Consider the following 57,671-nt stretch of genomic DNA (forward strand, 5'->3'; position numbering starts at 1 on the left):
TGGGGCGAGGGCGCGGGGATGCTCCTGGTCGAGCGGCTCTCCGACGCCGAGCCCCCGGGCGGTCACGACCGCCCGGGGCACCGCGCCGTTCGACGGGGCGTCAGCCCTCGCTGCCCGCCGGGGGGAGCTGGGACTGGATCAGGCTCATCACCGAGCTGTCGGCCAGCGTGGTGGTGTCGCCGACCTCGCGGCCCTCGGCGATGTCACGCAGCAGTCGGCGCATGATCTTGCCGGAGCGGGTCTTCGGCAGCTCGCCGACGACCTTGATCTGCTTCGGCTTGGCGATCGGGCCGAGCGTCCGGCCGACGTGCGCGCGCAGCTCCTCGACCAGCTCGGGGCTGTCGGTGGCGCTGCCGCGCAGGATGACGAAGGCGACGATCGCCTGGCCGGTGGTGGCGTCGGTGGCGCCGACCACGGCGGACTCGGCGACGGACGGGTGGCCGACCAGGGCCGACTCGACCTCGGTGGTCGAGATGTTGTGGCCGGAGACCAGCATGACGTCGTCGACCCGGCCGAGCAGCCAGATGTCGCCGTCCTCGTCCTTCTTGGCACCGTCACCGGCGAAGTAGCGGCCCTGGAAGCGCGACCAGTAGGTGTCGATGTAGCGCTGGTCGTCGCCCCAGATGGTGCGCAGCATGGACGGCCACGGCTCGGTGAGCACCAGGTAGCCGCCGGATCCGTTCGGGACCTCGTTGGCCTCGTCGTCGACGACGGTGGCGGAGATGCCCGGCAGGGCGCGCTGGGCGGAGCCCGGCTTGGTCTCGGTGACGCCCGGCAGCGGGCTGATCATCATCGCGCCGGTCTCGGTCTGCCACCAGGTGTCCACGATCGGGGCCTTGCCGGCGCCGATGTGCTCGCGGTACCAGATCCACGCCTCGGGGTTGATCGGCTCGCCGACGCTGCCCAGCACCCGCAGCGAGGAGAGGTCGAACTTCGCGGGGATGTCGTCGCCCCACTTCATGAAGGTGCGGATCGCGGTGGGCGCCGTGTAGAGGATCGTCACGCCGTACTTCTGGACGATCTCCCAGAACCGGCCCTGGTGCGGGGTGTCCGGGGTGCCCTCGTAGATGACCTGGGTGGCGCCGTTGGCGAGCGGACCGTAGACGATGTACGAGTGGCCGGTGACCCAGCCGATGTCGGCGGTGCACCAGTAGACGTCGGACTCCGGCTTGAGGTCGAAGACGGCGTGGTGGGTGTAGCTGGCCTGGGTGAGGTAGCCGCCCGAGGTGTGCAGGATCCCCTTGGGCTTCCCGGTGGTGCCCGAGGTGTACAGGATGAAGAGCGGGTGCTCGGCGTCGTGCGCCTCAGGGGTGTGCGCGGTGGACTGGCGCGCGGTGATCTCGTGCCACCAGACGTCGCGGCCCTCGGTCCAGGAGACCTCCTGGCCGGTGCGGCGGATCACCAGGACGTGCTCGACCCCGGCGGCCTTGGTCAGCGCCTCGTCGATGGCGGGCTTGAGCGCGGACGGCTTGCCGCGGCGGTAGCCGCCGTCGGCGGTGATGACCAGCTTGGCCTGGGCGTCCGTGATTCGGGAGGCGACGGCGTCGGCCGAGAAGCCGCCGAAGACCACGGAGTGGGTGGCGCCGATCCGGGCGCAGGCGAGGATCGCGACGACCGCCTCGGCGATCATCGGCAGGTAGATCGCCACCCGGTCGCCCTTGGCGACGCCGAGCTCCAGCAGGGCGTTGGCGGCCTGCGAGACCTCGTCCTTGAGCTGGGCGTAGGTGATCGAGCGGCTGTCACCGGGCTCGCCCTCGAAGTGGATGGCGACCCGGTCGCCGTTGCCCGCCTCGACGTGGCGGTCGACGCAGTTGTACGCGACGTTGAGCTTGCCGTCGGCGAACCACTTGGCGAACGGCGGGTTGGACCAGTCGAGCGTCTCGGTGGGCTCGACCGCCCAGGTGAGGCGGCGGGCCTGCTCGGCCCAGAAGCCCAGGCGGTCCTCGGAGGCCTGCGCGTACGCGGCCGCGGTGACGTTGGCGGCGGCGGCGAGCTCTGCCGGCGGGGCGAAGCGCCGCTCCTCCTTGAGCAGGTTGGCCAGGCTCTCGTTGCTCAACGCGCACTCCTCATCGAGTCATGATCGGGGTCAATCCCGTGCGTGGGGATTGTCCCGTGTGTCCCAGCGCACAGCTCACCAGGCGAAGTGGTCGGTTGACAAGAGGCACTGGGGAATTGGTGTAGACCTTTGACCGAGAGTCGAACGGTATGCCGAGGGTGGAGGGGTTCGGCGGCGAGGTGGTGAGGTGGGCCCGTGCCCCGGCCCGCCCGGCAGGGCACGGGCCCGGCTCTCAGGCGGCCAGCCGGGGGTCGCCCCCGGTGACGGCGGCCGCGGTGAGGTCCGCGCCGGCGGCAGGGACCCTTTCGAATTCACTCCTTTGCCCGGGCGTGTCGCAGGGTGCCGGACCGGCCGTGCCGCCCAGGGCCTCGACCGGACTGAACCGACCGCTCTCCCGATCGAGCACGTAGGCCTGGGCGGTGGCGAAGTCGAAGTACATCCCCACCAGCCGCAAGGTGCCCTCGGCGACCCGGCGCTCCACGGCGGGGTTCGCCACGAGCTGGTCCAACTGCTGGACCACATTGGTGATGCAGAGCTGCTCCACCAGGTCGGCCACCGGGCGGGCGGTGAACTCGGCGGGGGCGCGGCGCAGCCGGTCGAGCGAGCCGCGGCCGTTGCGCAGCCAGCGGGTGAGCGGAGTCGGCGGCCCCGGTTGCTCGTGCACGCCGTCCAGCAGGGCCTTCATGGCGCCGCAGCCGGAGTGTCCGCAGATCGTGATCGAGCGCACCTCCAGCACCTCGACGGCGTACTGCACCGCGGCGGCCACCGAGTCGTCGGCCGCGCCCGGCTCGAACGGCGCCGGTACGAGGTTGCCCACGTTGCGGACGGTGAACAGGTCGCCCGGGCCGCTGTTGGTGATCATGCTGGTGACCATGCGCGAGTCGGCACAGGTCAGGAAGAGCTGGGAGGGCGTCTGTCCCTCCCGGGCGAGCCGGGCGAGCTCGGGGCGGACCAGCGGGGCGGTGTGCAGCTGGAACACCCGGACGCCGTCCAGCAGCCGGCCGTGCGGATCCTCCTGCTGATCGATGCAGTGGTGGCCGACCCAGGGAGTCCAGGCCCGGCAGCGGTGCGGGCCGGAGGAGCTGCCAGCCCGGACGGTGCCGTCGGGATCGAGGACCTCGTCGTCCTGACGTCGCGTCACCATCGAGACCTGGCCACCGGCCGCCTGCCGGCCGGTTCGCCAGCTGTGCAGCGTTTCGTACGCGGCGTGGTCCAGGAAGGAGCCGTCGTGGACGACCGCCACATCGGCGGCGGCGGGGATGCCCCCCAGCGCACGGCTCAGCCGGGGCACCGCGGCGAAGGTGAGCGGCCCGTGCGTCTGTACCGTGAACGAGCCGTCGGGGCCGGCCAGGACGTCCACATGGGCGCGGGTCAGGCGGTAGAGGGCGAGCAGGGCGGCCGTCGCGGCGCCCAGGCCCACGCCCGGCAGGACGCCGAGCAGCACCACGCCGAGCACGGTGGCGAGGTAGACCGGGAACTCGCGGTGTCGATGCACCTTGCGGATGTGCGCGAAGCTGACCATCTGCAGGCCGACGACCAGGACGAGTGCGGCCAGGGCGGCGAGCGGGATCCGGCGGAGCCCGCCGGTGAGCGCCAGTGCGGCCACGAGCACCCAGACGCCGTGCAGGATCGAGGACCACCTGCTCTGTGCGCCGGCCCGGACGTTGGCCGTGCTGCGCACCGCCCCGCCGGCGATCGGCAGCCCGCCGAGCAGGCCGCTGATCATGTTGGCGAGGCCCTGGCCCCGCAGCTCGCGGTCGAGGTCCCCCGTGCGGTGCGACATCCGGTCGATCGCGACGGCGGACAGCAGTGACTCGACGCTCGCCACGGCGGTGACGGTCAGCACGGCGGCCAGGACCGCGGCGAGCGGCCCGTGCGGCAGGTCGGGGACGAGGTCGTGCGGCTGCCACGTGGGCAGGTCGACCCGGGTGAGCTGCAGGCCGAGGGTCATGGCGAGGGCCGTGGCGGCGCCTACGGCGGCCAGCGGGCCCGGCACCTTGGTCAGCCGGGCGCCGAACGCCCCGGCCCGGCCGGGGAGCCGGGAGAGCCTGGGCCAGGCGAGCAGGACGGCGGCGGTGACGGCCCCGACGACCAGTGCGGCCGGGTGCGGGCCAGCCAGCTGGTCCGGCAGTGCGAGGAGATTGGCCAGCGCCGAACTCTGCGGGGAGCCGCCGAGGACGACGTGCAACTGCGCGATGGCGATGGTGAGGCCGACGCCGGCCAGCATGCCGTGCACGATGGCCGGCGAGACGGCGAGCGCGGTGCGGGCCACCCGCCGAATGCCGAGGAGGAGCTGGAGCAGTCCAGCGGTGAGTGTGATGGCGCAGGTGGCCTGCCAGCCGTACTGGGTGATCAGGCCGGCGGTGATCACGGTCAGCGCGGCGGAGGGGCCGCTGACCTGGAGGGGAGTGCCGCCGAAGAGTCCGACGACGATGCCGCCGACGGCCGCCGCGGCGAGGCCGGCGGTCAGTGGGGCGCCGGTGGCCAGGGCGATGCCGAGGGAGAACGGCACCGCGATCAGGAAGACCACCAGGGAGGCGGAGCAGTCCTGCACCCACCGGCTGCGGGAGGGCGGGCCGGGCGGGGCGTGGTCGTTGGTGTCGGAGGCGATGGGTGCGCTGGAGATGTCGAGGGTCATTGTCTTCCCGTCTTTCCGGGGAACGAACGCAGTCAGGTCCGGTGGTGAGTCCGACTGGGGGGGCTCGGGGCTCGGATCGGCTGTCGTGGGTTGCGACGGTGTGGCGGGATGGCGTTGGGCGCGGCGGGGATTGCGGGTGTCACCGGCCGGGCCGTGGACCATCAAGGGGTCCCGAAGAAGCCGTGGAGGACCAGGCCGCAGAGAGGACCATCAAGACTCGGTAAACCGAGGGTAATGAAAGCTTTGCACAGCGTCATCCCGGACGGTAGGACCAGCGCCCTGGATTCACCCCATTGGGTGGTGTTCGAACCGATGGAAATCTGCTGGCGGCGTCCGGGGTGACGCCGGACGCGCGAGAACGGGCCGCGGCCTCCCCGGGCTGGGGAGGTCGCGGCCCGTCGGCAGTGTGGAGGCAGTGGCGGTCCGGATGCGGCGAGTCGAGGTGGCCGAGCCGGTCGTCAGGCGTGGGCCCCGGCCGGGGCGTGCTGCTCGCCACCAAGCACGAAGTCGCGGTCCACCTGGGTGGCGAGGTCGATGCCGACCTTGGCGTTGGCCCAGCTCTCCGCGTTGCGGAGGTGGAAGAGGACGGCCTGCTCGGTGTAGCGCAAGGCGTCCCGACGGCCGTGGGCGGCGTCCGCCTCGGCGCGCAGCTGCTCCAGGACGGCGCGGTTGCCCGGCTCCAGGCTCCGCAGGGGTGGCTCGGCGCCCCGCTCCAGCCGGCGCACCCACTCGGACTGCCCGAAGGTGGTCAGCAGGTCGTCCCCGACCTCGGCGCGGAGGAACTCCAGATCGTCGGAGCTCTGCACCTTGTTGCCGACCACGCGAAGCCGGACGCCGAAATCCCGGGCGTAGTCCTTGTACTGGCGGTACACCGAGACCCCCTTGCGGGTCGGCTCGGCCACCAGGAACGTGAGGTCGAAGCGGGTGAACAGCCCGGACGCGAAGGAGTCGGAGCCCGCGGTCATGTCGGTGACGACGTACTCGTCCCGGTCGTCGACCAGGTGGTTGAGCAGCAGCTCGACCGCGCCGACCTTGGAGTGGTAGCAGGCCACCCCCAGGTCCTCCTCGGTGAAGGCGCCGGTCACCAGCAGCCGCACCGACCCTTCGTCGAGCGCGATCGGGCGGGCGCATGCCGCGTACACCGGGTTCTCCTCGACGATCCGCAGCAGGCGTGAACCCCGGCCGGGCGGCGTGGTCTTGATCATTTCCTCGGCGGACCGGATCAGCGGGTTGTCGCCACGCAGGTACTCCTTGATCTCGGGCAGGTGGGCGCCGAGGGACGGCAGCTCCGCGGCCTGAGAGTCGGTCAGGCCCAGGGCGGGGCCGAGGTGCTGGTTGATGTCGGCATCGACGGCGATGACCGGTCGGCCGGCAGCGGCCAGGTGGCGGATGAACAGTGAGGACAGCGTGGTCTTGCCGCTGCCGCCCTTGCCGACGAAGGCGATCTTCATCTGGGACTCCCGCTCTCGCTCTGGGGCCCGACCTCGGGGCCGCCTTCTCGGGGCCTCTTCCGGGCCGCTCTCGCGCCGCCCTTCAGGGTCGCTTCCGCGCCGCGCCGAGGCCGACGATCTCCAGAGTTGGAAATCGTTATCGTCTCCGATAGTGGCCATGCTATCCGCGGTTTCGGCTTCACCGGGGAAGGGAAGTGAGGATTGCCTCTAACGGGTGATGCGGGGTTGCTGTTCCGGGAGGGGCGCCTCGTTCATTACTCTCGGGTAGGTGAGCACTGGAACAGATCCCCTCGCCCCGCTGGCCCAGCTCCCCGGGGTGCCCGACGCGGTGGCCGAGGTGCGCAAGGCCGTCGACCGGCTCTACGGCCACCGGGTGATGCGCCGCCGTGCGGACGAGGTCACGTCCGAGTCCGCACTGCGCGGTGCCCGCGCCTCGGCGGCACTGGCCGGGGCGGACTGGCCGCTGGAGGAGGTCCGGCGCCGTACGGACTTCAGCGCCGACCCGGAGTCCCGTACGGTCGGCGCCGCGCTGCGGATCGCAGCCGAAGCCGGCCAGCTGTTGAGCATCTGGCGGCACTCCCCGCTCCAGGTGCTGGCCCGGCTGCATCTGCTGGCGGTCGGTGACGCCGATCCGGCGGCGGGGCGGCCGCGGCAGGCCGGAGAGGGCGTGGAGGCCCTGTTCCCGCTGGAGCTCAAGCCGGTGGAGAGCGTCGAGGTGGAAGCCGGTCCGGCCGGACCGGCGATCGGACTGCCGCCGGCCCCCGGGGCCGAGGAGGTCGCCGCCCGGCTCGACCAGCTCTCCCGGCTGCTGATCGCCCGGGCGGAGGGGCAGGGTGTCGGCACGCCGGCCCTGGTGGTGGCCTCGGTGGTGCACGGGGAGCTGTTGGCGCTGCGTCCGTTCGGCTCGCACAACGGCGTGATCGCGCGCGCCGCGCAACGGGTCGTGCTGATCGCCGAGGGGCTGGACCCGAAGTCGATCTGCCCGGCCGAGGTCGGCTTCGCGGAGCTCGGTACGGATGCCTACCGGCGTGCGCTGGCCGGGTACCTGGCCGGCACGCCGGAGGGCCTGGCGGCCTGGATCGGCCACTGCGGCCGGGCGTTGCGGCTCGGTGTGCGGGAGAGCACGGCGGTCTGCGAGGCGATGCAGCGCGGCATGGTCTGACCGGCCCGCCCCGCGCCGGGCAGAGAGATGCGGCGGCATCCGATCCTGCCGGATGCCGCCGCTGGTACAGGTGCCGGGTGACCATGCATGCACCGGAAGTGCCCATCAGACGGGGATCCTGCCCGTTCGTCTGGTGCGGCGGCCCGACAGCGGGTCGGCTGCATGTGGGTGCTCGACTATCTGTACGTGCGGTCCGTGGGCCTGAACTGCGTTGTCGGTTTGACCTCTTCGGTCCTGACCGGGTCTCGCGGGCCGTGCTTCATTTGTATCGCGTTTCGGGGGAAAGGGGAACCCGAAACGAGAACTCTTCGGCTTTTGCCCGTTTTGTCCCAAACGGGCAGGCAAGTCACCTTTGAAACGGGGCGCACGCGATGGCCGCCGGGCGCACGGGTGAGGCGCCGGGCCTGCCCGTGCACCTGCCGCCGACCGCGCGCCCTCAGGCCGCCGGTCGGCGCCGCCGCGCCGCGTACCAGATCACGCCGGCGGTCAGCACCGCCGCGCCGACGGCCACGGCCGTCAGTACCGAACCGCTCGGCGCGGAGAATTCCGGGAGTCGTCGCCGCAGTTCCACCGGGCGGTCGAAGACCAGCACCGGCCACTCGCGGGCCACCGCCTCCTTGCGCAGCGCACGGTCCGGATTGACGGCGGAGGGGTGGCCCACCGCCTCCAGCAGCGGAAGGTCCGTCGAGGAGTCGCTGTAGGCGTAGCACTGGCCGAGGTCGTACCCCTCGACCTCGGCCAACTCCCGGATGGCGGCTGCCTTGTTCTCGGCGTAGGCGTAGTACTCGATCTCGCCGGTGTAGCGGCCGTCCTCGATCTTCAGCCGGGTGGCGATCACGTGGTCCGCGCCGAGCAGGGCGCCGATCGGCTCGACCACCTCGGAGCCGGAGCTGCTGACGATGACCACGTCGCGGCCGGCGGCATGGTGCTGCTCGATCAGCGAGGCGGCCTCGTCGTAGATGATCGGGTCGATCAGGTTGTGCAGGGTCTCGGCGACGATCTCGCGGACCTGCTGGACGTTCCACCCCCGGGTGAGCGCGGAGAGGTACTCGCGCATCTTCTCCATCTGGTCGTGGTCCGCGCCGCCGACGAGGAAGACGAACTGGGCGTACGCACTGCGCAGGACGGCCCGACGGTTGATCAGGCCGCCCTGGTAGAAGGGCCGGCTGAAGGCGAGGGCGCTCGACTTGGCGATGATGGTCTTGTCGAGGTCGAAGAAGGCGGCCGTCCTGGGGCCGGCCGGGCGCGGGCCGGCAGCCGCGCGGCCGGCTGGGGCGGGCCCGCCGGGCTCCTCGGTCGCGGCCTGCGCGCTCTGCCCGGTGGCCGCGGTGCCCGGGGCCGCCCCGGAACTCCCGGAGTTCTCGGTGGTCGCCGGGTTCTCGCTGTTCCCGGCAGCCCCGGCCGGCTCCACGATCTCGGCGATCTCGGCGGTCTCAGTGGTCTCGGCGGTGGAGTCCGGGGACTCGTCGGCGTACTCGTCGGCGTTCTCGGTGGTGTCCACGGGAACCGAGGATAGAGGGCGCCGCAAAACGGCCCGCCATTCGGTGTACTCATGGGCGTGCGGGTTTGTGTTTCTGGCCGCTCGGGTACACCATGGAAGTCACGGATCGTTCGCGACCGTGCTAACCCGGTCCGGCTCCTCCCCCCCCGAGTCGGGCTGTGGATAGACGACCCCCGCTCTCCCCCCCGGCGGGGGTCGTCGCACGTCCGGGGCCATTTTCAGGGCTTGAACGGCTCTGGCGGAGGACTCCGCGGGCCCTCGGGTGGCGATCTCCAGGGGGTGTTGGGTCGTGGGTGCGCCGATCCGCTTTCGTCACTCTCCGTCGCCGGTTGCTCAGCGTGGTCGATGGCTGGTCGGCGCTCCGAAGATGCCCGCGAGGCGCTTCGAAGAGGGGGCGAAGAAGCCCCGGAGCGTGTTCGGGAGGTCCCTGTGGATGCCGCCCGTTCCGGCTCTCCGTGATGTGCCGGTTCTTCTCGGTGAGGCCGTTTCGTCAATTCTTTACTCAATAGCCCCCCGTCCGAGTGAACGTACTTATCCACAGCCCCGAGTTATCCACAGGGAATCGGAACGGGGCTGACGGAATCCGGATCACCCCCCACCGTGATGGACGGCAGCGGTTGCCAGGCGGACCCTACGGGGTCGGCCGGGCGTCGCCCGCCGCGTCCATCCGGATGTGCGCCCGTACCGCTCAGCGCGGCCGGGCGCCGCACAGGGGAGACCGTCATGTCGACACCACTCACCGACCACGCCGCCGCGCACGGGCCGGAGGCCGCCGGCCCGCTCGTCGTCACCGAGGACGAAGGCCTGGCCGAGCACATGCTGCGGCTCTGCGCGGCCGCCGGTACCGAACCACAGCTGATCCGGGGAGCCCCGCCGACGCGCGGGCTCTGGGAGAGCGCCCCGCTCGTGCTGGTCGGGGACGACCAGGTCGAGCGATGCGCCGGGCTTCCTCGCCGGTCCGGGGTGCTGTTGCTCGGGCTGGACCTGGACGACCCCGGGGTCTGGGTCAGAGCCGTCCAGCTCGGGGCCGAGCACGTGCTGTTCCTGCCGGACGCCGAAGCCTGGCTGCTCGATCGGATCGCCGACGCCACCGAGGGCATCGGCACGCCGGCGCTCACCGTCGCGGTGCTCGGCGGCCGGGGCGGCGCCGGCGCGTCCACCCTGGCCTGTGCGCTCGCGGTCACGGCCGCGCGCACGGGCAGGCGGACCATACTCGTCGACGGCGATCCGCTCGGGGGCGGGCTCGACATCCTGCTCGGCGGTGAGACGGCCGGCGGTCTTCGCTGGCCCGATCTGGCCGGCTCTCGGGGCCGGGTCAGCGGCGCCGAGCTGGCCAAGGCACTGCCGGTGCTCAAACGGCTGACCTCGCTCTCCTGCCTGTCCTGGGACCGCGGCGACACGCTCGCCGTGCCGCCCGACGCCATGCGCAGCGTGCTGGCCGCCGCCCGGCGCCGGGGCGGGCTGGTCGTGGTCGACGTGCCGCGCCGGCTCGACCCGGCCGCCGGGCAGGCACTTGAACAGTCCGACACGGCGCTCCTGGTGGTGCCGGCCGAACTGCGCGCGGTCGCGGCCGCCGACCGGGTCGCGGCCTCCGTCCGGATGCGACTCGACGACGTACGGGCCGTGGTGCGCCCGCTGCGGCCCTTCGGACTTCCGGCCCACCGGATCGCGCGGGGGCTGCGGCTCCAACTCGCGGGGGAGCTGGAGCCGGAGCCCGGTTTGGCCGCCGACGTCGAGCAGGGCGTGCCGCCCGGGATCCGAACGGACGGCCCGCTGGCGCGCTTCTGCGAGACGTTCCTTGACGAGGTGCTGCCGCCGGTGCCGGCGGTGGGCGGAGGCGTGTACTGATGGTTCGTCTTCGAGGCACAGGAAGGGCGATTGCCGCCGGGCGGAGCCTCGGTGCGCGGGAGCGTCGGCCGCTCCGCAGCGTTGCGACGGCCGCCGGTCCGCCGGAGCAGCACCCGCGGCCCGAGCCGCCCCCCTACGGGCGAACGGCCCGGGAGGAGCGGACGGCAGCGCTGGTCGACGCCGTGCGGCTCAGACTGGCCGAGTCGGGCGCGGCGCCGACGGCCGGGTCTGTCGCAGCGGTGCTGCGGGCCACCCGCCCGCCGCTCGGCGGCGACGAAGTCCTCGACACCGTGCGCTCGCTGCGCGCCGAACTGGTGGGTGCGGGCCCGCTGGACCGGCTGCTGTCGGCGCCCGATGTCACGGACGTGCTCGTCAACGGGCCGGACGAGGTGTGGGTCGACCGGGGCGGCGGTCTGCGCAGGGTCACCGGTGTCCGCTTCGCCGACGCCGAGGCGGTCCGGCGACTGGCGCACCGGCTCGCCACGGCGGCCGGGCGCAGACTCGACGACGCGCGACCCTGGGTGGACGCGCGGCTGCCGGACGGCACTCGGCTGCACGCGGTGCTACCGCCGATCGCGTCCGGGTGCACCCACATCTCACTGCGGGTCTGCCGACCCCGCCCCTTCACGCTCCACGAGTTGGTGGTCGGCGGGGCGCTGCCCGCAGTCGGCGCCGAGCTGCTGACCGGCATCCTGCGGGCCCGACTCTCACTGCTGATCAGCGGTGGCACCGGGACGGGCAAGACCACTCTGCTGGCGGCCCTGCTCGGGCTGGCCGGGGCGGGCGAGCGCATCGTCGTGGTGGAGGACTCCGCCGAGCTGCGGCCCGCCCATCCGCACGTGGTCCGGTTGCAGAGTCGGCCGCCCAACCAGGAGGGGCTCGGCGAGTTGACCCTCCGGGACCTCGTCCGCCAGGCGCTGCGGATGCGACCCGACCGCTTGGTCGTGGGAGAAGTCCGCGGAGCCGAGGTGTCGGACTTGCTGGCCGCGTTGAACACCGGCCACGAGGGCGGCTGCGGCACCGTGCACGCGAACGCGGCGGCGGATGTGCCGGTCAGGTTGGAGGCGCTCGGATCGCTCGCCGGGCTGGACCGGGCGGCGCTGCACAGCCAACTCCGTGCCGCCCTGAACGTGGTGGTGCACCTGGTGCGGGAGCCGGCATCCGGGCGGCGCCGGGTCGCCGAGATCCACACGCTGTCCGGAGATCGCGCCGGGCTGGCCGTCACCACCCCGGCGGTGGCATTCACGGCGGACGGAGCCACCGTGCCCGGGGTCGGCTGGGAGCGCCTGCTCCGGCTGCTCACGACCCGCGGGGTGGCCGTGGGGGCTGCGCTCCCGCAAGGGCCGCCGTGATCACGGACGCGGCCGAGCTGGCGTTCGGCTTGCTGATCTGCGGGTGTGTGACGGGAGCTGTGGCGCTGCTGGGGTTGTGGCGCGGCAAGGGCAGGCGATGAGAGGGGTGAATGACATGACGAGAAGTCAGTTCGAGCTGTGCTGGGTGGCGGTGCTCTGCGTGGCGGCATCGGCGGGCTGGTGCGCTCTGCAGCGCCGGGTGACGGGCGCGAGGCGCTCCGGACTCCTGTTCGCCGGGGGCAGCGGCGGAGGAGGGGGCGGGAGTGGCGGTGCGGTGATGCCCCCGTGGCCGAGGCCGGTGGCAGCCGGAGGCGGCCCGGCCGGGCGGTTCCGTCGGCCGGGGTGGTTGACGCCTGAACTGTTGCTCCTGCCGGGCGGGTTGGGGGTCGCGCAGGCGACGGCCTCGCCCGTCCCGGTGCTGGCCGCCGTGTTGGCCTTCGTTCCGTTGCGGCGCTGGCGGCTGCGTCGCGCGGTGGAGGCGGAGGCCCGGCAGCGGGCCTCCGCGGTGGTGGACCTCTGTGCTGCCCTGTCCGGGGAGTTGCGCGGTGGAGCCACGCCCGAGCAGGCACTGCACGTGGTCACCACGCGTCTCGCCGAAGACGGCGAGGCCCTGCGCCGGGTCGGCTTGGAGCCGGTGGCCCGGCTCGCGGCCGGCCGGTACGGCGGGGACGTACCCGGGGCCTTCCAACTGCTCGCGGAGTTGCCGGGCGGGCGCGGGGCGACTGCGATCGCCGCCTGCTGGCGGGTCACGTCCGATGGTGGCGGCGGGCTGGCCGCCGGGCTGGACGGAGTCGCCGAGGCGCTGCGCGCCGAGCGTGCGCTGGCGGAGGAGATCGATGCCGAGTTGGCCGGGCCGCGAACGACGGTCGCCGTGCTGGCGGCGCTGCCCGTCGCCGGGCTGCTGCTCGGCGCGTCGCTCGGCGCCCGGCCGGTGACCGTCCTGCTGCACACCCCGGCCGGCCTTGCCTGCCTGGTGGGCGGAGCGGTCCTGGAGGGGCTCGGTGTGGCGTGGACGGCCCGGATCGTCCGGGCGGCCGCACAGGGCGCCCTGGAGGATCCTCTGGGCGGCGGACGGGCGGCCGCCGGGGCTGCGGCCGGGGGCCGAGGTATGAGCGGGGCCGGGCTCGGGGCTGGGGTCGGGGCCAAGCCCGGACCCGGAGTCGGTGGCCGATTCGACAGTGGCGGGTGGCGGTGTGGCATCTCCCGCACGCGGGCCCGGCCCGGTCGGCTCAGCGGTTCGTTTCGGGCCGAGACGGCATCGGCGTGACGGCCGGTGTCGAGCTGGTCGCCCTCGTATCGGGGCTGGGGGCATGGGCGCTGTTTCCGCACCGGTGGGCGAACGAGTGGGCCGGGCGCCGCAGAGCGGTCGCCCTGCTGGGCTCCGGTACCGGGCCCGGGGAGCGCCGCCGGGCCCCCTGTCGGACCGGACCGTTCGCTTCGGTCCGATGGCAGGCCCGGGCCGGGCAGGGTGAGTCGTCGGGCGAGGTGCGGGCCGAGGCGCGGGTCGGAGGGCTCGTCGGCCGGCGGCGGTGGGCCCTGCCGAGTGTCGGCTCCACCGCACCGGGCGCGGCCGGGGCAGGGCAGGTGCGGCGGGCGGTCGTGGCGGCCTGTGCCGGGGCGGGTGCGGCCGTCCTGCTCGGCGGCGGAACGGGCGTGGTGGCGGGTGCCTTGCTGGCGGTGGGTCTGTACCGGCGGCTGTCGAGGGCGCAGTCCCCGGTGGCACGGCGGCTCGCGTTGGAGGAGGAGCAGCTCGCCCGGCAGCTCCCGTTCACAGCGGAGCTGCTCGCGGCCTGCCTCGGGTCGGCGGCCTCTCCTGCCGCAGCGGTGGTGGCGGTCGGCCGGAGCGTCGGTGCCCCGATGGGGCCCCGACTGGTCACGATCGCGGCCGAACTGGACCTGGGGGCACCGCCGGAGGTCTGCTGGAGTCGGCTGGGTGAGGAGCACCGGGCCCTGGCGCCACTGGCACGCTGCCTGGTTCGGACGAGCCTGAGCGGGGCCCCGGCGGCCGGACCGCTGACCGGGTTGGCCCAGGCCTGTCGGAGCGCGACCGCCCGCGCGGCGCACGCCCGCGTCCGCCGTGCCGGTGTGCTCGCCACGGCACCGCTCGGGCTCTGCTTCCTCCCCGCGTTCGTGCTGATCAGTGTGGTTCCGGTGGTCATGGGGCTCACGGCCGGCTTTGCCCGTTCTATCTGACGTAGCGTCAAAACATTTCTATGTACGAGAGCTTGCAGGGGGTCGCCCCGGCCCTTATGCGACGGGAAACCCAAGGAGAGAGACATGACTGCAGTGATCGCGCTCAGGTCCGTCGGCACCGCGCGTCCGTGCCGGAGCCTGGTCGGGGTGTGTCGCCGCCGGAGCCGCTGGGCGGCCGTCCGGATCCGTCGGGCAGCCCGTGCCAGGGACAGGTCGGATGCGGGAATGACCACCGCCGAGTACGCGGTGGGCACGCTCGTTATCTTGGGTACTTCTAAGTCTTAAGGCACGTGAGGCAAGTATGCTGAATCCTACATGCCTCACTAGTATCCAAGGGATGTAAGGCACGTTGGTCACCTCCACTGCACTGCGTCGTCACTACCGGGCCGAGCGGGCCATCTCCGCCGACGAGACCGCCTACTGGGTTGTCGTCAATGAGTCGTTCGAGCTGCATACCGAGGCGTGCGCGTACTTGGCGGGCCTACGGGGTGCGGGCCGGGCCTACAACACCGAGCGCACCTACTCCGGCCGGATCGCCCTGTACCTGTCGTACTGCACCGATAACGGCATCGACTGGGCGGCGCCGGCTCTTCCTCAACTTCTGAGCTTTCAGAGGTGGTTGATCGAGGAACCCTTGCCAGGTAGAGGGAAGCGGCCGCCGGTCGAACTGCGGTTCCGGAGCAAGGGGACCGCGAACGCGATCACCGGCACCATGGGCGACTTCCTGAGCTGGTGTGCCCTGCAGGGGTGGGTTCCAGCAAGTGTGGCCAGCATGCTCGTGCAGCCGAAGTACCTGCGCTACACCCCGCCGGGCTTCGACCCCGGGGAGGACGGGCAGAACCGGGTCATCCAGAGCCGCCGGATCAAGTATCGCGTGGCGGTGCCCGGTTACGAGTGGCTGACGGACGAGGAGATCCGGCACCTACTCAACTGCACCACCCGCGCCCGGGACCGATTCCTGATCGGACTGCTCGCCACGACCGGGATGCGGATCGGCGAGGCGCTCGGACTGCGTCGCGAGGACATGCACTTCCTTCCGGACTCCTCGCTGCTGGGCTGCCGGGTGGAGGGCCCGCACGTGCACGTGCGGCGCCGGGTGAACAGCAACGGCGCCTACGCCAAGTCCGTTGAGCCGCGCTGGATCACGGTCCAGTCGGACATCGTGCAGCTGTACAACGCCTACCAGTACGAACGCGACGAGGTGCCGCAGGCGGCCGACTGCGACATGGTGTTCGTCAACCTGTTCCACGCCCCGCTGGGCGAGCCGATGAAGTACCCCTCGACCTACGACCTGTTCGTCCGGCTGGCGAACAAGGCCGGGTTCCGGGCCCGCCCGCACATGCTGCGGCACTCCGCGATCACCCGCTGGGCCCGCAACGACATGCCCCGGGACATGCGCCAGAAGCTGGCCGGGCACGCCTCGCCGTCCTCGCAGGACCGCTACACCCACACCACCGACCAGGAGAAGCGCGAGGCCGTCGAGATGGTGGCGGAGCGGACGAAGGAGATGTGGGCATGACCGCCGGAGGGAACGTCATCCCGCTGCACCAGGTGAGGCTGGTGCCCGACGACGAGGCGGCCGAGCGGCTGTCCGCGCAGGTGCGGGAGGAGTGGATGGCGTGGCTGGCCGAGAACACCGGGCCCGCCTGGCGCCCCGGTGAATGGGACGGCTCCACCCTGCTCTTCACGGGCGACCCCACGAACCCTTCGACGGCCGTGTTCCACTGCGGAGTTGACGCCTGCAACAACCTGATCAAGGCGAGGGGTCTGTGCGACACCTGCGCCAGGGCTCGCCGGGCGACCGGGCTGCCGATCAAGGAGTTCATGGCCGTCCACGTGCCCGAACGCAATCGGTCGATCGGCGGCGAGCGGGTCACGTGCCTGGTCCTCGGGTGCCCCCGGGACTCTCTCCTGTGGGGCCTGTGCAACGCGCACGGGTCCAAGCGGCACAAGGAACTGCTGCGCGACCCGGAGTCCGACCTCCGGGAGTGGATCACCCGCCAGCAGCCCTACGAGGCGGTCGCGCCGTGTGTGGTGGCCGGCTGCCGGTACGACTCGCGGGCCACGTTCGGCCTGTGCGACAACCACGCGGACGCCTGGCGCAACCACCTCGGCGCCATCGGCCGCAGCTCACAGGGCAGCACCGTGGACAGGCAGTGGCTGGAGCGCCAAGCGCCCTATCTGAGCGTCCACCAGTTCTCGCTGGCACCGCTGGCGCCGCTGGTGCGGGCGGAGATGCTGTACGCCCTGTCGCAGCGCGAGGTGAACAGGCAGAAGATCGACCCGACGGCGGTGAGGCAGGCCGTCTCGCGCCTGGTCGGCGCGGTGGAGTGCATCGCGGTTGGTGACCCTGCCTGGCTCCCGGAGCGGATGCAGGCCAACGTCAGCTCCCTGGTGCGCGAGACGTTCCGGGTCGTCGCGGCGGCTTTCGATCGCTTCCGGGGGCTGGACCCGGCTGCCAAGCCGGTACTGGACCTGTCCGAGCTCGGGGTGAAGGGAATCCGCGGCGGGCTCAAAACCACCCGGCCCGGCAGTCTGGACGTGTCGCAGATCCGCCAGTCGTGGCTGCGGCAGATGCTGGTCAGCTGGATCACCGATGTACAGCCCACCACCTCCGACGTGCGCCGGGGGCACCGGGCTTGCACGGCCGCCTCGCGGGCCCTGGAGATGCGCCCGGGCGGTGGCGAGGACCCGGCCATGCTTAGCTTCGCGGACATGAACGCGGTGGTGGACACCTTCCGCCACCTGCTCAAGGTCGACGGCAGCGGCCCGATGGGCTCCAAGCAGCGGGGCACCCTGCTGTCGACCTTCTTCAAGATCCTCGACCACAACCGGGCCGCCGGGCACCTGGACGGCATGTCGGCCCGCTTCGCGCGGCACTCCAGCCACGTGATCAAGAACGAGGACGTCAACGAGGACGAGCCCGGAAGTGCCCTGCCGGAGTCGGTGATCGCCCAGCTCAACCGGAACACCGACCTCCTCGGACTGGGCGTTTCCCACGGCCGGATGGAGCCGCACGAGGTCCAGGCGATGGCCCGCGCAGTCTACGAACTGCTGCGGGACACCGGCCGGCGCCCTTACGAGATCGCTGAACTGCGGGTTGACTGCCTCACCTACGTCAGCGGGACGGATGCCAAGGGCGAGAAGCTCGGTGGGTGGGAGCTGATCTGGGACAACCGGAAGGCTGGCCGCAACGGCCGCCATCTGCCGATCTACCCGGAGACCGCGAACACGATCAAGACCTGGAAGCAGATACGCGCGGGGCTGGACCTGCCGCTCGGCGCCGACGACTACCTCTTCCCGCCGGCCGGGGACAACGGCATCTTGCGGCACCTGAACTCCGACCACGTGTCCAACTTGATCCGCACCTGGGCCGACAGCATCCCGGAACTGCTGTCGGAGGAACTGGACCAAGAGGGGAACCAACTGCCGTTCGACCGCAGCCTGATCTTCCCCTATGCCTTCCGGCACTCCTACTGCCAGCGGCACGCGGATGCCGGTGTGCGGATCGAGGTCCTGTGCGAGCTGATGGACCACAAGTCCACGGTCACCACCCAGGGCTACTACCGGGTGACCCAGAAGCGGATGCGTGAGGCGATCAACGTCCTGCGCAAGCTTACCGTCGACCGGAACGGCAACGAGGCACCGTTCGCCTCCACCACCGCCTACGAGCTGGGCACGGTGCCGGTGCCGTTCGGCAACTGCAGTGACCCCCGCAACGTCAAGGCGGGCGGGAAGGGCTGCCCGATCCGCTTCCAGTGCGCCGCCTGCCCCGCCTACCGGCCCGACCCGTCCTACCTGCCTGTGATCGCGGACCACATCCGGTCGTTGAAGGAGAACCGGGAGATCGCTGTCAGCATGGAGGTCGCCGAGTTCGTGATCGTCAACATGAACCAGGAGATCGAGGCGTTCAAGGGAGTGTTGAAGACGATGAAGCACCTGATGGAGTCGATGGGCACCGAGGAGCGGGCCGAGGTGGAGGAGGCTGCCGCAGTCCTGCGCAAGGTGCGGGCCGGCCGGCCGTCCACGTGGCTGCCCGACCCCGTCTTCCCCGGCGAGCGCGATGAGCGAAGCGCGTGAGCGAGGCTAAGCGGACCCCCGGCGACGTGCTGCGGGAGTCCCGGGCCCGCGACAGCCGAACCAAGCGGGCCAAGGTGCTGACCGCCGTCGACCAGATGCGCGAGCGCGGCGACACGATCACCTTCGCCTCGGTCGCCCGCACGGCCGGGGTCTCCAGCTGGCTGGTCTATGCCGAAGGGGTACGCGAGCACGTCGAGGCGGCCATGAAGGGCCAAGCCAAGGGCGCCCGGCGGACCCGCCAGGCTGGCGCCGGCGCGTCTGCGGCGAGCCTGGCCACCGATCTCGCGCTGGCCCGCGAGGAGAACAAGGTCCTGCGGGAGGAGAACCAGAGGCTCACTGGGGCCGTCCGCCGGGGCCTCGGCGCCCAACTGGATCAGTCCGGCACCAAGGAACTGTCGGAGCGCATCGAGGAGCTGCTGCAGGCCGTGGAGCGGATCAGCGGTGAACGGGACCGGGCCTTGACCGAGCGGGACGAGCTGCAGGACAAGCTCACTGAGACTGAGGAGAACCTGGACGCTGCCCGGGGAGCCATCAAGCGGTTGATGCGGAAGGTCAACACCACCTGACCTGCCGGTGTCCGATGTCACGTTGTGCCGCCGGACACCGGCAGCCCGGTTTCAACCCGCCGCCTGCAGACCGTCCTCGGACGTGCCGACGTGCTCCAGCCGGGCCTCCAACTGGGCGACGCGCTCGGAGAGTGCCAGGTTCTCCAACTTGATCTGGCGGAACGACACGTTCAGGCCGGTGACCCCGCTGACCGTCTGGATGCACCCCTCCACGGCGTCCGCCATCTGGGCGTGCATCTCGGGGCTGCCGTTGCTGAAGAGGTTTGCGGCCTCGTAGCGGGCCGAGCGTCGCAGGTCCTCCATCGCGGTGACGGCCAGCCGTGAGGCGAGCACCACGTCATCGGAGCTGTATTCGTCGCCCTTGCCGGACAGGTTGAACCGCGTCACGCTCGCCCGCTTGAGCCTGGGATCGCGCGAGGGGCGGAAGCGTTCCAGCCGGTGGCCGCCCAGGTGCTCGGCCGCCGCCCGAAGCTGCCGCACCGCCCGCTGCAGCCGCCCGCCCACCGGAATGCCGGTGCCCTTGGCGATCTCCTTGTAGGTCACCTCCCGGCCGGCGTTGGCCCGCAGCCAGACGTACACGGCCGCGGTGTCGTTCTCCAGCCGGGTGAAGGGCTTCGCGGCGGTGATCACCCCAGCTTCTCGCTCTCGTCCAGAAAGGCCCGCAGCGCGGCGTCGTTCAGCGCCGTGGAGCTGCTGGTGGCCATGTCGCGGATGAAGGACAGGGCGGCGGCTGCCTGGTCACACAGCTCGGCGATCGCCGCGCTGCGGTCCTCGCTGAAGGAGATCGGGTGCTGCTGCAGGAGGGACAGGGCCCGCAGCGTGGCCAGGCGGACCGTCGTCATCTCCTTGAACACCTGCAAGGCCCGGTCCGGCTCCGAGGCGTTCTTGGTCGCCTCCCGTACCTGCTGGGCGGCCTGGTCGATCTCGGCCTGCCGCTGCTGGTCGAAGTCCTGCTGGTGTTCGCGGGTGGTCAGCGCGGCGGCGTCGCGGTCCAGCTGTTCGCGTTCGACCTCCCGGCGTTCGTACTCCGCGATGCCCTCCATCGCGGCGGTGCGGGCGGTCGCGTCCGCCACCACGGCGGTCCGAAGGGCGGCGGGCTGGGTGGCCATCAGGACCGGCGTGGTGGGCTTGATGCCCGCCCGCTCGGCCTCCTCCTCGATCGCCCGGACACGCGCACCGGCGACCTCTCGGGCCTCGTAGCTGCGGTAGTAGCCCTTCTCCCCGAAGAACGGTGTGGCCCCCAGGTCCTCCGGAAGGTCGACGTACTCGTCCGGGGCCAGGTCCTCCGCCGGGGGGACCAGGCCGTCGGCGGCGGCCCGGTTCCAGGCGTCGTAGAACGCCATGACCCGCTTGTGGGTGGTGTGGGCCTGGCGGGCGAACTCCCGCGCGCTGATCCGGCGGAAAGTGGTTCGACCGAACCACTTCGTGGACTCTTGTTCGATACCGACGCCGCTGCCCTCGCCCGGCTCGATGCGCCGGGCCACCAGGTGGGCCCTGGCCCAGCCGCCCTTGCGGTCGTGGGTGGAGAACTCCGCCACGTCCGCTTCCAGGCTCTCCTGGCTGTCATGGATGCCCTCGGCCGCCATCACACGCCCACCGTCTCGCGCTGGACTGTGCGCGGGCGCCTGACGGCCCGCGCCTTGACGCCGGCCTTGTCCTTCGCCCAGACCACCAGCACCTCCAGGGTGCCGATCGCCTCCTCGCAGGCCGCGCGCTGGGCCTGGTCGAGGTCGACGGCCCTCGGGTAGCGGTTCATGAGGGCCACCGACTGGTCGCGCAGGCGGATCAGGTCCGACGACAGGGCGTACCCCTTGTCGCGCCTGGGGCTGTCGCCTCCGGGACCGAGCCCGGCGTCGCGCTCGCGGTCACGGCGGCGCTTGTCCTCCCAGGCCCGCTTGAGACCGTTGCCGATCTGGGCCTCGTCCTCCACCATCGCCCGCAGGATCTGGTCCTTCTGCGGGCTCTGCTGCAGGGCCCGCAGGATCTCGGCGGACTTGTCGTCGCCGCCGGTCGCACCCTCCAGCAGGTCCCGCAGCGCGGGCCCGACGCCAAGGACCTGCTGGTAGCGAATCACGCTGATCCGGTCCCAGCCGTCCCGCTCGGCCTCCTTCAGCAGGGTGCGGAGCTTGTTCCAGCCCTCGTCCGCCGCGACGCCGCCGGCTCCGAGCCTGGCGCCTTCGCGCAGGGCGCTGTAGCTGACGTGCACGGTGCTCTCGGCGACCAGTTGCCGGATCGCCGGGGTGGCTATCCGGGCGGTGTGGCGGTAGTCGCGCCCGGTGCGCGGGGCGAGGCTGATGCAGCTGCAGTACTCCTCGAAGAGGCGGCCGTCATCCAGGCCGGTGACGGCCACTAACTGGTCGCCGACTGCCAGCCGGTTGGTGCGGCCCTCGTTCATGAGGCGGCGGCCCTCGCGGACGTCCTCATCGGTGTAGCTCATACGTCGTTCCCATCAGAGATCAACTCGGACGGGCACGCATCGTAATCACATGAAACACATAGTGCGGATTCGGCCAACCCCCCGACAGGCCCGTTCGCTGACGTACCGTCAGGTCAGATCGGCTGCGGCGCATCCGGGTTCCCCCACAGGTTCACCCTTTCGGGTGAACCTGTGGGGGTGGTGCTCGGCCGGGCCCGAGGCGGTCGGCTCACGCCGGGTCGGCGAGCGCGGCACGCAACAAGCGGGCCAGGGTGTCGGCGCTCGGCCGCTGCCGGGGGTCGTGGGCGAGGGCGGTGCGAATGGCCTGCTCGAAGGCGGGGAAGGGCCAGGGGCGGGCGGCGGCGAGGTCGCGGTGGCGGCCAGCGGCGGTGTCGGCGAGGAGTTCGGGGCGGCGGGCCTGGGGGTCGCGGTAGTCGGTGGGTGGCAGCCGGGTCCAGGACCAGAACAGGGAGGCGGCCAGCGACCATACGTCGGCCTCGGGCGTGGTGGTGATGTGGTCGGTGCTGTCGAGGATCAGGGCGGCGGTCTCGGGGGCGGTGGTGTGGGCCAGGCCGCCGCGGTGGACGTAGAACGGCACCGCCACCGGCCCCTGGGCACAGGCCAGGTCGATGATCCGCACCGCCTGGTCCTCGAAGACGACGTGGTCGGGCTGGAGGTCACCGTGGGTCCACCCGGCGGCGTGCAGCTCTGCGAGTGCTTCTGCTGCCTCAGCGGCGGCCGTGAGGATCGCCCGGCGCCCGGCGGGGGTGTCGTGGCCGCGGTGGGCAGGCTCCAGAGCGTCCCAGAGGCTGGTGCCGTCGATCCAGCGCATGGCGAGCCAGGAGCCGCCGCCGTGCTGGCCGTGGGCCCGGTAGTGGTCGGCGCCGAGGGCGGCCAGGACTTCGCCCTCGCGGCCGCCCATCAGGCCGTCGGTGATCTTCAAGGCGGTGTCGCCGATCTTGAAGAAGGTGGTGCCGCGTCGCTCGTGGAGAAGCTTCGGGTCGCCGTCCAGGCCGAGCTCGGTGATCAGGGGGTGCACGGAAGTCCTTCCGGGTGGGCCCCGTCCTGGGGGCCAGTGCCCAGCCTGCCGGAGTTCGGCGCCGGGCGCGAGTGAGGGGTGCGGTGCTCAGCGGCGGGATGCCGCGTGCGGGGCGCCTGCGTCGGGCGATCTTCAAGTTGCCCTAGGGTGTGGGGAGTTCCCGGTGGCGTCACGCTGCCGGGACTTCGTGCTTCCCGGGCGGAGTTGGATCATGCGATACGTGCGGCTGCTACAGCGTGGGCCGGTGCTCTTGCTGTGGGGAGCGCAGACGACGTCGGTGTTCGGTGACCGCCTGTACGCCATGGCCGTGATGTGGATGGCCTGGGAGCACGCGGGCGCCGGGGCGATGGGCCTGGTGGCCATCGCGGAGTCGCTGCCGTACATCGTGCTCGGCACCGTCGGGCGCCGGGTCATGGACCGGTTCGCCTCGCTCGGGGCGCTGGCCGCCGTGGACGCGGTGCGACTGGTCCTGGTTGCGGGGCTGCCGTGGGCGTGGTCGCAGTTCGGCACCGCTGGGCTGGTCGTCTCGGCGGCCCTGCTGGGCGTCGGCGGTGCCCTGTTCGACCCGAACCTCGGCACGATGGTGCCGGACCTGGTCGAGCGGGAGGAGGTCCAGGCCGTCAGCGGCCTGATGGACCTGACCGGCCGGATCGCCCGTGTCGCCGGTCCCGGGGCCGCCGGGCTGCTGCTGGCGGTGATGCCGCTGGCCGGGCTGTTCTGGACGGACGCGGCGACGTTCGCCGTCTCGGCGCTGGCTCTGGTGCTGCTGGCGGGCCGCCGTCGGCAGGTTCCCACCCGGGCGGAGTCGGGGCCGCAGGCGGCGGGGGTGCGGCCGAGCGCCTGGTCGCTGGTGCGGACCCACCCGGACACCGCTCTGGTGCTGGCTGTCCACGGGCTGGGGATCTTCGCCGGCGCGGTGTCGCTGGCCATGCCCGCGCTGCTGACCGCCCGCCTGGGAGCCGGGGCCGCCGCCTACGCGGCGGTGCTGGCCTGCACCGGCCTGGGGGCCCTGGCGGGCAACCTGGTGGCCGGGAACGTCCGGCTGCCCGGTCCGCTGCCCGCGCTCTACTGCGGGGCGTGGGCGGTGTCCGGGCTGGTCCTGGCGGCCACCGGCCTGGCGGGGTCGCTGCCGGTGCTGCTGGTGCTGTCGGTGCTGTCCGGCGCGGTGGCGCCGTTCCTGCAGATCGCGCTGTCCACGCACTTCGCGCTGTTCCCTCCGGCCGCCCGAAGGCGGCTGCTGACGGTGGACCTGACCGTCATCCGCACCTGCGGGACGGTCTCGATGCTGTTCGTTCCGGCACTGGCGGCCGCCGCCCCGAGGGCCGGGTTCCTGAGTGCCGGTCTGACGGTCGCGGTGCTGGCCGGTGGCGGCGGGGTCCTGGTGCTGGGGTGGTCGCGCACCCGCCGGCCGCTGCCGGTGGCCGAGCAGGTGCCGGAGCTGGCGGCGCGGGACTGACCCCGTCAGCGGGCCGGGCCCCGCGCTGCGGGGCCCGGCCGGTGTGCTGGTGGTGCTCAGGTCAGCTGGCGATCAGCTGCCAGTGGGTGACGGTGATGTCCTCCAGCGGGATGCCGAGGTCCTTGTAGATCCGCTGGTGCATGGCGCCGAACCAGGCGTCGCGCCGGTCGTCGAAGAACTCCCGGTCGTACCAGGCGACGCCGAGCAGGACGGTGCCGCCGCCGTTCGGGTTGCCGGGCTCGGCCTCCCAGTAGGTGCACTGCCAGTCCCAGAGCATGAGCTCCTCGGGGCGGTTGCGCAGGCGCTCGTCGGACTCGCGCAGGGACTGGATGCACCGCTCGGCGGTGGCCGCGTCGGGGCAGTAGTAGGTGCAGTCGGACTTGGCGATCGGGGTCTTGTCGGCGCGGCGGGCCGCGTCGGCGTCCTCCCCGACCAGGACGCGCACCCGGGTCACCAACTTGTCGCTGGTGCCGAGGTCTTCGAGGATGCTCACCGTTGTGCTCCTCTCGATGGGGCTGGGTTTCCTTGGGTGGTGCTACCAGCCGGTCCCGGCAACCGGGTCCGGGCTGGGGCTCTGGGGGTCGCGCCGGCGGATTCCGCCGGGGGCGACGTAGCGGATGTTCAGACCGACGCGGGCGCCGGTGGCCGTGTTCGTGCCGGAGCGGTGCAGCAGTTGGCTGTCCATCAGCAGGGCTGATCCTGCGGGCAGCGGCAGGGCGGTGGCGGTGGCAGCGGTGAAGCCGGTGGCCTCGTCCGCCCGGCCGCGCTCGGCGCCGGTCTCGGCTTCGGAGGAGAACGGCAGGTAGCCGAAGCGCTGGGAGCCGGGCACGGCGTGCAGGCACCCGTTGTCGAGGGTGGCGTCGCTGATCGCCAGCCAGGCGGAGACCGAGCGGTCGGGGTCGAGTTCCACGCGGGCGTCGATGCCGTCCTGGTGCCAGGGGACCTCGAAGGTGTGGTCGGGCCACTTCACGACCAGGAAGGTGTTCTCCACCGCGACGTCGGGGCCGATCAGGGCCTGGACGGCGGTCAGCAGCAGGGGTGCGCGAACGGCCGCCTTCGCCCAGTCGGTGTCCAGGTGGGGGTTGCGGACGATCTCCCGCCGGTCGGCGCGGTGGAGCGCGACCAGTTCGGCGGCTCGGGCCTTGGCGGCGGCGGGGGTGGTCCATCCGATGCCGGAGCGCAATCCCCGGGCGCCGAGCAAGCCGTCAGCGGTGGTGGTGGGCACGGAGGTCTCCCGTCAGGCGGTTGTCAGGAGGGCCGCCATCGGCTGCCGTCGAGAGCCGGAAAGGCGGCGCGCGAGGGCGCGAGCAGCCCGCCGGGGGTGGGTGAGGAGCTGGCGGCGGGTCAGGGGCTGGTCGGGGAGCGCGACCTCCGCCCAGACCTTCTTGCCCCTGGTGGTCTGGTTAGCGCCGTGGGCGAGGGCCAGGCGCTCGACCAGGAACATGCCCCGGCCGGTCTCCGCTTCCGGACCGGGAACCTGGTGGTGGGGCAGGGCCTGCGAGCCGTCGTAGACCTCGATGATCAGGCGTCGCAGGTCGAGGTTGGCGTGCACGCCGACGGTGAGCATCGCTCCGGTGGTGTGCCGCACCGCGTTGGTGACGAGTTCCGAGATCACGGTCTCCAGGGCCATGCGGCTGTCGGCGTCCGTGCGCACTCCCCACTGCTTGAGCAGCCGGCCGAGCCGCTGGCGGCTGACGGGCACGGAGACGGGGTCGCGGATCAGGAGGAAGCTGCTGCTGCACACGCGCATGTCGAAGGAACCCTTCGGGGCGTCAGGCCGGAGCTGGGGGGCTTGGATGAGCCGTACGGAGGGAAGGAATCGGTCCCGCCCGGTGGCCCGCTTGGCTGGTACACAGTCAACTCCCGCTCGTGGTACCTCCGGTGGTGCCAGCAGGGGGTGCATTTTTTGCGCGGGGGGCCGCTTGAGGGGGCCAGGATCGGGCACCGGTCAGTCAAGGGCTTGGGGGACGGGCATGATGGCTCCAGACGGCATCGGCGCCGTGCTGAGGCGAACCAGGGAAGCGGCCACGCTCACCCGCGACGAGCAGGCTCTGCTCTTACAGGCAGCTCAGGGCGGTACGTGGTTCGACCCGGAGAACCTGAAGCGCTGGGAGACCGAGCGGCGTCTGCCCACCCCGAGGTGGCACCGGCTGCTGGCCGACGGGTACGGGCTCTCGGTGGAGGAGGTCGCCCGAGCGGTGGCCGCCTCGCGGCGCTGGCGCCGGCTCCACCGGCAGCAGGTCGAAGTGGACGGAGAGGAGGGTACGGCGGTGAACCGACGACAGTTTCTCGGCGCGGCGGCATTGACGACAGGTGTCGTCGCCCTGCCCGGCATCGCGGAGGCGCGGCAGGGGATCGACGCCGGCCTGTCCGGCTCCGACGCCGGCGACCTCGCCTACCTCGACGGAGCGTTCGAGCGCCACCGCGGCGGGTACCACGGGCGGGCACCGGAGGTCGTGCTGGCTCAGATGCGCCAGGACCTCAGCCTCCTCCAGGACGTCCTCAGCCGCCCGCACCCCGCCTCCACCCGCTCCGACCTGGCCCGCACGGCAGCCGGGATCACCGGGCTGGTGGCGATCATCCAGCACGACCGGGCCGACCAACGCGACTCCCACGGCTGGTTCGCCACCGCCGAGAAGGCCGCCCGAGAATCCGGCGACCGGCACATGCTGGCCTGGGTCCTGGCCCGGCACGCGATGGTCCCGCTCAACTACGGCGCCCCGAACGCCGCCGCGAACCTGGCCATCAGCGCCCGCCACGAGGCTGGCCGAACCCCCACGGCTGCCGCAGCCCTGGCCGCCGCCGTCACCGCGCGTGCCCTGGCCTCGATCGGCGACCACCGAGGGGCCCTTCGCGCGGTAGCCGACGCCCGCACCATCGCCGAGCACCTCGACACCGCGCAGGCGGCCGACACCTGGTTCGGCTACCCGCTGCAGAAGCACCACGTCCATCTCTCGCAGGCGTTCACGCTGATGGGCCGCACCCGTGAGGCCAACGCCGAACAGGAAGCAGCCCTCGCCCTCACCAGGTCGCCGTCCGTCATGACCCGGGCCCTGCTGACCATGGACGCCGCGACCTGCCTGAGCTTGGACGGCGACCAGACCGCCGCAGCCGACATGGCCGCCGAGGTCTGGCAGCAACTGCCTGTCGCGTACCGGGACGGGCTCGTCCGCTCGCGTGCCGAAACCCTGCACCGGACCCTCTCCGGCCCGGCCCACGCGCGACTCGGCGAAGCACTGGCCAGCTGACCCGGCTGAATCCGGCGGGGGCGGGGTCCGGAGGAGCCCCCGCCGGGGCTCCCGCGCGGCTGGAAGCCCAACACGTCGTACGGAAGGGCATCCATGCCGCCGTCCGGGCTAGACGTAGCGAAGCGGGCGCGGCACTGCCGGATCGGCCGTCAGGCCGATGCTTCGGTGGTCACCGGAATCTCGGCGCGCGCCCTCCTGCGGGTGGGCACCCAGCGACCTGACGTCCGGACGGGGCGGGCTGTCCACCATCCGCCTCCTGACCTGCGGCGTAGGCAGATGCAATTCCAGTTCCACCGCCACTTTTCCCAGGCCAAGGACTCGGCTTCAATACGTTCTCCAAGCTGCCGGTACGGCCGCAGCTGGGTCCAAAGGATCTCGATGTAGAGCTTCGAGTCCGTTGTGTCCGACAGCCAGACGTCGAAGACGATCGGTCTCGAACCGGCTCCCATGGAAGGCTGGTACATGCGCGATCCGGCCTTCGACTTGTAAGTGAGAGCGCCGGCAACCCTCACCTCCACGTTGTGCGCCACGGCCGTCCCGACCGCGCGTACCGCAAACGTCGTCTTCTGCTTCCTGTAGGTTTCGCTCCCCTCGGTCCCCTCGGTCCGCTCGTCCAGCTCGGGCTCCCGTGTCCTGCGGATATTCCACCCATGCTGGGGGCGATCGAGCCAACCCCAGCGGGCGGCAGCAAGGGCAGCGGCAGCTGCAACGGCAGCAAAGGCGAGAGTCCACCAGTCCATCCGTGCACGGTAGTCGCGCAGAGTCGCCGGGCAGGCCGCCGACACGGAGCAACGTGCCTAATGTGACAGAAGGGCAGATCCGCCTCTGACCTCGGACCTTGGGTTGACAACCCTAGATAACGAGCGGTGCGTGCGCGCTGGCCGCCGGGCTGTACAAGGTGGTGACCAGTGCGGCCATCCTCGGCGCGCTGACCGACCTCCTGGACCGGGCGCTCCATGCGACGTGACGGCCCGTCGGCCGGGTGGTCGGCCGGATCCCCTCGGCCGGTAGGGCCCCGCCGTCGTGACGCGGGCTTCGTCACGGCGGAGACGGCGGTGGCGTTGCCGGCGCTCGTCCTGCTCGCCGTGATGCTGATCTGGGGTGTGCTCGCGGCGGCTGCGCAGATCCGTTGTGTCGATGCGGCGCGGGTGGGTGCCCGGGCGGCCGCGCGCGGGGAGGCGGACGCCGCCGCGATCGCCCGCGCGGCCGCCCCGCCCGGGGCAGCCGTACAGGTGGCTGTCGAGGCCGACACGGTTCGCGTCACGGTAGACGCCCCGTCGGCGGCCCCGGGCAAGCTCGCCGGCCTGCTCTCCGTACGGCTCGGCGCGGCCGCCGTGGCGGCGCGGGAGGACACCCTGGTGAGCACCGGAGGAGGTGTGGGTCCATGGCCGTCTTGAGTCCGGTCGCGGCCTTGGCGGGCCGGGTGGCGCGGGCCCGGACCGCCTGCACGGCGGGGCGTCGGCCCGACGGCGGCTCCGCGACGGTCTGGCTGATCGCGTTCGCGGTGCTCGGCTGTGCGACGTTCGCCGCGACCCTGTCGGTCGGCGCGGTGGTGGGCGCCCGCCACCGGGCTGAGTCGGCCGCCGATCTGGCGGCCCTGGCGGCGGCCGACCGGCTGCTGCTGGACCCGGACGGCGGGTGCGGTCGGGCGGCCGGGATCGCGCAGGCGCAGGCGGCCACCGTGGTCTCCTGCACCGTGGAGCGGGAGGCGGACGCCGTCGAGGTGGTGGCGGAGGTCCGGATCGGTGGAGTCCCGGTGGGCCTGCCGATCGGACCGGCCCGGGCTCGTTCCCGAGCAGGCCTGGTCCGCGCTCCGGCCGCCCCGACGGACGAGGATGTCAGCGCGACGGGGGGCGGCTCATGAGTCCCCAGTGGACGGCCAGGCCGCCCCGCCCCGGGCCTCGTCCCCGCCACTCGACCGGCCCCGGAGCTGGTCCTGACCTCGGTCCTGGTCCTGGGCCGGATCCTGACCTCGGTCCTGGTCCTGGTCCTGGTCCTGGGCCGGATCCTGACCTCGGTCCTGGTCCTGGGCCTGGTCCTGGGCCTGGTCCTGGGCCTGACCTCGGTCCTGGTCACCGTCGACTGCAGGCGCGCCGTCGAGCAGGACGTCGAGCAGTCGGACGGCAGCCGCCTTGTCCAGCGGTTCGTTGCCGTTGCCGCACTTGGGCGACTGCACGCAGGACGGGCAGCCGCGCTCGCACTCGCAGGCGGCGATCGCCTCCCGGGTGGCGGTGAGCCACTGGGCGGCACGCTGGAAGCCGCGTTCGGCGAATCCGGCCCCACCCGCGTGGCCGTCGTAGACGAACACGGTGGGCAGCTGGGTGTCGGGGTGCAGCGGCACCGAGACACCACCGATGTCCCAGCGGTCGCAGGTGGCGAAGAGCGGCAGCAGGCCGATGGAGGCGTGTTCGGCGGCGTGTGCGGCCCCGGGGAGCTGGTCGGGTGGGATGTCCGCGTCGAGCAGCTGGTCCTCGGTGACGGACCACCACACAGCGCGGGTCCGCAGGGTGCGGGGCGGCAGGTCGAGCTTCGTCTCGCCCATGATCTCCCCGGTGGAGATCCGTTTGCGGAGGTAGCCGACCACCTGGTTGACCACCTCCACCGAACCGAAACTGAGCCGGCCCTCGCCCCAGGCGAGGGAGGTGTCGGTGGAGAGCACCGAGATGGAGGTGATGTCGCGGGCGGCCGTGGTGTAGGGCGGGTCGGCCGGTTCGACCAGGGCGACGGAACTGTCCAGGTCGAAGTCCCGGACGAGGTAGCTGCGCCCCTGGTGGATGTGGACGGCCCCGGTGTGGACGGTGGTGTGGGCGGCCGAGGCGTCCACCGTGCCGAGCAGCCGGCCGGTCGGGGCCTCCACGATCTGCACCGGACTGCCGCCGCTGCCGCGCAGGTCGACGGCGTCGGCCGCCCGTTCGCGGCGGGTCCAGTACCAGCCCCCACCGCGCCGGCGGAGCAGTCCGCGCCGCTCCAGGACGGGCAGCAACGGGCCGGTGGAGGGGCCGAACAGCTCCAGGTCGGGGTCCGTGAGCGGGAGCTCGGCGGCCGCGGCGCACAGATGCGGGGCGAGGACGTGCGGATTGTCGGGGTCGAGCACGGTGGCTTCGACGGGCGTGGCGAACAGCGCCTCAGGGTGGTGCACCAGGTAGGTGTCCAGCGGGTCGTCGCGGGCGATCAGGACGGCCAGCGCGCCTTGGGCCTCGCGCCCGGCTCGCCCGGCCTGCTGCCAGAGCGAGGCACGGGTGCCGGGATATCCGGCCATCAGGACGGCGTCCAGACCGGAGATGTCGACGCCGAGTTCGAGAGCGGAGGTGGAGGCGACGCCGAGCAGGCGGCCGGTGTGCAGATCGCGTTCCAGCGCCCGGCGCTCGTCGGCGAGATAGCCGCCGCGGTAGGCGGCGACCCGGTCGGCGAGCGGTCGGCCGAGCTGGTCCTGGGTCTGGAGCGCGACGAGTTCGGCGGCACGGCGGGAGCGGACGAACACGACGGTGCGGATCTGCCGCTCGACGAGGTTGGTCAGCAGGTGGGCGGCCTCGGCGGTGGCCGTCCTTCGAACGGGTGCCCCGTGCTCGCCGACGTTCTCGGTGAGCGGCGGTTCCCAGAGGCCGAAGACCATCGGACCACGCGGAGAAGCGTCCTCGGTGACGGCCTGGGCGGGCAGCCCGGTGAGCAGGCGGGCGGTGGCAGCGGGGTCGGCGGTGGTGGCCGAGGCGAGCAGGAAGGTGGGTGAGGACCCGTACCGGGCACAGATCCGGCGCAGCCGTCGCAGCACCTGGGCGACGTGCGAGCCGAACACGCCCCGGTAGCTGTGGCACTCGTCGACCACCACGTAGCGCAGCGTTTTGAGGAAGGAGGACCAGCGTGCGTGGGCGGGCAGGATGCCGCGGTGCAGCATGTCGGGGTTGGTGAGTACGTACGAGGCGTACTGGCGGACCCACTCGCGCTCCTCGGGCGGGGTGTCGCCGTCGTAGAGGGCGGGCCGGACCCTGGGCGGGGCGAGTTCGGCGGCCCGTCGCCGCTGGTCGGCGGCGAGCGCCTTGGTCGGGGCCAGGTACAGCGCGGTGGCGCCGCGGCCGTTGCGGGCTTCGGTGCCGTCCAGCAGGTCGCTGAGCACCGGTGCCAGATAGCCGAGCGACTTGCCCGAAGCCGTCCCTGTGGCGATCACCACAGAATGGCCGCTTTTGGCCAGATTCATCGCTTCTGCCTGATGGGCCCAGGGACGTTCCACGCCCAGCACCCGGGCGGAGTCGACGATCTCGGACCGGATCGAGTCGGGCCACGGTGAATAACGGGCTGGTCGGGCGGGAAGGTGCTCCGTATGGGTGAGCCGGTCCGACCGCCCCCGGGTGGTGGACAGGGTCGTGAGCAGTGCCTCGGGCAGGCTGTGACGGGGCGGCATGAGGACCCAGTGTGTCACCGGCGTGACGGAGAATCGTCGTAAGCCATCGTGCGGGCATGGTCGCAGGTGGTTGAATGTGGCCGTGACGGCCGTACGGCCGGGGGTCGCAGCGCTGAGGCTCGCCACGCGTGGCTGGGCGCGTCCGGGGTTCGCGATCCATGCGGTGGCGGCCGTCCGGCCGAAGATCGCAATGACGTAGCAAGGCAAGGTGCTGGAGGTTCCGTGGACCTGTCCCTGTCGACCCGTACAGTCGGCGATCGCACGGTCGTCGAGGTTGGCGGCGAGATCGATGTGTACACCGCCCCGAAGCTGCGGGAGCAGCTGGTCGAGCTCGTCAACGACGGCAACTACCACCTCGTCGTCGACATGGAGGGCGTGGACTTCCTCGACTCGACCGGTCTGGGCGTGCTGGTGGGCGGTCTGAAGCGAGTGCGTGCCCATGAGGGCTCGCTGCGCCTGGTCTGCAACCAGGAGCGAATTCTGAAGATCTTCCGCATCACCGGCCTGACCAAGGTCTTCCCGATCCACACCTCGGTGGACGACGCGGTCAACTCGACCGACTGACCCGGCCGGGCCGGCCCTGTGCCGGCCCGCCCGATCCACGCGTCCGGCGTCCGGGGCCCTCGTGGCCCCGGTCTCCCGGCCGCCCCGGGGCCGGCTGATCCCGGCCCGCCGGGGCCCCGCATGCCCGGCCCCGGCCGGACACCCCGAAGGGGAGAGATGGCAACCGTCGAACTTCGATTCAGCGCGCTTCCCGAGCATGTCCGTACGGCCCGGCTGGTCGCTGCGGCTGTCGCAAGACGAGCTGGGGTCGACGAGTCGGTGCTCGACGAAGTCCGGCTCGCCGTCGGTGAGGCGTGCTCGCGGGCGGTCGGCCTGCACCAGCGTGGCGGTATCACCGGTGCGGTCCGGGTCGCTCTGACGGACCAGGAGAAGCGTTTCCTCATCGAGGTCGAGGACGAGGCGGGCCCCGCCACCGTTCCGGCCCGAGGTGCTGCCGAGGGCGATCCGGACGAGGACACCCTGGGTCTCGCCGTGATCACCGGACTGGTCGAGGAGCTGGAGGTCACCAGCGGCGCGAGCGGTGGCCTGATCCGGATGAGCTGGCCGGTCTCGGTCGATGCGATGGCGCTCTGACGCACGCGGACGCGTGCGGACCGTCCTTTCGCCTTCCCCGATGCAGGACCCGGGCCGACTCCTCGGTTCGGGGTGCGTTCCTCGCGGCCGCCCGCCCGCCGGCATCGCGGCCTGTGGCCGGTGTCCTGTTTCTCCTCCGGTCTCTGGCCTTTGGCCCTGGTTCCTGGGCCTGTCACCGTCTGCCTGCCTCCGCGGCTGCCGGTCCTGCCGCCGAGCGTCCACCTGGCGGGAGGGCATTGACAAGTTGTTGAATTCAGCGGTTCCCTGCTTTCGGTACGACCGGGTCCGATCGGTGATTCGGGCCTGTCGTAAATGAGGGAACCCATGCGGATTCGCATTCTGTGGCCTGCCGGTCAGGCGCTCGCCACGCTTGAGGCCACGCCCACCGCCGAGGCGCTCTGGGCCGTCCTGCCGATCAGCTCGTCGGCCAGCACCTGGGGCGAGGAGGTGTACTTCGGCACGCCGGTCAGCGTGCCCAGGGAGGAGGGCGCCCGCCAGGTCGTCGAGCCGGGCACGGTGGCGTTCTGGATGATGGAGACAGCCTCGCGCTGCCCTACGGGCCGACGCCGATCTCATGGGACGGGGAGTGCCGGCTGGCCGCACCCTGCAACATCCTCGGCGCCCTGGACGCGGACGCCGACGTGCTGCGAACCGTCCGCCCGGGCGACCCGATCAGGGTCGAGCGGGCCTGAGCCGGTCCGGCCGGGGCTCGGGGAGGCCGATCGACCCGGGGCGGGCGGGCGGGAACCAGGGGGCGGGTGGGAGCCGTGTAGGTTCGCAGTTCGACGACCGAAACCGAAAGGGCTTCTCCCGGTGAACAAGCGACTGCTGGCCGTACCCGCGCTCGGCGCGCTGCTGGCGTTCGGCGCCGTCGGCTGCGGCGACGACAACAGCAAGCAGCTGGAGTCCTGGGCGGCGAGCGTCTGCGGCGCGGCCAAGGACCCGATCGCCCAGGCGCAGACCGCTCTGTCGGACACCGGCCAGGTGAAGACCGGTGAGGCGCCGGGCGATCTGCAGAAGCGCCTCTCCGCCGACATCGGGCGACTGGCCAAGACCAACCAGGACATCGCCGCGGCCATCGACTCCGCCGGCGCGCCCAAGGTCGACGACGGCGGGACCCTCCAGAAGGACACCGTCACCGAGCTCAACAAGGCGGCCGACGGCTACCTGGACGTCCAGAAGAAGCTGGACGCGCTGTCCAACGACGACCAGGCGAAGTTCGCGGACGGGCTGCGCAGCGTCTCCGACCAGCTGCAGCAGCTGGCCTCGCTCTCCACCCAGGCGCAGGCCAAGCTGCAGCGCGGCGAACTCGGTGCCGCGATGGCCAAGCAGGAGGGCTGCAAGCCGGGCTCGGCCACCGCGGCACCGACCGCCGGCGCGAGCGGGGCTCCGGCGGCCGGCGGCAGCACCGGCACCCCGGCACCCGGCGCGACCGACGGCGCGAGCCCGACGGGCAGTGCGGCCGCGACGGACCCGGCCGCGGCCTCGGCCCCGTCCGCCCCCGCCGCCGTCCCGTCGGCGAGCTGACTCGACCGGTCAGCGGCCGACCCGGCCGCTGACCGTCAGCCATCAGCCAGCCGACCGCCAGCCGCCCCAGGAGCCCGTCAGCCGCCCCCAGCCGCCCGTCAGCCGACCGGGCGTGGGGCCTCGGGGCCTCCTGGAGCCCCGCAGGGACCGGTCGTCCGGCAGTGCGGTTGGCCCGGGCGGGGGAGCGGGGCCGGCGGCCCGGGGGACAATGGCGGGGTGATCAGTAGCCCCGTTCTCGACCCGACCCGCCTCGCCAAGTTCCGCGAGGCGCTGCTCGCGGCCTCGTACACCGCCGACGGCTGCCTCGACCTGCTCGGGCCCACCGGCTACGCCGCGCTGGCGCGCAGCGAGGCCGTGCCGGCCCTTCGCGCCACCCGCGGCGGCAGTCCGCTGGAGACGCTGGTGCGGCTGTTCCTGCTGCAGCAGCCCGTGCCGTACCGGGCGGCCGCCGCCGCGCTGCCGGTCGAGGACTGCCTGACCGACGGCTGGCTGCGCCCGGACGGCGATCTTGTGCGGGCCACCGTGGACGTCCGCCCGTACGCCAACGAGGTTGCCGGTCTGCCGAGTTCGGACGCCTGGGTGGTCTCCGACCTGGGCTGTGCAGTCGGTGGCGCGGGCGGGATCGGCTCGGGTGAGACCGCGCACGGCGTGGCCCGCAAGGACCTGGTGCTCGGGGTGGGCGGTGCGTCCACCACGCTGGCCAACATCACGGTACGCCGGCCGGTCCGGGCCGCCCTGGACCTCGGTTCGGGCTCCGGGGTGCAGGCGCTGCACGCCGCCCGGCACGCCCAGCGGGTCACCGCCACCGACCTCAATCCGCGCGCCCTGCGGTTCACCGAACTGACCCTCGCGCTCTCGGGTTTCGACAACACCGAAGCCGTCGACGGCAGTCTCTTCGAGCCGGTCGGGGAGCGGAAGTTCGACCTGATCGTCTCCAACCCGCCGTTCGTGATCTCGCCCGGCGGCCGGTTCACCTACCGCGACGGCGGCATGGCGGGCGACGACCTCTGCCGCAGTCTGGTCCGTTCCGCCGCCGCGCACCTGGAGCCGGGAGGCTACTGCCAGTTGCTCGCCAACTGGCAGCACGTCAAGGGCGAGGACTGGCACGACCGGCTGGCCGGCTGGGTGGCGGGCACCGGCCTGGACGCCTGGATCGTCCAGCGGGAGGTCCAGGACGTCGCCCAGTACGCCGAGTTGTGGCTGCGTGACGGCGGCGACCACCGCGGCCCCGGCGGCGACTACCAGGCCCGGTACGGCGAGTGGCTGGACGCCTTCGAGGAGGGCGGGGTCGAGGGCGTCGGCTTCGGCTGGATCACCCTGCGGGCGAGCGGTGCCGAGCGGCCGACCGTCCGGGTGGAGGAGTGGCCGCACCCGGTGGAGCAGCCGCTCGGGCCGCACATCGAGGAGTGGTTCGACCGGCAGGACTACCTGCGCACGCACGACGACGCGGGGCTGCTCGCGACCCGGTACGTGCTGGCCGACGAGGTGGTCCAGGAGCAGGTCGGCGCACCCGGGGCGGAGGATCCGGAGCACGTGATCCTGCGTCACAACCGGGGTATGCGGCGTGCCACCAAGGTGGACACGGTGGGTGCCGGGTTCGCCGGGGTCTGCGACGGGACGCTGTCGGCCGGCGAGATCGTGGACGCGATCGCGCAACTGCTCGGCGAGGACCGGGTGGTGCTTCGGGACCGGGTCCCGGAGTCGCTGCGGCTGCTCACGGAGCAGGGGTTCATCCGCCCGGTCGACTGACCGACGCCGCTCGCCGGGCGCCCGGTGGCTCTCGGACGTAACCCGGTGTGGGCCCGCACCGTACCGGCTCGGGCTCACCAGCGCTGTCCCGTACCGGCTCTGTCCCGTAGCGGCTCGGGCCCGCACGAGTGCGGGCCCGGCCCGGCGTCGTCCGGCCCGGCGTCGTCCGGCCGGTTCATCTCCCCGTATCCCCCGGTTCGCCCGCCGGTCGCTGCACAGCTGTCCCGCGTTGGCCCCCGACTGTGAGGCTCTGTCCACAGGCTGTGGACAGAGCTGGGGGCAAGGCGTGGACACGATGACGGCCGCGGTGGGCGGCACCGTGCTCGCCCTCTTCGGCAGCGCACTGCTGCTCTGGTGCGCGGCCGAAGTGCGCCTTCGACACGGCGTGCGGCGCCGGGGGGTACCGGCGGTGGCCACGGTGGTCGCCGAGGCCGACGCGCACGGTGAGCTCGACAGTGCGCCGCTGCTCTCCTTCTCCGCGCCGGCCGTGACCGGCGGTTCCGGCCCGGGGCGATGTGCCGAGCTGGTGCGCACCCGGCCGCGCGGTCACACCCCGCTGCGCCGGCCGGCCCGCTTCGCGCCCGGTGCGTCCGTCCGTATCTCCTACGACCCACGCCGGCCGAGCCGCGTCGTCCTGGCGGCGGCGGAGACCGGCCGGGCCGCGGTGGCCGATCTGCTCTGGTCGTCGCTCGGAGCCGGCTGCGTGGCCGCGGGGGCCGTCCTGATCAGCGTCGGTCTCGGGGGCTGAGCGCGACCGGACCTCGGCCGCGCGGTCCGGCGGGTACTCGACCGGTCCGGCGCATTCCGGTCAGGTCCGGCTCGTTCCGGTCGGATTCGGCACGTTCCCGCCCGACGCGCAGGCCCGGTCACGCCGCCGCACCGCCGCACCGGCACACCGCCACACCGCCACCCCGCCACCCCGCCACCCCGCCGCACCCGCCGCAAAGGCTGATGGACATACCGGGGTACAAGGCATGCAACCGGCCCGTAGTGCATCCCGGCGCTCGCCGCCCCCCGCCGTCGGACCGAAGCCGGAGCGTGTCGATTTTCCGTTGACAGATTTTGAAATCCGTCATTCCATCCTTCGAAACCCGCCGAAGCCCCCCTCCACGGGGCACGATCCTCCATCATCGGGTTACCGTTCGAGTGGCGTCGGTCGGCCTTGCCGGTGAAAAAGCAGGATCCTTCCGTTTGACAAGGGTGGCCGGGGTACGGTCACACTCCGCTGGTGGGGTCGTCGTGCAGCGGCTGCCCCGGGACGGTGGAGGGGTCGGGCGGAGCGCAGCCCGTGCTGCCAGCGCCGACCAGCTCACATAACGACCGGGAGAGAAGAGCGAAGGTGTCCCCGAGCAGCGAGACCGCGCACGGACAGCGACTCGTCATTGTCGAGTCGCCGGCCAAGGCGAAGACGATCAAGGGCTACCTTGGCCCCGGCTACATCGTCGAGGCGAGCGTCGGGCACATTCGGGACCTGCCCAGCACAGCGGCCGAGGTCCCGGACAAGTACACCGGCGAGGTACGCCGCCTCGGCGTCGACGTCGACCACGACTTCGCGCCCATCTATGTGGTGAACGCGGACAAGAAGTCCCAGGTCAGCAAGTTGAAGTCGCTGCTCGCGGAGTCCGACGAGCTCTTCCTCGCCACCGATGAGGACCGCGAGGGCGAGGCCATCGCGTGGCACCTCCAGCAGGTGCTGAAGCCCAAGGTGCCGGTGCACCGGATGGTGTTCCACGAGATCACCAAGACCGCGATCCAGGAGGCGGTGGCCAACCCGCGCGAGCTGAACCAGCGCCTGGTCGACGCCCAGGAGACCCGTCGCATCCTCGACCGCCTCTACGGCTTCGAGGTCTCGCCGGTGCTCTGGAAGAAGGTCATGCCGAAGCTGTCGGCGGGCCGGGTGCAGTCCGTCGCGACCCGTCTGGTGGTCGAGCGGGAGCGCGAGCGGATCGCCTTCCGCAGCGCCTCCTACTGGGACCTGGTCGCCACCTTCGGCACCGGCCGCACCCCGGCCGACGCCGCCAACCCGGAGACCTTCGGCGCCCGGCTCTCCGCCGTCGACGGCAAGCGGATCGCCAGTGGCCGCGACTTCGGTTCGGACGGCCGCCTGAAGGCCGGCAGCGCCAGCACCCTGCACCTGGACGAGCAGGCCGCCCGCGCGCTGGCCGCCGCCCTGGAGCAGACCGCGTTCAGCGTCCGCAGCGTCGAGTCCAAGCCCTACCGCCGCTCGCCGTACGCGCCGTTCCGCACCACCACGCTCCAGCAGGAGGCCAGCCGCAAGCTGGGCTTCGGCGCCAAGCGGACCATGCAGGTGGCCCAGAAGCTGTACGAGAACGGCTTCATCACCTATATGCGTACCGACTCCACCACGTTGTCGGAGACCGCGATCACGGCCGCCCGGGCGCAGGTCACGCAGCTCTACGGAGCCGACTACCTGCCGGACGCGCCGCGCACCTACGCCAGCAAGGTCAAGAACGCCCAGGAGGCGCACGAGGCCGTCCGCCCGTCCGGCGACCGCTTCCGCACCCCCGCCGAGACGGGCCTGAGCGGTGACGACTTCCGGCTCTACGAGCTGATCTGGATGCGCACCGTCGCCTCCCAGATGAAGGACGCGGTCGGCCAGTCGGTCACGGTGAAGGTCGGCGGCCGCTCCTCGGACGGCCGGGACGCCGAGTTCTCCGCCTCGGGCAAGATCATCACCTTCCACGGCTTCCTCAAGGCCTACGTCGAGGGCGCCGACGACCCGAACGCCGAGCTGGACGACCGCGAGCGCCGGCTGCCGCAGGTGACCGAGGGCGACCCGCTGGCCGCCGAGCAGCTCACCCCGGAGGGCCACGCCACCAAGCCGCCGGCCCGCTACACCGAGGCCTCGCTGGTCAAGGAGCTGGAGGACCGGGAGATCGGCCGCCCGTCCACCTACGCCTCGATCATCGACACCATCATCGGGCGCCGCTACGTCTTCAAGAAGGGGACGGCGCTGGTGCCGTCGTTCCTCTCCTTCGCCGTGGTCAACCTGCTGGAGAAGCACTTCGGCCGACTGGTCGACTACGACTTCACCGCGCGGATGGAGGACGACCTCGACCGCATCGCGGCGGGCGAGGCGAAGTCCGTGCCGTGGCTGAAGCGCTTCTACTTCGGTGAGGGCGAGGGCCACGCCACCGGCGGAGCCGCCGAGGCCGGCAACGGCGACGGCGACCACCTGGGCGGGCTGAAGGAGCTGGTCACGGACCTCGGTGCGATCGACGCCCGGGAGATCAGCTCGTTCCGGATCAGCGACGACCTGACCCTGCGGGTCGGCCGCTACGGTCCCTACGTGGAGCGCGCCTCCACCGTGGAGGGCGAGCCGGGCCAGCGCGCCGACATCCCGGAGGAGCTGCCGCCGGACGAGCTCACCGTCGAGCTGGCCGAGGAGCTGCTGGCCAAGCCCAGTGGCGACTTCGAGCTCGGTCAGGACCCGGTCAGCGGCAACCAGCTGGTCGCCAAGGACGGCCGGTACGGCCCGTACGTGACCGAGATCCTGCCCGAGGGCACGCCCAAGACGGGCAAGAACGCCGTCAAGCCGCGCACCGCGTCGCTGCTGAAGTCCATGGCGCTGGACACCGTCACGCTCGACGACGCGCTGAAGCTGCTGTCGCTGCCGCGCGTGGTCGGGGTGGACCCGGAGGGCGTGGAGATCACCGCGCAGAACGGCCGCTACGGCCCGTACCTCAAGCGCGGCACCGACTCCCGCTCGCTCACCAGTGAGGAGCAGATGTTCACGGTCACCCTGGAGGAGGCCCTGGCCATCTACGCCCAGCCCAAGCAGCGCGGCCGCGCCGCGGCGGCGCCGCCGCTCAAGGAACTGGGCACGGACCCGGTCAGCGAGCGTCCGGTGGTGGTCAAGGACGGCCGCTTCGGCCCCTACGTCACCGACGGCGAGACCAATGCCACGCTGCGCAAGGACGACGAGGTCGAGACCATCACGCCCGAGCGCGGCTATGAGCTGCTCGCGGAGAAGCGGGCGCGCGGGCCGGTGAAGAAGACGGCCAAGAAGGCCCCGGCGAAGAAGACGGCGGCGAAGAAGACCGCGACCAAGACGGCCACCGCCACCAAGACGGCCGCGGCCAAGACCACGGCCAAGAAGACGACGACCAAGGCCGCCGCGAAGAAGACGGCCACCAAGAAGGCCGCCGCGAGCAAGACCACCGCCACCGACGAGGGCTGACCCTCCACCGGTGGCACCGGGCCCGCGTCCTCTCCGGAGGCGCGGGCCCGGGGTCTGTGGGCGACCGGTGCGCGGCACGGTGGGCCGGGCCCTCCGGCAGGTGGTGCCGAGCATGTGCGCGGCGCGTCACAACCCTGCAATGACGGGTATCCGGAAGCCCGCACCCCTCTTTTCCGGCCGGTGCCGACCGCTACGCTGACCGTATGACGAGCGAGGAGCAGCCCACCCCCGGCGCCGGCGGTGCCGCCAGAGCCGGCACGCCCGACCTGCCCGAGGTCGCGCCCGCCGGGACTCCCGGTGAGCGGGCCCGGGCGTTGTTGCGGCTGCGTCCGTACCGCCGCCTCTGGACCACTCAGCTGATCGGCGGCACCGCCGACCGGCTCGGACTGCTGGTGCTGCTCGCGCTGACCGTGATCGCGGCCGCCTTCGGCGGGCAGTTCGGCGACGTGCCGCGCAGCCTCGCCTTCGCGGTCGCCGCGGTCTTCGCGGCGCGGCTGGCCGCCACCCTGCTGGTCGGCGTCGCCCTGCTCGGCCCGGTGCACGGGCTGCTCGGCGGCAGGCTGGACCGGCGTTGGACGCTGCTCGGCGCGGACGTGCTGCGGGCCGTGCTGATCGGCATCGCGCCCTGGTGGATCGTCTGGCTGGGCTCCGGTCCCAGGCCCTCCGGCGCCGCGACCTACGTGCTGCTCGCCACCGTCTTCGTGACCGGCGCGGCCGAGCGGGTCTGGGCGATCGCCAAGGCCGCCGCCGTGCCCGGCCTGCTGCCGCCGGCCAACCCCTTCCTGCCCCCGGCCGAGCAGCGCCCGTCCGTGGCCAACCTGGAGAGCGTCCGGACGCTGGACCGCCGCACCGGCTGGGCCACCGTGCCGCTCGCGGCCACCGCGCTGGTCGCGCTCACCCTGGTCAACAACGTCTTCGCGGCGCTCGGCTCGGACTGGCTGCGCATCCACCAGACCACCTTCGCGGCGCTCGGCGCGGCCGTCCTGTTCACGGTCTCGGCCGTTCGGGCGTACCTGCAGGAGCTGCCCGGCGGCCCGACGGCGGCCGCCCCGCACTCCCCGCTGCGGAGCCTGCGGGCCCCGGCCGATGCCACGCCCGGCCCCGCCCTGAGCAAGGGCCGCACCGGCGGAGCCCCGTACTTCACCTTCTCGGTCGCCGCCGCCTACGCCTCGATGGCGGGCGTCGCCGCGCTCGCGCTGCTGACCGCCGCCGAGCACCGCGCCGGGCCGATCGGCTACGGCCTGCTGGTACTCGCCGCCGTCGGCACGCCCGCGCTCGGCGCCCGGCTCACCCGGGCCACCCTGCCCGCGCTCTCCCGCCGCAGGCTGCTCGCGCTGGCGCTGCTGGCCGAGGGCGTCGCACTGATCCTGGCCGGCCTGGTGCTGGACTTCGTCCTGGTGCTGCTGCTGACCGTGCTGGCCGGCCTGGCCGCCGGGATCGTCGTCTCGACCGGGCGTTCCCTGCTCGCCCAGGAGGTCGAGGAGGACCGGCTGCCGAAGGTCACCGAGCACCTGTACGCGGTGCTGCGGGCCGTGGTGGGCGGCGCGCTGATCGTCGTCCCGCTGATCGCCGCGGCCTACGGCGAGGTCGCGTACGGCACCGTCGAGCCCGGTTCGTTCACCTTCATCCACGGCGGCGCGGCCCTCGCGGTGGCCACCGCCGGGCTGCTGACCCTGGTGCTCGCGGCCGTCGTGCTGCTCAAGACCGACGACCGGCGGGGCACCGCCCCGTTCGGCCGGGACCTGATGGACGCCGTGCGCGGCGCCGCCGGGCCGGCTCCGCACCGCACCACCGGCACCGGCTTCTTCATCGCCCTGGAGGGCGGGGACGGCGCCGGCAAGTCCACCCAGGCCCAGGCGCTCGCCGAGTGGATCCGGGGCAAGGGCCACGAGGTGGTGCTCACCCGCGAGCCCGGCGGCAGCCCCGTCGGGCAGCGGCTGCGCGGCCTCGTCCTGGATGTCGGCAACACCGGCCTGTCGCACCGTGCGGAGGCGTTGATCTACGCGGCCGACCGCGCCGAGCACGTCGAGAACGTCATCCGCCCGGCGCTGGCTCGCGGCGCGGTGGTGATCACCGACCGGTACATGGACTCCTCGATCGCCTACCAGGGCGCCGGCCGCGACCTGGCCGCCACCGAGGTGGCCCGGATCTCGCGCTGGGCGACCGGTGGGCTGGTGCCCGACCTGACCGTCGTCCTGGACGTCGACCCGACCAGGGCGCGGGAGCGGTTCACCGAGGCGCTGGACCGGCTGGAGTCCGAGCCGACCGAGTTCCACCAGCGGGTCCGGTCCGGCTTCCTCGCACTGGCCGCCGCCGACCCGGCCCGGTACCTGGTCGTGGACGGAAGCCAGCAGCCCGGCTTCGTCACCACCGCGATCCGCCACCGGCTCGACCGCGAGCTGCCGCTCTCCGAGCAGGAGAAGGCCTCCCGGGCCGAGCAGGAGCGGCTCGCCCGGGAGGAGGCCGAGCGCCGCGCCGCCGAGGAGGCCCGCCGGCGCGCGGAGGAGGAGGCCGCCGAGCGCAAGCGGCTGGAACTGCTGGAGCAGCTCAGGGCCGAGCAGGCGGAGAAGGAGCGGCTGGCCAAGGAGGAGGCCGAGCGCCGCGCCGCCGAGGCGGCGCGCAAGGCGGCCGAGGAGGCCAGGCGCAAGGCGGAGGAGGAAGCCCGCCGACGGGCCGAGGAGGAGGCCAGGCAGCGTGCGGCCGAGGAGGTCCGGCTGGCCGCCGAGGCCGCCGAGCGCAAGCGGCTCGCCGACGAGGCGGCCGCTCAGGCGGAGCTCCAGCGGCAGCGGGAGCTGCAGCGCGAGGAGCAGCGCCGGCGTGCCGAGGAGGCGCTGCAGCGGGCCGAGGAGGCCCGGCTGGCGCAGGCCGCAGCGCTCGCCACGGCCGCTGCCGCCGCCGAGAGCGCGGCGGACCGGGCGGACCGGCCCGCTGGACCGGTCGACGACGTGACCACCGAGCTGCGGGTGGTGCGGGAACCCGAGGACGCCACCCAGGAGATCTCCGAGCGGGACCGCCGGGCCGCCGTTCGGGCGGCCGAGGCGGCCGGTGCCGCGGCCGCCGGCGGTGCGTCGGCGAGCCGGGCTCCGGAGGCCGATGCGACGACGAAGCTGCCGGTCGTCCCCGCCGCCCCGGCGGACGAGACGGCCGTACTGCCCCGGGTGCCCTCGGCGGACGCCGAGCGGTCCGGGGCGGGGCGCGACCACGCCGACCGCACCGACCGCACCGAGGTGCTGCCCCGGGTCGAGCCGGGCCGCCCGGCCGACCGGGTGCCGCCGGTCGACACCACCCGGGAGCTCCCGGTGGTCGAGGAGCAGCCGGCGGCCGAGCCTCGCCCCCGGCCCTCCTGGGCCGAGGAGACCCCGATGGACGACCTGCCGAGCCTCACCGACACCCTGCTGGGTTCGCGCGACGAGTGGGCCCGCTGGGAGCAGGGCGGTCCCGCCGACCGGAAGCCGCAGGACCCGCGCGGCGGCGCGGCCGCTCCTCCTCCGGCGAGCGCGGGTGGGCAGGGAGCCGGTGGGCAGGGCGGCCCGGGCCGGGCGGACGGCGAGGGCGAGGGCAAGGGCAAGGGCCGGCGCTGGGGTCGCCGGACCTGACCGTCGGCCCGGGCGGTGGTGCACCACGTGAACGCTCGGCGGGTCGCCGGGCCCGACGGGCGGCGCTTCGGTCCCGACCGGCAGTGACTCGAAGGACGGCGGGCGGTGCGGCCGGGGCGGTGCTCCGGCGGCACCGCCCGCCGTCGTACCGGGCACGTATGCTCGACCGCGGGCGACCGTGCCCGGAGCGCCGTCCGGCGCGCTGGCGGGCGGGAGCCGGCGCAGTCCGTACCGAGCTTGGGAGCAGCAGTGGCCGTCTGGGACGACCTGGTGGGCCAGGAGCGGGTGGTCGAGCAGCTGACCGCCGCGGCCCGGGCGGCCGGGGCGACGGCGGCCGCCGGTCGCGGGGCCGCGACGCAGCCGGGCGGCAACGCCTCGCTGATGACGCACGCCTGGCTCTTCACCGGCCCGCCCGGGGCCGGCCAGATCACCGCCGCCCGCGCCTTCGCCGCCGCCCTCCAGTGCACCAGCCCGGACCTCGCGCTCGGCGGCACGCCCGGCTGCGGCTTCTGCGACGGCTGCCACACCGTGCTGGCGGGCAGCCATGCGGACGTGAAGTACGTACGCACCGACGGCCTGTCGATCGGCGTCGGCGACATGCGGGCCCTGGTACTGCGGGCGTCCAGCTACCCGACCGGCGGCCGCTGGTCGGTGATCCTGGTCGACGCCGCCCACCGGCTCACCGAGGCCGCCGCCAACGCCCTGCTCAAGGGCGTGGAGGAGCCCTCCCCGCGCACCGTCTGGCTGCTCTGCGCGCCCTCCGTGCAGGACGTGCTGCCCACGATCCGCTCGCGCTGCCGCCTGCTGGTGCTGCGCCAGCCCGCCGCCGAGGCGGTCGCCGACATGCTGGTGAACCGTGACGGGGTCGACCCCGGGACGGCGCGGCTGGCCGCGCTCGCCGGGCAGGGGGACATCGAGCGCTCCCGCCGGCTGGCCGTCGACGACCAGGCCCGCACCCGGCGCACGGAGGTGCTGCGGATCCCGCTGGAGGTCGGCGACATCGGCGGCTGCCTGGCCGCCGCCCAGCGGCTGGTCGACACGGCGAAGGCCGATGCCGAGGCGCTCGCCGAGACCCAGGACACCAAGGAGACCGACGACCTCAAGGCCGCGTACGGCGCGGCCGAGGGCAGCAAGGCGCCGCGCGGCATGGCCGGGGCGGTCAAGGAGCTGGAGAAGCGGCAGAAGAGCCGCGCCACCCGCACCCGCCGGGAGACGCTCGGCGTCGCCCTGCTCGACCTGCTCGGCTTCTACCGGGACGTGCTCGCCCTCCAGCTGGGCTCCACCGGCTCGCTCGCCAACGAGGACCAGCGGCAGGCGCTGAACCGGGTCGCCCAGGCCGGCCTGCCGGAGGGCACGCTGCGGCGGATCGAGGCGGTGCTCGCCTGCCGGCAGGCGCTGGACCGCAACGTCGACCCGCTGCTCGCCGTCGAGGCGATGACCGTCGCACTGCGGGCGGGCTGAGGCGGCCTCGTTCGCCGGTAGGGCTTCCCGCGCTATTCGGGTGTCCCACCTTCGAGTGAACGGACCGTACGCGCCGGGCACACCTGCGTGTGACCGCCGGGTCGTCTTGCACGCTGGGGCCGACTGCGCCCCGACGCCGGGGCCGTCGCGTCCCGTCCGGCACCGGCCCCCACCGGTCGTCGGGCCCTCCTCCCGAGGCGGTGCGTCCCATGGTCCGTTCGCTCCTGGTCGTTCCCCTGCTGGCAGCCGCCGCAGGCGGCATCTGGCTCGCCCGCAGCGCCCTGCTGCGCTGGCGTGACCTGCGGGCCGCCGAGACCTACGAGCTGACCGGAGACCAGCGGCCGATGCTGCTGCGCGCGGCCGGCGCGATGGTCTGTGGTGTCTGCGTCACGGCGCTGACCCTGCTGACGGCCCTGGGCACCTTCGGCGGTTTCGGCGGGTCGGCCTCGCGGTCCGGCTCCGCGGAGCTCGCCGCCGACACCGCGAGCGAGGGCGGGGCGCGGCAGGCCGCGCCCCCTGCCGTCGAAGCGCCCGCCCCGGCCGCGCCAGCCGTCGCGCCCGCTCCGGCGCCCGCCCCGGCGGCCGTGGCCAGCCGGTTCGACAGTGTCGGCCACCCGGGCGGCGGCGAGCTGCTCCAGTCCGCCGTCCCCGGCCCGGACGGGCACCCGCGCAACGTCCGGGTCTGGCTGCCCGCCCAGTACGCCAAGGACCCGAACGGCCGCTTCCCGGTGGTCGTGATGCACGCGGCCACCCCGCGCAAGACCGCCGACACCGAAGTCCCGGACGTCTTCGAGGGCCTCGGCTCCGCCGTCCAGACCGGCAAGGCCCGTCCGTTCATCCTGGTCGCCCCCGAGGCGCCGAACGGCACCGAGCACCCGTGCGACCTGGTCGCCGCCGCGCCGCAGGCCATCGCCGACGACGACGCGCTGCGCACCACCATCGCGGCCACCTTCCGCACCCTGCCGCCCGGCCCGGCCTCCTGGGGCACGCTCGGCGTCGAGGGCGGCGCGCCCTGCGCGGCCGCCGCCGGCCTGGCCCGCCCCGACCTGTACGGCGCGGCCGCGGCGGTCTCCGGCCGGTACGACACCGTCGCACTGACCCGGACGGGAGCCGAGGCCCCGGCCAACGCCGCCCCGAAGCTGCTGCTGGCCGCCGCCAAGGCCGATGCCGCCGGCCTGGACGCGGCCCGCAAGCTCCAGGCGGCGCTGCGCGGCGGCACCGGCGCGGCGGCCCGCGCCGACGTCCGGATCTCCGAGAACGTGCAGGACTACACGGCCGACCGGGAGCGGCTGCGGCTGGTCCGCCAGGCGGCGCAGTACCTGGCCGAGACACTGGCCAAGGCGTCCTGAGCAGGGCGCCGGCGAGGCTACGCTGCGCGGTACCAGGGGCGACGGCAGCGGTCGCGCCCCCGCACCCGAAGGGAACCGGATGAGGGCAGGGCGGAACGGGCGCGGGCGGGCGGTGGCTGCGGCGCTGGCCGTTGCCGGGCTGCTGGTCGGCGGGTGCAGCTCCACCTCGTCCACTCCCGGGGCGGCGTCCTCGGACACCATCGGGCCCGGCGCCCCGCTGCCCTCCGCGCTCGCCCCGGGGGCCTCCGTGTCGGCGGCCGCAGTCCGGCCCGGCGCCACGCCGCTGGAGCCGCTCCCGGCGGCCGTCCCCGCCGCGCTGGCGCCGTACTACGGGCAGCGGCCGGCCTGGCAGCCGTGCGACGACGGCTTCGAGTGCACGACCTTCACGGTGCCGTTGGACTACGAGCACCCCGGCGGTGGCGACCTCACGCTCTCGGCGGTCCGCGCGCTCGCCGTCCCGACCGGTTCGGCGTCGGGGGCGGCATCGGCGTCAGCATCGGCGTCGGGAGCGGTGCCGGGGTCCGGTTCGGGCTCGGGCGGCGCGGGGGGCGGCCGACTCGGTTCGCTGCTGCTCAACCCCGGAGGCCCCGGCGGCTCGGCGGTCGAGTACGTGGAGGCCGTCGCCGCAACGTACGACAGCGCCGTGCGCGCCCGGTACGACCTGGTCGGACTCGACCCGCGCGGGGTCGGCCGCAGCAGCCCGGTGACCTGCCTGACCGGCGAGCGGATGGACGCGTACACCGCCGCCGACATCACCCCCGACGACCAGGCCGAGATCGACGCCCTGGTGGCCGCCGACCTGGAGTTCGCCGAGGGCTGCCGGCAGCGGGCCGGCGACCGCCTCGCCCACCTCAGCACCGTCGAGGCGGCCCGCGACATGGACATCCTGCGGGCGCTGCTCGGCGACGAACGGCTCAACTACGTGGGCAAGTCCTACGGCACCTTTCTCGGCGCCACCTACGCCGGGCTCTTCCCCGGCCGGACCGGCCGGATCGTCCTGGACGGCGCGATGGACCCGTCGCTCGACGCGCTCAGCGGTAACCGCACCCAGGCCGGCGGCTTCGAAACCGCCTGGTCGGCCTTCGCCAAGGACTGCGCCGAACGCGAGGACTGCCCGCTCGGCCGCTCCGAGCAGCAGGTCGGCGACCAGCTCACCGCCCTGTTCGCCGCCGTCGACGCGAAGCCGCTGACCACCGCCGACGGCGCCCGCCGCCTCACCGAGTCACAGGCGACCACCGGCGTGATCCAGGCCATGTACGCCGACTTCCTCTGGCCCAAGCTGCGCACCGCGCTCGCCGACGCCAAGGCCGGCGACGGCACCGCCCTGCTCAAGCTGTCCGACTCCTACTACGAACGCGGGCCGGACGGCTCGTACCCCAACCTCATGTTCGCCAACATGGCGGTGAACTGCCTGGACCTCCCCGCGCCGTTCGCCGCCCCGGCCGACGTACAGCAGGCAGTGCCGGACTTCGAACGGACCTCGGCACGCTTCGGCCGGGACATGGCCTGGATGGCGCTGACCTGCACCTACTGGCCGGTCAGGGCCACCGGCGCCGCCCACACCGTCCGGGCCGCCGGCGCCGCCCCGATCGTGGTCATCGGCACCACCCGCGATCCGGCTACCCCGTACGCGTGGGCACAGTCGCTGGCCGGGCAGCTGGAGTCCGGTCGGCTGCTGACCTTCGACGGTGACGGCCACACCGCGTACGGCCGGCACGACGTCTGCGTCGACGGGGCGGTCAACGGGTACCTGCTGGGCGGTGCGGTGCCGGAGCAGGGGAAGCGCTGCGGCGGGTAGGGCGCGGGCGCGAGGGCGGGTGGGGGCGGGATGATTTCGGCTTCAACTGCCGACCGGTACGACGTTACGATGAGCGGCCTGCCGCCCCTGCCATCACCTCACCGGAGCCCACCGTGCTCGGAGTCAACGACCTGGCGACGTACATCCTCGGCGCCCTCGTGATCATCCTCCTCCCCGGCCCCAACTCCCTGTACGTGCTGTCCGTCGCCGCCCGCAAGGGCGTCCGGACCGGCTACACCGCCGCCGCCGGCGTCTTCGTCGGCGACTTCACCCTGATCAGCCTCACTTCGCTGGGCGCCGCCTCGCTGCTGGAGGCGAACCCGGCGGTCTTCGCCGTGGTGAAGTTCGGCGGCGCCGCCTACCTGCTCTGGATCGGTGTCGGCATGCTCCGCGCCGCCCGCCAGCTCTGGCGCGAGCACCGCGCCGCCGCGGCCGCCCCCGAGAGCGCCGAGGCCGCCGCCCCGGAATCCACCGAGCGTCCGTTCCGCCGCGCGCTGGTGATCAGCCTGCTGAACCCGAAGGCGATCCTCTTCCTGCTCTCCTTCTTCACCCAGTTCGTGGACCCCTCCTACGGACAGCCCGCCCTCTCCTTCGCCCTGCTCGGCGGCATCCTGCAGACCTTCAGCCTGCTCTACCTCTCCATGCTGATCTTCGCGGGCACCACCCTCGCCACCGCCTTCCGCCGCCGCAAGCGGCTCTCCGCAGGCCTCACCAGCGCGGTCGCCGTGCTCTTCGCGGGTTTCGCCGCCAAGCTGGCCGTCTCCTCGGCCTGAGCACGCCGCCGCGGAAGCCCGTTACGGATCACCCGCGAACCTGTGTAGACTGGCCCGCGTTGCCACCACGTGCGGCAACGGTGCCGCCTTAGCTCAGTTGGCCAGAGCAACGCACTCGTAATGCGTAGGTCATGGGTTCGAATCCCATAGGCGGCTCTGTGAAAGCCCCAGGACTCACTCGCCGTGACCTGGGGCTTTTGCCTTTTTCTGCGTCCTGATCACCGCCGCGGGTGGCCCCTGTGTTCCCGGTCCCGGCCGCGGCCTCGGCTCCGGCTGGTTGGGGCCGGAGCGCGTTGCCGTTCGTCTGGCGGCCTCGCGCCCGGCGCTCGGGGACCGGGATGCGCCTGCGCATCAGGGGCTGGGCGGCTTCCAGCGCCGCTCCTGCGTCGCCGAGGACGACCGAGGCGCTCACCGAGTGGAGCGCGACGTTGGTCGGACTGAAGTTTGCCCAGGCTTCGGGGCTGTCGAGGTCGACGTAGCGCGCGACCTCCTGGGCCTCGGCGAGAAACTCGGCGGTGGTGGCACGGTCGCCGCCGGCGCTCGCTGCCGTCACCCCGCGTAGGAGCATGAGTCCAAATGCGGCGAGGTACTCGGGCGGGCGCCGGTCGTAGCTACCGGAGAGCTGGTCGGCGGTGTGCCGGATGAGGGTGACGGCTGGCGCGGTGTGCCGGTCGCGCGCGAGGACGTGCGCCTGGACGCGGACGCTGGAGGCCATCACCACGGGGTCGGCGCTCCGCTCGGCCTCGGCCATGGCCCGGCCGACCGCGAGCCAGGCGTTGCCGTGGTCGCCGAGCTTGAGTAACAAGCTCACCGCGGTCTGGTACGCCGTCGCGAGGAGCCCGGACAGGGCCTGATCGCCGCCGCGGGCGGCGTCCTGGGCCTGGCGAAGGTCGGCGATCAGCGACGGCAACGCGCCTTCGAGCTCGGCGTACCGGCAGGTGTAGAAGAGCCTCCGCGCCTGGGAGAGCCGGGACGCGAGCGCGGTCAGGGGTTGTGGCGCGTGCTGCCCGCGCTCTTCAAGCAATACATGCGAGCACACCTGGCGCGGCCAGCCGCGGCTAGCGAAGCCGTCCTCAAGGCAGTGCAGTACTCGGTGTCCTCCGGTGACACGGAGTGGGTCACGAACAAGGAGGCACTGGCCAACGTGATGGCGGACCTGAGTATCTGAAGCGAAGCCGAAGGTGGTTGCGGCGGCGGTCTGTCTGCCCGCCGACCTGCCCGATGCCCGGGCCCGGCTCTCCGCCGCCACCGACCGACAGCCCGAACTCGCGCTGCTGCTCTTCTTCTAGGCATGGCCGGCAGTGCTCAGGTGCTGTCCGGTCGCCAGCTGCGCCCTGCCCTGTCGCACTGATGCCCGGCTACCATGCGGGCAAGGGGACGTGGACCGGCCCCGGCATCGTTCCCACAGGGGAGGCTCGTTTGATCGACCATCGACTCTGCTTCGCCCCAGAGATCCTTGCCCGTCTCGGCGAAGAGCTGGTTCCACACCCCGATTTGGGGATCACGGAGCTGGTCCGCAATGCCTACGACGCCGACGCGGCACTGTGCACGATCAAACTGAGGGGGCGTCCAAACTAACCGGCAGCCCGTTCGCCTGGCGGCCTTACGGGGGCGTCGGAGCGGTCGTCTCGACGTAACGGCTGGTCACGCAGATCTGCGACTGGCCGAGGATCCCCATGATGGTGCCCGGTGCGGACACTTCTGAGAAGCGGATCCCGGGGCCCGGGGAGAGGACTTCCCATGGGTGCGGTGAGGCGCGGGGGAGTTTCAAGCGGGACGCGGCCCGGTCGGATGGATCCGATCGGGCCTTTCGCGTTCTCCGGGGGTGGGTGGTGCGGGGTGATGGGGCGTCATGGTGGTGGTGCTCAGGGGGGTCGGTAGGGGTGGGGCGGGGCGTATGAGGGGGATGGGCATCTGGTCCCGGTGCGGCGGCGGGGCTTGAATGGCAGCCAGGTGGGCCGTCTCGGGTGGCCCGGGGGAGGGTGAGGGATGGGAATGCCACGGTACGCAGCGGCGCCGGAGCGGAGCAGTCTCTGGATCCGGCGGTTCCAGCCGGCGCCCGCCGCGCCGGCGCAGTTGGTCTGCTTTCCGCACGCCGGGGGTTCGGCGGGGTACTTCCTGCCGGTGGCGCGGGCGATGCCCACCTCGGTGGACGTGTTGGCGGTGCAGTACCCCGGGCGCCAGGACCGGGCCGGCGAGGCGTGCGTCGAGGATGTCCACGAGCTCGCGGATCAGGTGGTGCGGGAGCTGCTGCCGTGGGCCGACCGGCCGTTCACGCTGTTCGGGCACAGCCTCGGGGCGTCGGTGGCGTTCGAGGTGGCGGTCCGGATGGAGCGGGCCGGGATCGCGTTGCAGGGGGTGGTGGTCTCCGGGCGTCGGGCGCCGTCGCGTCCGCGTGACCCGGCTCAGGACGTGCACCGGTCGGACGACCGGACGCTGATCCGGGACCTGGAGCGGTTGAGCGGGACGGATCCGCTGATGCTGCGGGACCCGGAGATCCTGGAGATGGTGCTGCCGTCGATCCGCAGCGACTACAGGGCCGCCGAGACGTACCGCAGCCGGCCGGGCCAGGACTCCGTCGGGCAGCCCGTCCTGGTGCTGACCGGGGACGCGGATCCGCAGGTCACTGCGGCGGAGGCGAAGGCCTGGGCCGGGCACACCACCGGCGGCTGTTCGGTGCGGACCTTCTCGGGCGGGCACTTCTTCCTCAACGACCACTCGCTGTCGGTGAACTCGGCGATCAGCGCGTTCGTCGCGGGTCGGAACCTGCCGGTGCGACTCGGTTAGCCCGTCCGTCCGCCCGTTCGCCCGCCTGCCCGTTCACCGATGGGCGGGCGGGCGGACGGCTGTTCGGCGCCGGTGGTGTGGCTGAGCCGGTGACGCATGAATGACATCTGTCAGTCTTTTGATCTGATGATGAGAAAGGCGTCCTGCGGAATTGGTAAAGCGGATAGTGGATCGTTTGACTACCTATTATCCGACAAATTGCGGCGATTGTGGTTCTTTTCAAAAATGCCTCGCATCCCCTTCCGGGTACCGTTAGTATCGGAACGAATGCTTTAAGTGATCGTTCGATGGTGGCTCGCGAAGGGGGGGTAGCCATGGGTGAGCAGTTGCGCTCCGTGCTACGTCACGTCGCCTACCCGTTCCTCCTGGCCATGCTCGTGTCGATAGCGACAGCGGCCCTGCGCTGGCGCTGGGACCTCGGTCGGGTGAGCCAGTTCTTCCTGATCGGAACGATCGGCTATCTGACGGTTCTCGAATGGTTGATCCCGTACGAACCTGAATGGCGGCCGAGTGTCGGCGAGTGGGGCTGGTACGGCACCTACTTCGTGCTGACGATGATCGGTGGGGCGCTGTCGCAGGTGCCGGTGTCGGCCGTGGTCGGGTGGGCGGCGCCGCCGCACCCGACGCTGCCGGTCTGGGTGGAGATCCCGGCGGCACTGCTGCTGGGATCGCTGGCCAACTACCTGATGCACCGCTGGAGTCACACCAATCGATGGCTCTGGAGGCTGCACGGAGTCCACCACGTGCCCGACAAGGTCAACGTCGCCAACAACGGGGTCAATCACATCGTCGACGTGCTGCTCACCCAGGGGGCCGTGCAGCTCTCGCTCGCACTGGCGGGCTTCTCGGTCGAATCGGTGTTCGTGGTGGGTCTGTTCGTGGTCGCTCAGGGCTACTTCGTGCACGCCAATGTCGATGTCCGGATCGGTGTGCTCAATCACGTCTTCGCCGGCCCGGAGCAGCACCGGTTGCACCACAGCGTCGATCTGGCGGAGGCCGGACACTACGGGTCCGACCTCTCGGTCTGGGACCACGCCTTCGGCAGTTTCACCTGGCGGCCGGGCCGCCGGCCGGCTGCCGTGGGGCTGCAGCGTCCGTCCGACTTCCCCCGGACGCGTGAGGTGATCGCCAGTCATCTCCAGGCCTGGCGCCGGCCGGTGCGGGCCGACGACTACCCGGTCTGACGTTCCGCTCGCCGCCGCACCCGTTCCCTGCCGCTATCCGCTATCCGCCGTCTCCCTGTCGTCCGCTGCGATCCCGAACGCGTTCCGGCGGTGCCGTCCCGCGCGCCGCCGTCCGCCGTTCCGAATCGCCGCCGCCTGCTCTGCCGATCTGCTCCGCCGCCGCTCTGCCGCCCATCCGTCCGTGCATTCCCCGACCTTCGGCCTGTCCCCTTCGGCCGGTCCGGTCTCCGGCCTGCCTGCGACCGGTCCACAGCCGCTGTCCCCCCGCCCGTGCGGAAGCTCCCACGCCGGTGCCGCGCGCGCGAACGCATTTGACACAAGGACTCGACCATGACGGACTCATGCCTCGCCGCATTCCCCGACCCCTCTGATTCCCCGACCGCCTCCGACGCCCGCTGTGCCACCCCGGCCGCTTCCACCGCCCTCGCCGCCTCCACCGTCTCCGCACCGGCCACCGGTGTTCCCGCCTCCTCCGGTCCCGCCGGTGGCCCCGAGCGGATCGCGATCATCGGAATCGGTTGCCGGTTTCCGGGCGGTGCCAGCGATCACCGGTCGTTCTGGCAGAACCTGGTCGACGGCAAGGACTGCATCACGCCGACTCCGCGCAGCCGCTACGACGTGGGCACGCTCGGCAGTCGGGACAAGGCGAAGCCCGGCCGGCTGGTCGGCGGCCGGGGCGGCTACATCGACGGCTTCGACGAGTTCGACCCGGCGTTCTTCGGGATCAGCGGCCGGGAGGCCGACCACATGGACCCGCAGCAGCGGAAGCTGCTGGAGGTGGCCTGGGAGGCCCTGGAGGACGGCGGGCAGAAGCCGGGTGAGCTGGCGGGGCGCGATGTCGGCGTCTACGTGGGCGCGTTCACCCTGGACTACAAGATCGTCCAGTTCTCGGACCTCTCCTTCGAGACCCTGGCGGCCCACACCGCGACCGGCACCATGATGACGATGGTGTCGAACCGGATCTCGCACTGCTTCGACTTCCGGGGGCCCAGCGTCTCCCTGGACACCGCCTGCAGCTCCTCGCTGGTCGCCGTCCACCTCGCGGCCCAGAGCCTGTTGCGCGGCGAGACCGACCTCGCACTGGCCGGCGGCACCCTGCTGCACATCGCGCCGCAGTACACCATCGCCGAGACCAAGGGCGGCTTCCTCTCCCCGGAGGGCCGCTCGCGCACCTTCGACGCCTCGGCCGACGGCTACGTCCGGGCCGAGGGCGTCGCGGTCGTCGCACTCAAGCGGCTCTCCGACGCCCGGCGCGACGGCGACCCGATCCACGCCGTCATCATCGGCAGCGGGGTCAACCAGGACGGTCGCACCAACGGGATCACCGTGCCCAACCCGGACGCCCAGGTGACCCTGATCGAGCGGGTCTGCGCCGAGGCAGGCATCACGCCCGGCGGCCTCCAGTACGTCGAGGCACACGGCACCTCCACCCCGGTCGGCGACCCGATCGAGGCGAACGCCCTGGCGCGGGCGCTGGCGGTCGGCCGCCGCCCCGGCGACAAGTGCTACGTCGGCTCGGTCAAGACCAACATCGGGCACACCGAGTCCGCCTCCGGCCTGGCCGGGCTGATCAAGACCGGGCTCGCGCTGAAGCACCGGCTCATCCCGCCGCACATCAACCTGGAGCGGCTCAACCCGGCGATCGACCCGGCCACCCTGCCGTTCGAGATCCCGACCGAGCCCACCCCCTGGCCCGAGCACCAGGGCCCGGCCCGGGCCGGGGTCAACTCCTTCGGCTTCGGCGGCACCAACGCCCACGTCCTGTTGGAGGCGGCCCCCGGGACGGTACCGGTGGAGGAGCCGCCCACGCGGGAGTCCGGTCCCACCGTCCTCCCGCTCACCGCCCGCGACGCCGCCGCCCTGCCCGAGCTGGCCGCCGGCATCCAGGGCGAGCTGGCCGGGGCGCGGGGCGGCACCCCCGCCCGGCCGGCCGACCTCGGCCACACCCTGGCCCACCGCCGCCAGCACCTCGACGCCCGGCTCTCCGTGGTCTACGAATCGCGCGAGTCGCTGGACGAGGCCCTCACCGCCTACCTGCGCGGCGAACCGCACCCCCGGGTGCTGACCGGTCAGCGACGCGAGGCCCGGCACCGTCGGCTGGCCTGGGTCTTCACCGGCATGGGCCCGCAGTGGTGGGGGATGGGCCGTCGGCTCTTCGCGACCGAGCCGGTCTACCGGGAGGCCGTCGAGCGCTGCTCCGAGCACCTCGCCGAGCTCACCGGCTGGTCGCTGACCGACGAGCTGGCCGCCGACGAGGCGCACTCCCGGATGGCCGAGACCTGGCTCGCCCAGCCCGCCAACTTCGCCGTCCAGGTCGGCCTCGCCGCGCTCTGGCGCAGCCGGGGTGTGCGTCCGGACGCCGTGGTGGGTCACAGCACCGGTGAGGTCGCAGCCTTCCACGAGGCCGGCGTCTACGACCTGGCGGACGCGGTCAAGGTGGTGGTGCACCGGAGCCGGCTCCAGCAGAAGCTGGCCGGTACCGGCGGCATGCTCGCCGTCGCCCTCACCGAGGCCGAGGCGGTCCGCCGGATCCGCCCGTACGGTGACGCGGTCTCGGTGGCGGCGATCAACAGCCCGGCCTCGCTCACCCTGGCCGGGGACGAGACGGTGCTCGCCGAGCTGGCCGCCGCGCTCACCGCCGAGCAGGTCTTCGCCCGCCTGCTGACCGTCGAGGTGCCGTACCACAGTGCCCGGATGGAGCTGATCAAGGACGAGCTGCTGGAGTCGCTCGCCGATCTCAAGGCCCGCCCCGCGCAGGTGCCGCTCTACCTCACCGGCCAGGAGGGCACCGCGCACGGCCCCGAGCTGGACGCCGCCTACTGGTGGCGCAACGTCCGTGACAGCGTCCGCTTCCAGCAGGCCGTGGAGCGGCTGGGGGAGGACGGGTACAGCCTCTTCCTGGAGATCGGGCCGCACCCGGTGCTGGGCCGCTCGATCCAGGAGACGCTGGAGGCCCGGCCGGGCGGGGCCGACCTCCCAGAGGTCCGCACGCTGCCCTCGATCCGGCGTCAGGAGGACGAGCGGACCACCTTCACCACCTCGTTGGCCGCCCTGCACAACCTCGGCGTCGAGGTCGACTGGTCGGTGCTGCAGCCGGCCGGGCGCCCGGTGCCGCTGCCGCGCTACCCGTTCAAGCGGGACCGGCACTGGGTCGAGCCCCGGGCGGTGGAGCAGATCCGCCGGGGCCGGCTGGACCATCCGCTGCTCGGCCGCCGCCTCGCCGGTGCCGAGCCCGCCTGGGAGGCCCGGCTGGACGCCGAGGCGCTGCCCTACCTGGAGGACCACCGGATCCAGGGGCGGGTGCTGTTCCCCGCCGCCGGCTACCTGGAGATGGCCGTCCAGGCGGTGCGCGCGCTGACCGGCGGCGCCGACGCCGCGCTGGCCGGCGTCGAGTTGCGCAAGGCGCTCTTCCTGCCCGACGACGAGAGCCGCGCCGTCCAGCTCACCCTCTCCGCGGAGAACGGCTCCTTCACCATCAGCACCGGCACGGCTGACGGCGCCGCCGGTGACGGGCCCGAGCGCACCGTCCACGCCGTCGGCACCGTCCGCCCCGGCCAGCGCCGGCGGCCCGGTCACCGGCTGGACGCCGAGCGGATCCGCGGGCGCGCCGCCCGCCACCTGACCGGCCCCGACTGCTACACCGCGCTGGCCGGCCTGGGGTACCACTACGGGCCGGCGTTCCAGGGCATCGACGAGGTCTGGATCGGCCCCGGCGAGGCACTGGCCGTCGTCCGGCCGACGGCGGCGATCACCGGGCAGGGCGCCGGTCACCAGGTGCACCCGGTGCTGATGGACGCCTTCTTCCAGACCCTGCTGACGCCCCAGCTCCTGCTGGCGGGCCCCGCGGGTACGGGCATCAAGCTGCCGCTCGCCATCGACGAGGTCCGCCTGGACGCGGTCGGCGAGCAGCCGCTCTGGGTGCACGCCACCATGACCCGCGACGGCGGGGACGAGATCGTCGGGGACATCGCCGTCTACGACGAGAGCGGCAACCCGCTGGGCGGGATCACCGGCTTCCGGGTCGCCGACGTCGAGAAGGCCTCCACCGCCGTCGGCCTCGCCACCATTGACGGCTGGCTCGTCGAACCCTCCTGGTCGGAGCTGCCGGCCGCGTCGAACGCCCCCGATCAACTGGCCGAACACCCCGACCACTGGCTCCTGTTCGCCGACGGCCGGGGTGTCGCCGACGAGCTGGCCGCCCGGATCACCGGGCGTGGCGGCAGCTGCCACCTCGTCCGCCCGGGCAGCGGCTACCGGACCTCCGCCGACGGGCGCGAGTCCACCGTCGAGCCCGGCTCCGCCGCGGACCTGAGCCGACTGCTGGCCGACCGGCGGGCTGCCGGGGCGCCCGATCCGGCCGCCGTGGTCCACCTCTGGAACCTCGACCGGCCCGCACTGGCGGGCGCCGACCACGCCACCGTGGCCGGCCACACCGGCACCGGCGCGTACAGCCTGATCACGCTGGCCGCCCTGGTCGCCGCCGAACTGCCGGACAGCAGGCTGCACATCGTCACCCGGGCGGCCCAGGCCACCGCCCCCGGCGAGCCGGTCGAGCCGCTCGGCGCGCCCGCCTGGGGGATCGGCCGGGTGCTGCGCCACCAGGAGCTGCCCGGGCACCCCGGCAAGCTGGTCGACCTAGGCCCGGCCGGTCCGGTCACCGAGGAGGCGGCCGCGTTGCTGCGCGAGTTCGCGCTGGCCGACGAGGAC

40 protein-coding genes, 1 tRNA gene and 3 pseudogenes (1 of these 44 running past the window's edge) are annotated in these 57,671 nt (G+C 72.9%); 30 read left to right on the forward strand and 14 right to left on the reverse strand.

What is annotated here, in order from left to right; translation table 11 throughout:
* Positions 1-100: 100 nt before the first annotated feature.
* The 3 genes from acs to AB0J08_RS27405 all read right to left on the reverse strand — a co-directional run bounded on the left by acs (position 101) and on the right by AB0J08_RS27405 (position 6,145).
* A complete protein-coding gene (gene acs / locus AB0J08_RS27395) occupies positions 101-2,056 on the reverse strand; it encodes an acetate--CoA ligase (RefSeq protein ID WP_360639774.1) in 1,956 nt (651 codons plus the stop codon).
* A 232-nt stretch (positions 2,057-2,288) separates the two neighbouring features.
* A complete protein-coding gene (locus tag AB0J08_RS27400) occupies positions 2,289-4,694 on the reverse strand; it encodes a SulP family inorganic anion transporter (protein ID WP_360639779.1) in 2,406 nt (801 codons plus the stop codon).
* A gap of 458 nt (positions 4,695-5,152) precedes the next feature.
* A complete protein-coding gene (locus AB0J08_RS27405; protein ID WP_360639782.1) occupies positions 5,153-6,145 on the reverse strand; it encodes an ATP-binding protein in 993 nt (330 codons plus the stop codon).
* A gap of 268 nt (positions 6,146-6,413) precedes the next feature.
* Between AB0J08_RS27405 and AB0J08_RS27410 the strand changes: the two genes are divergently transcribed.
* On the forward strand, positions 6,414-7,307 hold the full coding sequence (locus AB0J08_RS27410; RefSeq protein ID WP_360639785.1) for an oxidoreductase: 894 nt from the start codon (positions 6,414-6,416) through the stop codon (positions 7,305-7,307).
* Between the two features lie 436 nt (positions 7,308-7,743).
* Here the strand turns inward: AB0J08_RS27410 and AB0J08_RS27415 are convergent.
* Positions 7,744-8,541 (reverse strand): annotated as a pseudogene (locus AB0J08_RS27415) (HAD-IB family hydrolase); the annotation flags it as partial.
* Between the two features lie 990 nt (positions 8,542-9,531).
* Here AB0J08_RS27415 and ssd point away from each other — a divergent pair.
* The 8 genes from ssd (at position 9,532) to AB0J08_RS27455 (ending at position 18,847) form a co-directional block, all read left to right on the forward strand.
* Positions 9,532-10,656 carry a septum site-determining protein Ssd gene (gene ssd / locus AB0J08_RS27420; protein WP_360639788.1) on the forward strand — a complete coding sequence of 375 codons (1,125 nt, stop codon included), beginning with the start codon at positions 9,532-9,534 and terminating at the stop codon, positions 10,654-10,656.
* Between the two features lie 170 nt (positions 10,657-10,826).
* On the forward strand, positions 10,827-12,008 hold the full coding sequence (locus AB0J08_RS27425) for a TadA family conjugal transfer-associated ATPase (protein WP_360639889.1): 1,182 nt from the start codon (positions 10,827-10,829) through the stop codon (positions 12,006-12,008).
* 346 nt (positions 12,009-12,354) lie between these two features.
* Positions 12,355-13,275: a type II secretion system F family protein gene (locus AB0J08_RS27430; protein WP_360639791.1), complete on the forward strand. Its 921-nt coding sequence runs from the start codon at positions 12,355-12,357 to the stop codon at positions 13,273-13,275.
* 332 nt (positions 13,276-13,607) lie between these two features.
* On the forward strand, positions 13,608-14,201 hold the full coding sequence (locus tag AB0J08_RS27435) for a type II secretion system F family protein (RefSeq protein WP_360639795.1): 594 nt from the start codon (positions 13,608-13,610) through the stop codon (positions 14,199-14,201).
* A gap of 84 nt (positions 14,202-14,285) precedes the next feature.
* Positions 14,286-14,486: a DUF4244 domain-containing protein gene (locus AB0J08_RS27440; RefSeq protein WP_360639798.1), complete on the forward strand. Its 201-nt coding sequence runs from the start codon at positions 14,286-14,288 to the stop codon at positions 14,484-14,486.
* A gap of 187 nt (positions 14,487-14,673) precedes the next feature.
* Positions 14,674-15,720 (forward strand): tyrosine-type recombinase/integrase, encoded by a 1,047-nt coding sequence (locus tag AB0J08_RS27445; protein WP_360639892.1) that lies wholly within the window; start codon positions 14,674-14,676, stop codon positions 15,718-15,720.
* Positions 15,717-18,281, forward strand: a complete 2,565-nt coding sequence (locus AB0J08_RS27450; protein ID WP_360639801.1) for a site-specific integrase — start codon at positions 15,717-15,719, stop codon at positions 18,279-18,281. Before AB0J08_RS27445 ends, AB0J08_RS27450 begins: the two co-directional genes overlap by 4 nt.
* Positions 18,278-18,847 carry a DUF6262 family protein gene (locus AB0J08_RS27455; RefSeq protein WP_360639804.1) on the forward strand — a complete coding sequence of 190 codons (570 nt, stop codon included), beginning with the start codon at positions 18,278-18,280 and terminating at the stop codon, positions 18,845-18,847. Before AB0J08_RS27450 ends, AB0J08_RS27455 begins: the two co-directional genes overlap by 4 nt.
* Positions 18,848-18,898: 51 nt before the next feature.
* Here AB0J08_RS27455 and AB0J08_RS27460 read toward each other — a convergent pair whose 3' ends face one another.
* From AB0J08_RS27460 to AB0J08_RS27475, 4 genes are all read right to left on the reverse strand, one after another.
* On the reverse strand, positions 18,899-19,477 hold the full coding sequence (locus AB0J08_RS27460; RefSeq protein WP_360639807.1) for a hypothetical protein: 579 nt from the start codon (positions 19,475-19,477) through the stop codon (positions 18,899-18,901).
* Positions 19,474-20,433 (reverse strand): hypothetical protein, encoded by a 960-nt coding sequence (locus AB0J08_RS27465; RefSeq protein ID WP_360639810.1) that lies wholly within the window; start codon positions 20,431-20,433, stop codon positions 19,474-19,476. The genes AB0J08_RS27460 and AB0J08_RS27465 overlap by 4 nt, the downstream gene beginning before the upstream one ends.
* Positions 20,433-21,284, reverse strand: a complete 852-nt coding sequence (locus tag AB0J08_RS27470) for a hypothetical protein (RefSeq protein ID WP_360639813.1) — start codon at positions 21,282-21,284, stop codon at positions 20,433-20,435. Before AB0J08_RS27470 ends, AB0J08_RS27465 begins: the two co-directional genes overlap by 1 nt.
* Before the next feature lie 208 nt (positions 21,285-21,492).
* Complete coding sequence (locus tag AB0J08_RS27475) at positions 21,493-22,302, reverse strand: hypothetical protein (protein WP_360639816.1); 810 nt, start codon at positions 22,300-22,302, stop codon at positions 21,493-21,495.
* A gap of 244 nt (positions 22,303-22,546) precedes the next feature.
* On the opposite strand from AB0J08_RS27475, the gene AB0J08_RS27480 reads away from it, so the two are divergent.
* Positions 22,547-23,758, forward strand: a complete 1,212-nt coding sequence (locus AB0J08_RS27480; RefSeq protein WP_360639819.1) for an MFS transporter — start codon at positions 22,547-22,549, stop codon at positions 23,756-23,758.
* Between the two features lie 61 nt (positions 23,759-23,819).
* Here AB0J08_RS27480 and AB0J08_RS27485 read toward each other — a convergent pair whose 3' ends face one another.
* From AB0J08_RS27485 to AB0J08_RS27495, 3 genes are read right to left on the reverse strand one after another with little or no spacing between them, the layout of a single operon-like run.
* Positions 23,820-24,251: a hypothetical protein gene (locus AB0J08_RS27485; protein WP_360639822.1), complete on the reverse strand. Its 432-nt coding sequence runs from the start codon at positions 24,249-24,251 to the stop codon at positions 23,820-23,822.
* Between the two features lie 42 nt (positions 24,252-24,293).
* A complete protein-coding gene (locus AB0J08_RS27490; protein WP_360639825.1) occupies positions 24,294-24,983 on the reverse strand; it encodes a phytanoyl-CoA dioxygenase family protein in 690 nt (229 codons plus the stop codon).
* Positions 24,984-24,995: 12 nt separating this feature from the next.
* Positions 24,996-25,508: an ATP-binding protein gene (locus AB0J08_RS27495; RefSeq protein ID WP_360639828.1), complete on the reverse strand. Its 513-nt coding sequence runs from the start codon at positions 25,506-25,508 to the stop codon at positions 24,996-24,998.
* Positions 25,509-25,731: 223 nt separating this feature from the next.
* On the opposite strand from AB0J08_RS27495, the gene AB0J08_RS27500 reads away from it, so the two are divergent.
* Complete coding sequence (locus tag AB0J08_RS27500; RefSeq protein WP_360639831.1) at positions 25,732-27,006, forward strand: helix-turn-helix domain-containing protein; 1,275 nt, start codon at positions 25,732-25,734, stop codon at positions 27,004-27,006.
* A gap of 149 nt (positions 27,007-27,155) precedes the next feature.
* Here AB0J08_RS27500 and AB0J08_RS27505 read toward each other — a convergent pair whose 3' ends face one another.
* Positions 27,156-27,746: a hypothetical protein gene (locus AB0J08_RS27505; RefSeq protein ID WP_360639834.1), complete on the reverse strand. Its 591-nt coding sequence runs from the start codon at positions 27,744-27,746 to the stop codon at positions 27,156-27,158.
* Positions 27,747-27,862: 116 nt separating this feature from the next.
* On the opposite strand from AB0J08_RS27505, the gene AB0J08_RS27510 reads away from it, so the two are divergent.
* From AB0J08_RS27510 to AB0J08_RS27520, 3 genes are all read left to right on the forward strand, one after another.
* Complete coding sequence (locus tag AB0J08_RS27510) at positions 27,863-27,973, forward strand: DUF4244 domain-containing protein (RefSeq protein ID WP_360639895.1); 111 nt, start codon at positions 27,863-27,865, stop codon at positions 27,971-27,973.
* 88 nt (positions 27,974-28,061) lie between these two features.
* Complete coding sequence (locus AB0J08_RS27515; RefSeq protein ID WP_360639837.1) at positions 28,062-28,403, forward strand: TadE family type IV pilus minor pilin; 342 nt, start codon at positions 28,062-28,064, stop codon at positions 28,401-28,403.
* Positions 28,391-28,870: an Rv3654c family TadE-like protein gene (locus tag AB0J08_RS27520; RefSeq protein WP_360639840.1), complete on the forward strand. Its 480-nt coding sequence runs from the start codon at positions 28,391-28,393 to the stop codon at positions 28,868-28,870. Before AB0J08_RS27515 ends, AB0J08_RS27520 begins: the two co-directional genes overlap by 13 nt.
* Here the strand turns inward: AB0J08_RS27520 and AB0J08_RS27525 are convergent.
* Positions 28,865-31,402 (reverse strand): DEAD/DEAH box helicase, encoded by a 2,538-nt coding sequence (locus AB0J08_RS27525; protein WP_360639843.1) that lies wholly within the window; start codon positions 31,400-31,402, stop codon positions 28,865-28,867. The genes AB0J08_RS27520 and AB0J08_RS27525 overlap by 6 nt on opposite strands.
* Before the next feature lie 222 nt (positions 31,403-31,624).
* Between AB0J08_RS27525 and bldG the strand changes: the two genes are divergently transcribed.
* The 13 genes and pseudogenes from bldG to AB0J08_RS27590 all read left to right on the forward strand — a co-directional run bounded on the left by bldG (position 31,625) and on the right by AB0J08_RS27590 (position 49,149).
* Entirely contained in the window at positions 31,625-31,966 is a 342-nt protein-coding gene (gene bldG, locus AB0J08_RS27530) for an anti-sigma factor antagonist BldG (RefSeq protein WP_148644090.1), read from the forward strand.
* Positions 31,967-32,122: 156 nt separating this feature from the next.
* Complete coding sequence (locus AB0J08_RS27535; protein ID WP_360639846.1) at positions 32,123-32,539, forward strand: ATP-binding protein; 417 nt, start codon at positions 32,123-32,125, stop codon at positions 32,537-32,539.
* A gap of 324 nt (positions 32,540-32,863) precedes the next feature.
* A pseudogene (locus AB0J08_RS27540) lies at positions 32,864-33,231 on the forward strand (cyclophilin-like fold protein).
* A 121-nt stretch (positions 33,232-33,352) separates the two neighbouring features.
* Positions 33,353-34,066, forward strand: a complete 714-nt coding sequence (locus AB0J08_RS27545) for a small secreted protein (protein WP_360639849.1) — start codon at positions 33,353-33,355, stop codon at positions 34,064-34,066.
* A gap of 216 nt (positions 34,067-34,282) precedes the next feature.
* A complete protein-coding gene (locus AB0J08_RS27550) occupies positions 34,283-35,815 on the forward strand; it encodes a methyltransferase (RefSeq protein WP_360639852.1) in 1,533 nt (510 codons plus the stop codon).
* Positions 35,816-36,110: 295 nt separating this feature from the next.
* On the forward strand, positions 36,111-36,563 hold the full coding sequence (locus AB0J08_RS27555; RefSeq protein WP_360639898.1) for a DUF3592 domain-containing protein: 453 nt from the start codon (positions 36,111-36,113) through the stop codon (positions 36,561-36,563).
* Between the two features lie 591 nt (positions 36,564-37,154).
* Positions 37,155-40,016 carry a type I DNA topoisomerase gene (gene topA / locus AB0J08_RS27560; RefSeq protein ID WP_360639855.1) on the forward strand — a complete coding sequence of 954 codons (2,862 nt, stop codon included), beginning with the start codon at positions 37,155-37,157 and terminating at the stop codon, positions 40,014-40,016.
* A gap of 203 nt (positions 40,017-40,219) precedes the next feature.
* Entirely contained in the window at positions 40,220-43,612 is a 3,393-nt protein-coding gene (gene tmk, locus AB0J08_RS27565) for a dTMP kinase (protein WP_360639858.1), read from the forward strand.
* Positions 43,613-43,861: 249 nt separating this feature from the next.
* On the forward strand, positions 43,862-45,073 hold the full coding sequence (locus AB0J08_RS27570; protein ID WP_360639901.1) for a DNA polymerase III subunit delta': 1,212 nt from the start codon (positions 43,862-43,864) through the stop codon (positions 45,071-45,073).
* 209 nt (positions 45,074-45,282) lie between these two features.
* Positions 45,283-46,422: a hypothetical protein gene (locus AB0J08_RS27575; protein WP_360639861.1), complete on the forward strand. Its 1,140-nt coding sequence runs from the start codon at positions 45,283-45,285 to the stop codon at positions 46,420-46,422.
* A 79-nt stretch (positions 46,423-46,501) separates the two neighbouring features.
* Positions 46,502-48,220: an alpha/beta hydrolase gene (locus AB0J08_RS27580; RefSeq protein ID WP_360639864.1), complete on the forward strand. Its 1,719-nt coding sequence runs from the start codon at positions 46,502-46,504 to the stop codon at positions 48,218-48,220.
* A gap of 113 nt (positions 48,221-48,333) precedes the next feature.
* The gene (gene leuE / locus AB0J08_RS27585; RefSeq protein WP_360639867.1) at positions 48,334-48,993 is read left to right on the forward strand and encodes a leucine efflux protein LeuE; all 660 of its coding nucleotides are present in this window, start codon (positions 48,334-48,336) and stop codon (positions 48,991-48,993) included.
* A gap of 82 nt (positions 48,994-49,075) precedes the next feature.
* Positions 49,076-49,149 (forward strand) — tRNA-Thr (locus tag AB0J08_RS27590).
* Between the two features lie 160 nt (positions 49,150-49,309).
* On the opposite strand, the pseudogene AB0J08_RS27595 reads toward AB0J08_RS27590, so the two are convergent.
* Positions 49,310-49,972 (reverse strand): annotated as a pseudogene (locus tag AB0J08_RS27595) (transcriptional regulator); the annotation flags it as partial.
* Between the two features lie 1,016 nt (positions 49,973-50,988).
* On the opposite strand from AB0J08_RS27595, the gene AB0J08_RS27600 reads away from it, so the two are divergent.
* The 3 genes from AB0J08_RS27600 to AB0J08_RS27610 form a co-directional block, all read left to right on the forward strand.
* Complete coding sequence (locus AB0J08_RS27600) at positions 50,989-51,780, forward strand: alpha/beta fold hydrolase (RefSeq protein WP_360639870.1); 792 nt, start codon at positions 50,989-50,991, stop codon at positions 51,778-51,780.
* A 314-nt stretch (positions 51,781-52,094) separates the two neighbouring features.
* Positions 52,095-52,964 (forward strand): sterol desaturase family protein, encoded by an 870-nt coding sequence (locus AB0J08_RS27605; protein WP_360639873.1) that lies wholly within the window; start codon positions 52,095-52,097, stop codon positions 52,962-52,964.
* Positions 52,965-53,294: 330 nt separating this feature from the next.
* Positions 53,295-57,671 carry the 5' end (the start) of an amino acid adenylation domain-containing protein gene (locus AB0J08_RS27610; RefSeq protein ID WP_360639876.1) on the forward strand. Its footprint extends 5,178 nt past the window's final position, so only the first 4,377 of its 9,555 coding nucleotides appear in the window; the start codon lies at positions 53,295-53,297; its stop codon lies off the right edge, out of view.

Source organism: Kitasatospora sp. NPDC050463 (assembly GCF_040655255.1).
GTDB lineage: Bacteria > Actinomycetota > Actinomycetes > Streptomycetales > Streptomycetaceae > Kitasatospora.

Coding starts and splice junctions, on each gene's coding strand:
- AB0J08_RS27400 (WP_360639779.1), bottom strand. CDS start 4,694: ATGACCCTCGACATCTCCAGCGCACCCATCGCCTCCGACACCAACGAC.
- AB0J08_RS27405 (WP_360639782.1), bottom strand. CDS start 6,145: ATGAAGATCGCCTTCGTCGGCAAGGGCGGCAGCGGCAAGACCACGCTG.
- ssd (WP_360639788.1), top strand. CDS start 9,532: ATGTCGACACCACTCACCGACCACGCCGCCGCGCACGGGCCGGAGGCC.
- AB0J08_RS27440 (WP_360639798.1), top strand. CDS start 14,286: ATGACTGCAGTGATCGCGCTCAGGTCCGTCGGCACCGCGCGTCCGTGC.
- AB0J08_RS27450 (WP_360639801.1), top strand. CDS start 15,717: ATGACCGCCGGAGGGAACGTCATCCCGCTGCACCAGGTGAGGCTGGTG.
- AB0J08_RS27465 (WP_360639810.1), bottom strand. CDS start 20,433: ATGGCGGCCGAGGGCATCCATGACAGCCAGGAGAGCCTGGAAGCGGAC.
- AB0J08_RS27470 (WP_360639813.1), bottom strand. CDS start 21,284: ATGAGCTACACCGATGAGGACGTCCGCGAGGGCCGCCGCCTCATGAAC.
- AB0J08_RS27495 (WP_360639828.1), bottom strand. CDS start 25,508: ATGCGCGTGTGCAGCAGCAGCTTCCTCCTGATCCGCGACCCCGTCTCC.
- AB0J08_RS27500 (WP_360639831.1), top strand. CDS start 25,732: ATGATGGCTCCAGACGGCATCGGCGCCGTGCTGAGGCGAACCAGGGAA.
- AB0J08_RS27505 (WP_360639834.1), bottom strand. CDS start 27,746: ATGGACTGGTGGACTCTCGCCTTTGCTGCCGTTGCAGCTGCCGCTGCC.
- AB0J08_RS27520 (WP_360639840.1), top strand. CDS start 28,391: ATGGCCGTCTTGAGTCCGGTCGCGGCCTTGGCGGGCCGGGTGGCGCGG.
- AB0J08_RS27525 (WP_360639843.1), bottom strand. CDS start 31,402: ATGCCGCCCCGTCACAGCCTGCCCGAGGCACTGCTCACGACCCTGTCC.
- AB0J08_RS27535 (WP_360639846.1), top strand. CDS start 32,123: ATGGCAACCGTCGAACTTCGATTCAGCGCGCTTCCCGAGCATGTCCGT.
- AB0J08_RS27555 (WP_360639898.1), top strand. CDS start 36,111: ATGACGGCCGCGGTGGGCGGCACCGTGCTCGCCCTCTTCGGCAGCGCA.
- tmk (WP_360639858.1), top strand. CDS start 40,220: ATGACGAGCGAGGAGCAGCCCACCCCCGGCGCCGGCGGTGCCGCCAGA.
- AB0J08_RS27575 (WP_360639861.1), top strand. CDS start 45,283: ATGGTCCGTTCGCTCCTGGTCGTTCCCCTGCTGGCAGCCGCCGCAGGC.
- AB0J08_RS27580 (WP_360639864.1), top strand. CDS start 46,502: ATGAGGGCAGGGCGGAACGGGCGCGGGCGGGCGGTGGCTGCGGCGCTG.
- AB0J08_RS27600 (WP_360639870.1), top strand. CDS start 50,989: ATGCCACGGTACGCAGCGGCGCCGGAGCGGAGCAGTCTCTGGATCCGG.
- AB0J08_RS27605 (WP_360639873.1), top strand. CDS start 52,095: ATGGGTGAGCAGTTGCGCTCCGTGCTACGTCACGTCGCCTACCCGTTC.